This window comes from Mycobacterium sp. IS-1496, from assembly GCF_001499995.1.
Lineage (GTDB): Bacteria > Actinomycetota > Actinomycetes > Mycobacteriales > Mycobacteriaceae > Mycobacterium.
The window spans coordinates 1-54,793 of the sequence record NZ_LQIU01000006.1; the positions used below are offsets into that span (position 1 = coordinate 1).

Annotated in this window: 59 protein-coding genes (1 of these 59 cut by a window edge); 31 read left to right on the plus strand and 28 right to left on the minus strand. The window is 69.5% G+C overall.

The window, feature by feature from the left end:
- Positions 1-121 precede the first annotated feature (121 nt).
- Both AU195_RS04280 and AU195_RS04285 read right to left on the minus strand, forming a co-directional pair.
- Positions 122-1,339 carry an acetyl-CoA C-acetyltransferase gene (locus AU195_RS04280; RefSeq protein WP_059157832.1) on the minus strand — a complete coding sequence of 406 codons (1,218 nt, stop codon included), beginning with the start codon at positions 1,337-1,339 and terminating at the stop codon, positions 122-124.
- Positions 1,340-1,370: 31 nt separating this feature from the next.
- The gene (locus tag AU195_RS04285; protein WP_059157921.1) at positions 1,371-2,321 is read right to left on the minus strand and encodes an SGNH/GDSL hydrolase family protein; all 951 of its coding nucleotides are present in this window, start codon (positions 2,319-2,321) and stop codon (positions 1,371-1,373) included.
- Positions 2,322-2,502: 181 nt separating this feature from the next.
- On the opposite strand from AU195_RS04285, the gene AU195_RS04290 reads away from it, so the two are divergent.
- The 3 genes from AU195_RS04290 (at position 2,503) to AU195_RS04300 (ending at position 5,950) form a co-directional block, all read left to right on the plus strand.
- Complete coding sequence (locus AU195_RS04290; protein ID WP_059157922.1) at positions 2,503-3,555, plus strand: alpha/beta hydrolase; 1,053 nt, start codon at positions 2,503-2,505, stop codon at positions 3,553-3,555.
- Positions 3,556-3,612: 57 nt separating this feature from the next.
- On the plus strand, positions 3,613-5,007 hold the full coding sequence (locus tag AU195_RS04295) for a cystathionine beta-synthase (RefSeq protein ID WP_059157833.1): 1,395 nt from the start codon (positions 3,613-3,615) through the stop codon (positions 5,005-5,007).
- A 115-nt stretch (positions 5,008-5,122) separates the two neighbouring features.
- The gene (locus AU195_RS04300) at positions 5,123-5,950 is read left to right on the plus strand and encodes a DUF2189 domain-containing protein (protein WP_082702961.1); all 828 of its coding nucleotides are present in this window, start codon (positions 5,123-5,125) and stop codon (positions 5,948-5,950) included.
- Positions 5,951-5,956: 6 nt separating this feature from the next.
- On the opposite strand, the gene AU195_RS04305 is transcribed toward AU195_RS04300, so the two are convergent.
- Positions 5,957-7,126: an acyl-CoA dehydrogenase family protein gene (locus AU195_RS04305; RefSeq protein ID WP_157531024.1), complete on the minus strand. Its 1,170-nt coding sequence runs from the start codon at positions 7,124-7,126 to the stop codon at positions 5,957-5,959.
- Between the two features lie 42 nt (positions 7,127-7,168).
- Between AU195_RS04305 and AU195_RS04310 the strand changes: the two genes are divergently transcribed.
- A complete protein-coding gene (locus AU195_RS04310) occupies positions 7,169-8,323 on the plus strand; it encodes a cystathionine gamma-synthase (RefSeq protein WP_059157834.1) in 1,155 nt (384 codons plus the stop codon).
- Here the strand turns inward: AU195_RS04310 and AU195_RS04315 are convergent.
- The 3 genes from AU195_RS04315 to AU195_RS04325 form a co-directional block, all read right to left on the minus strand.
- Positions 8,315-8,977 (minus strand): GOLPH3/VPS74 family protein, encoded by a 663-nt coding sequence (locus AU195_RS04315; protein ID WP_059157835.1) that lies wholly within the window; start codon positions 8,975-8,977, stop codon positions 8,315-8,317. The two genes, AU195_RS04310 and AU195_RS04315, sit on opposite strands and share 9 nt — an antisense overlap.
- 6 nt (positions 8,978-8,983) lie before the next feature.
- Positions 8,984-9,478 carry a transcription elongation factor GreA gene (gene greA / locus AU195_RS04320; protein ID WP_011561522.1) on the minus strand — a complete coding sequence of 165 codons (495 nt, stop codon included), beginning with the start codon at positions 9,476-9,478 and terminating at the stop codon, positions 8,984-8,986.
- Positions 9,479-9,714: 236 nt separating this feature from the next.
- Complete coding sequence (locus AU195_RS04325) at positions 9,715-10,137, minus strand: DUF4307 domain-containing protein (protein ID WP_059157836.1); 423 nt, start codon at positions 10,135-10,137, stop codon at positions 9,715-9,717.
- A gap of 150 nt (positions 10,138-10,287) precedes the next feature.
- Here AU195_RS04325 and mca point away from each other — a divergent pair, with 150 nt between their 5' ends.
- From mca to AU195_RS04340, 3 genes are read left to right on the plus strand one after another with little or no spacing between them, the layout of a single operon-like run.
- Positions 10,288-11,160: a mycothiol conjugate amidase Mca gene (gene mca / locus AU195_RS04330; RefSeq protein WP_059157837.1), complete on the plus strand. Its 873-nt coding sequence runs from the start codon at positions 10,288-10,290 to the stop codon at positions 11,158-11,160.
- The gene (locus AU195_RS04335) at positions 11,157-11,450 is read left to right on the plus strand and encodes a hypothetical protein (RefSeq protein ID WP_059157838.1); all 294 of its coding nucleotides are present in this window, start codon (positions 11,157-11,159) and stop codon (positions 11,448-11,450) included. The genes mca and AU195_RS04335 overlap by 4 nt, the downstream gene beginning before the upstream one ends.
- Positions 11,434-13,440, plus strand: coding sequence for a thioredoxin domain-containing protein (locus AU195_RS04340; protein ID WP_059157839.1), 2,007 nt, complete (start codon positions 11,434-11,436; stop codon positions 13,438-13,440). Before AU195_RS04335 ends, AU195_RS04340 begins: the two co-directional genes overlap by 17 nt.
- Here the strand turns inward: AU195_RS04340 and AU195_RS04345 are convergent.
- From AU195_RS04345 to AU195_RS04360, 4 genes are all read right to left on the minus strand, one after another.
- Positions 13,428-13,730 (minus strand): cytochrome C oxidase subunit IV family protein, encoded by a 303-nt coding sequence (locus AU195_RS04345; RefSeq protein ID WP_059157840.1) that lies wholly within the window; start codon positions 13,728-13,730, stop codon positions 13,428-13,430. The genes AU195_RS04340 and AU195_RS04345 overlap by 13 nt on opposite strands.
- Positions 13,727-14,245, minus strand: coding sequence for a cytochrome c oxidase subunit 3 (locus AU195_RS04350; RefSeq protein ID WP_157531031.1), 519 nt, complete (start codon positions 14,243-14,245; stop codon positions 13,727-13,729). Before AU195_RS04350 ends, AU195_RS04345 begins: the two co-directional genes overlap by 4 nt.
- A gap of 62 nt (positions 14,246-14,307) precedes the next feature.
- Positions 14,308-15,072: a hypothetical protein gene (locus AU195_RS04355; RefSeq protein ID WP_059157842.1), complete on the minus strand. Its 765-nt coding sequence runs from the start codon at positions 15,070-15,072 to the stop codon at positions 14,308-14,310.
- Positions 15,069-15,812 (minus strand): hypothetical protein, encoded by a 744-nt coding sequence (locus AU195_RS04360; RefSeq protein ID WP_059157843.1) that lies wholly within the window; start codon positions 15,810-15,812, stop codon positions 15,069-15,071. Before AU195_RS04360 ends, AU195_RS04355 begins: the two co-directional genes overlap by 4 nt.
- Before the next feature lie 231 nt (positions 15,813-16,043).
- Here AU195_RS04360 and AU195_RS04365 point away from each other — a divergent pair, with 231 nt between their 5' ends.
- Both AU195_RS04365 and AU195_RS04370 read left to right on the plus strand, forming a co-directional pair.
- A complete protein-coding gene (locus AU195_RS04365; RefSeq protein ID WP_059157844.1) occupies positions 16,044-16,649 on the plus strand; it encodes a TetR family transcriptional regulator in 606 nt (201 codons plus the stop codon).
- A 39-nt stretch (positions 16,650-16,688) separates the two neighbouring features.
- Positions 16,689-17,048, plus strand: a complete 360-nt coding sequence (locus AU195_RS04370) for a nuclear transport factor 2 family protein (protein WP_059157845.1) — start codon at positions 16,689-16,691, stop codon at positions 17,046-17,048.
- 49 nt (positions 17,049-17,097) lie between these two features.
- Here AU195_RS04370 and trhA read toward each other — a convergent pair whose 3' ends face one another.
- Positions 17,098-17,841, minus strand: a complete 744-nt coding sequence (gene trhA / locus AU195_RS04375) for a PAQR family membrane homeostasis protein TrhA (protein WP_059157846.1) — start codon at positions 17,839-17,841, stop codon at positions 17,098-17,100.
- 54 nt (positions 17,842-17,895) lie between these two features.
- Between trhA and AU195_RS04380 the strand changes: the two genes are divergently transcribed.
- From AU195_RS04380 to AU195_RS04395, 4 genes are all read left to right on the plus strand, one after another.
- Complete coding sequence (locus tag AU195_RS04380) at positions 17,896-18,693, plus strand: (2Z,6E)-farnesyl diphosphate synthase (protein ID WP_059157847.1); 798 nt, start codon at positions 17,896-17,898, stop codon at positions 18,691-18,693.
- A 21-nt stretch (positions 18,694-18,714) separates the two neighbouring features.
- Positions 18,715-20,067, plus strand: coding sequence for a hypothetical protein (locus AU195_RS04385; protein ID WP_059157848.1), 1,353 nt, complete (start codon positions 18,715-18,717; stop codon positions 20,065-20,067).
- A gap of 124 nt (positions 20,068-20,191) precedes the next feature.
- Entirely contained in the window at positions 20,192-20,611 is a 420-nt protein-coding gene (locus tag AU195_RS04390) for a hypothetical protein (protein ID WP_059157849.1), read from the plus strand.
- A 100-nt stretch (positions 20,612-20,711) separates the two neighbouring features.
- Positions 20,712-21,107 (plus strand): hypothetical protein, encoded by a 396-nt coding sequence (locus AU195_RS04395; protein ID WP_059157850.1) that lies wholly within the window; start codon positions 20,712-20,714, stop codon positions 21,105-21,107.
- Here the strand turns inward: AU195_RS04395 and coaA are convergent.
- The gene (gene coaA, locus AU195_RS04400; RefSeq protein WP_059157851.1) at positions 21,104-22,042 is read right to left on the minus strand and encodes a type I pantothenate kinase; all 939 of its coding nucleotides are present in this window, start codon (positions 22,040-22,042) and stop codon (positions 21,104-21,106) included. The genes AU195_RS04395 and coaA overlap by 4 nt on opposite strands.
- 65 nt (positions 22,043-22,107) lie before the next feature.
- On the opposite strand from coaA, the gene AU195_RS04405 reads away from it, so the two are divergent.
- The 6 genes from AU195_RS04405 (at position 22,108) to AU195_RS04430 (ending at position 29,870) form a co-directional block, all read left to right on the plus strand.
- A complete protein-coding gene (locus tag AU195_RS04405) occupies positions 22,108-23,319 on the plus strand; it encodes a hypothetical protein (RefSeq protein ID WP_059157852.1) in 1,212 nt (403 codons plus the stop codon).
- A 116-nt stretch (positions 23,320-23,435) separates the two neighbouring features.
- Positions 23,436-24,911 carry a glycine hydroxymethyltransferase gene (locus tag AU195_RS04410; RefSeq protein WP_059157853.1) on the plus strand — a complete coding sequence of 492 codons (1,476 nt, stop codon included), beginning with the start codon at positions 23,436-23,438 and terminating at the stop codon, positions 24,909-24,911.
- A gap of 57 nt (positions 24,912-24,968) precedes the next feature.
- Complete coding sequence (locus tag AU195_RS04415; RefSeq protein WP_059157854.1) at positions 24,969-25,796, plus strand: acyl-ACP desaturase; 828 nt, start codon at positions 24,969-24,971, stop codon at positions 25,794-25,796.
- A 200-nt stretch (positions 25,797-25,996) separates the two neighbouring features.
- Complete coding sequence (phoH2, locus tag AU195_RS04420) at positions 25,997-27,310, plus strand: RNA 5'-3' helicase PhoH2 (protein WP_059157925.1); 1,314 nt, start codon at positions 25,997-25,999, stop codon at positions 27,308-27,310.
- A 196-nt stretch (positions 27,311-27,506) separates the two neighbouring features.
- On the plus strand, positions 27,507-28,154 hold the full coding sequence (dosR, locus tag AU195_RS04425) for a hypoxia response regulator transcription factor DosR/DevR (protein WP_059157926.1): 648 nt from the start codon (positions 27,507-27,509) through the stop codon (positions 28,152-28,154).
- A gap of 9 nt (positions 28,155-28,163) precedes the next feature.
- Positions 28,164-29,870 carry a sensor histidine kinase gene (locus AU195_RS04430; RefSeq protein ID WP_059157855.1) on the plus strand — a complete coding sequence of 569 codons (1,707 nt, stop codon included), beginning with the start codon at positions 28,164-28,166 and terminating at the stop codon, positions 29,868-29,870.
- Here the strand turns inward: AU195_RS04430 and AU195_RS04435 are convergent, their stop codons facing one another.
- On the minus strand, positions 29,871-30,827 hold the full coding sequence (locus AU195_RS04435; protein WP_059157856.1) for an Acg family FMN-binding oxidoreductase: 957 nt from the start codon (positions 30,825-30,827) through the stop codon (positions 29,871-29,873).
- A gap of 91 nt (positions 30,828-30,918) precedes the next feature.
- Here AU195_RS04435 and AU195_RS04440 point away from each other — a divergent pair, with 91 nt between their 5' ends.
- Positions 30,919-31,995, plus strand: coding sequence for an NAD-dependent epimerase/dehydratase family protein (locus AU195_RS04440; RefSeq protein WP_059157857.1), 1,077 nt, complete (start codon positions 30,919-30,921; stop codon positions 31,993-31,995).
- A 52-nt stretch (positions 31,996-32,047) separates the two neighbouring features.
- On the opposite strand, the gene AU195_RS04445 is transcribed toward AU195_RS04440, so the two are convergent.
- Both AU195_RS04445 and glpX read right to left on the minus strand, forming a co-directional pair.
- On the minus strand, positions 32,048-33,469 hold the full coding sequence (locus tag AU195_RS04445; RefSeq protein ID WP_059157858.1) for a class II fumarate hydratase: 1,422 nt from the start codon (positions 33,467-33,469) through the stop codon (positions 32,048-32,050).
- An 18-nt stretch (positions 33,470-33,487) separates the two neighbouring features.
- A complete protein-coding gene (gene glpX, locus AU195_RS04450) occupies positions 33,488-34,549 on the minus strand; it encodes a class II fructose-bisphosphatase (protein WP_059157927.1) in 1,062 nt (353 codons plus the stop codon).
- A gap of 54 nt (positions 34,550-34,603) precedes the next feature.
- Between glpX and AU195_RS04455 the strand changes: the two genes are divergently transcribed.
- Positions 34,604-35,263 carry a DUF4245 domain-containing protein gene (locus AU195_RS04455; RefSeq protein ID WP_059157859.1) on the plus strand — a complete coding sequence of 220 codons (660 nt, stop codon included), beginning with the start codon at positions 34,604-34,606 and terminating at the stop codon, positions 35,261-35,263.
- Positions 35,260-36,153: a dienelactone hydrolase family protein gene (locus tag AU195_RS04460; protein WP_286149127.1), complete on the plus strand. Its 894-nt coding sequence runs from the start codon at positions 35,260-35,262 to the stop codon at positions 36,151-36,153. Before AU195_RS04455 ends, AU195_RS04460 begins: the two co-directional genes overlap by 4 nt.
- Here the strand turns inward: AU195_RS04460 and AU195_RS04465 are convergent.
- Genes AU195_RS04465 through AU195_RS04475 form a run of 3 tightly spaced genes read right to left on the minus strand, consistent with a single transcriptional unit; the run spans position 36,128 to position 38,925 of the window.
- Positions 36,128-37,330 (minus strand): AI-2E family transporter, encoded by a 1,203-nt coding sequence (locus AU195_RS04465; RefSeq protein WP_059157860.1) that lies wholly within the window; start codon positions 37,328-37,330, stop codon positions 36,128-36,130. The two genes, AU195_RS04460 and AU195_RS04465, sit on opposite strands and share 26 nt — an antisense overlap.
- A 6-nt stretch (positions 37,331-37,336) precedes the next feature.
- The gene (locus tag AU195_RS04470) at positions 37,337-38,161 is read right to left on the minus strand and encodes an SDR family NAD(P)-dependent oxidoreductase (protein ID WP_059157861.1); all 825 of its coding nucleotides are present in this window, start codon (positions 38,159-38,161) and stop codon (positions 37,337-37,339) included.
- A complete protein-coding gene (locus AU195_RS04475) occupies positions 38,158-38,925 on the minus strand; it encodes an SDR family NAD(P)-dependent oxidoreductase (RefSeq protein ID WP_059157862.1) in 768 nt (255 codons plus the stop codon). Before AU195_RS04475 ends, AU195_RS04470 begins: the two co-directional genes overlap by 4 nt.
- 80 nt (positions 38,926-39,005) lie before the next feature.
- Between AU195_RS04475 and AU195_RS04480 the strand changes: the two genes are divergently transcribed.
- The gene (locus AU195_RS04480; protein WP_059157863.1) at positions 39,006-39,722 is read left to right on the plus strand and encodes an MgtC/SapB family protein; all 717 of its coding nucleotides are present in this window, start codon (positions 39,006-39,008) and stop codon (positions 39,720-39,722) included.
- Positions 39,723-39,872: 150 nt separating this feature from the next.
- Positions 39,873-40,136, plus strand: coding sequence for a hypothetical protein (locus AU195_RS04485; protein WP_059157864.1), 264 nt, complete (start codon positions 39,873-39,875; stop codon positions 40,134-40,136).
- Positions 40,137-40,145: 9 nt separating this feature from the next.
- Here the strand turns inward: AU195_RS04485 and AU195_RS04490 are convergent, their stop codons facing one another.
- The 4 genes from AU195_RS04490 to AU195_RS04505 form a co-directional block, all read right to left on the minus strand.
- Entirely contained in the window at positions 40,146-41,261 is a 1,116-nt protein-coding gene (locus AU195_RS04490) for a 3-beta-hydroxysteroid dehydrogenase (RefSeq protein WP_059157865.1), read from the minus strand.
- A gap of 62 nt (positions 41,262-41,323) precedes the next feature.
- Complete coding sequence (locus tag AU195_RS04495) at positions 41,324-41,536, minus strand: exodeoxyribonuclease VII small subunit (protein ID WP_059157866.1); 213 nt, start codon at positions 41,534-41,536, stop codon at positions 41,324-41,326.
- Entirely contained in the window at positions 41,523-42,755 is a 1,233-nt protein-coding gene (xseA, locus tag AU195_RS04500; RefSeq protein ID WP_059157867.1) for an exodeoxyribonuclease VII large subunit, read from the minus strand. Before xseA ends, AU195_RS04495 begins: the two co-directional genes overlap by 14 nt.
- Entirely contained in the window at positions 42,752-43,312 is a 561-nt protein-coding gene (locus AU195_RS04505; RefSeq protein WP_059157868.1) for a lipid droplet-associated protein, read from the minus strand. Before AU195_RS04505 ends, xseA begins: the two co-directional genes overlap by 4 nt.
- A gap of 53 nt (positions 43,313-43,365) precedes the next feature.
- Here AU195_RS04505 and AU195_RS04510 point away from each other — a divergent pair, with 53 nt between their 5' ends.
- Positions 43,366-44,367 carry a 4-hydroxy-3-methylbut-2-enyl diphosphate reductase gene (locus AU195_RS04510; RefSeq protein ID WP_059094365.1) on the plus strand — a complete coding sequence of 334 codons (1,002 nt, stop codon included), beginning with the start codon at positions 43,366-43,368 and terminating at the stop codon, positions 44,365-44,367.
- 22 nt (positions 44,368-44,389) lie between these two features.
- The gene (locus tag AU195_RS04515; protein ID WP_059157869.1) at positions 44,390-44,596 is read left to right on the plus strand and encodes a zinc-ribbon domain-containing protein; all 207 of its coding nucleotides are present in this window, start codon (positions 44,390-44,392) and stop codon (positions 44,594-44,596) included.
- A 4-nt stretch (positions 44,597-44,600) separates the two neighbouring features.
- On the opposite strand, the gene AU195_RS04520 is transcribed toward AU195_RS04515, so the two are convergent.
- Positions 44,601-45,785, minus strand: a complete 1,185-nt coding sequence (locus tag AU195_RS04520) for a DUF6542 domain-containing protein (protein WP_059157870.1) — start codon at positions 45,783-45,785, stop codon at positions 44,601-44,603.
- Between the two features lie 84 nt (positions 45,786-45,869).
- Here AU195_RS04520 and ychF point away from each other — a divergent pair, with 84 nt between their 5' ends.
- Both ychF and AU195_RS04530 read left to right on the plus strand, forming a co-directional pair.
- Positions 45,870-46,943 (plus strand): redox-regulated ATPase YchF, encoded by a 1,074-nt coding sequence (ychF, locus tag AU195_RS04525; RefSeq protein ID WP_059157871.1) that lies wholly within the window; start codon positions 45,870-45,872, stop codon positions 46,941-46,943.
- A 155-nt stretch (positions 46,944-47,098) separates the two neighbouring features.
- A complete protein-coding gene (locus AU195_RS04530) occupies positions 47,099-47,458 on the plus strand; it encodes a DUF1801 domain-containing protein (RefSeq protein WP_059157872.1) in 360 nt (119 codons plus the stop codon).
- Positions 47,459-47,756: 298 nt separating this feature from the next.
- On the opposite strand, the gene AU195_RS04535 is transcribed toward AU195_RS04530, so the two are convergent.
- Positions 47,757-48,152: a class I SAM-dependent methyltransferase gene (locus AU195_RS04535; RefSeq protein WP_286149128.1), complete on the minus strand. Its 396-nt coding sequence runs from the start codon at positions 48,150-48,152 to the stop codon at positions 47,757-47,759.
- A gap of 105 nt (positions 48,153-48,257) precedes the next feature.
- On the opposite strand from AU195_RS04535, the gene AU195_RS04540 reads away from it, so the two are divergent.
- The gene (locus tag AU195_RS04540) at positions 48,258-49,523 is read left to right on the plus strand and encodes a serine hydrolase domain-containing protein (RefSeq protein WP_059157873.1); all 1,266 of its coding nucleotides are present in this window, start codon (positions 48,258-48,260) and stop codon (positions 49,521-49,523) included.
- A 67-nt stretch (positions 49,524-49,590) separates the two neighbouring features.
- On the plus strand, positions 49,591-49,767 hold the full coding sequence (locus tag AU195_RS25610) for a hypothetical protein (protein WP_157531025.1): 177 nt from the start codon (positions 49,591-49,593) through the stop codon (positions 49,765-49,767).
- Here the strand turns inward: AU195_RS25610 and AU195_RS04545 are convergent.
- Positions 49,764-50,438: a guanylate cyclase gene (locus tag AU195_RS04545; RefSeq protein WP_082702963.1), complete on the minus strand. Its 675-nt coding sequence runs from the start codon at positions 50,436-50,438 to the stop codon at positions 49,764-49,766. The two genes, AU195_RS25610 and AU195_RS04545, sit on opposite strands and share 4 nt — an antisense overlap.
- A gap of 41 nt (positions 50,439-50,479) precedes the next feature.
- On the opposite strand from AU195_RS04545, the gene AU195_RS25615 reads away from it, so the two are divergent.
- Positions 50,480-50,641: a hypothetical protein gene (locus AU195_RS25615; protein ID WP_157531026.1), complete on the plus strand. Its 162-nt coding sequence runs from the start codon at positions 50,480-50,482 to the stop codon at positions 50,639-50,641.
- Here the strand turns inward: AU195_RS25615 and AU195_RS04550 are convergent.
- The 3 genes in view from AU195_RS04550 to AU195_RS04560 are tightly spaced (at most 4 nt apart) and all read right to left on the minus strand, a layout consistent with a single transcriptional unit that may run on beyond the window.
- Positions 50,608-51,423 (minus strand): adenylate/guanylate cyclase domain-containing protein, encoded by an 816-nt coding sequence (locus AU195_RS04550; protein WP_059157875.1) that lies wholly within the window; start codon positions 51,421-51,423, stop codon positions 50,608-50,610. The genes AU195_RS25615 and AU195_RS04550 overlap by 34 nt on opposite strands.
- Positions 51,424-51,427: 4 nt before the next feature.
- Entirely contained in the window at positions 51,428-54,361 is a 2,934-nt protein-coding gene (locus tag AU195_RS04555; protein ID WP_059157876.1) for an aminotransferase, read from the minus strand.
- A protein-coding gene (locus tag AU195_RS04560; protein ID WP_502687314.1) for an alpha/beta fold hydrolase crosses the window boundary here: on the minus strand, positions 54,358-54,793 show its 3' portion. The gene runs 431 nt beyond the window's last position; 436 of the gene's 867 nt are visible here — the last part of the coding sequence; its start codon lies beyond the right edge, outside the window; the stop codon is at positions 54,358-54,360. Before AU195_RS04560 ends, AU195_RS04555 begins: the two co-directional genes overlap by 4 nt.

Here is a 54,793-nt window from a genome sequence, read left to right on the forward strand (position 1 = left end):
GCATCCGCGACCGCAACACCAAATGACCGCCCACAACACACTCCAATCAAGAAGGGTGTTGCATCCACCGCTTGAAATCGCCCCGGGATTCGCGATCTGTGTGCAGAGTCAACGCAGGGAACTAGCTCAGGCGCTCGATGATCATCGCCATACCCTGGCCGCCGCCCACGCACATCGTCTCCAGGCCGAACTGCTTGTCGTGGGTCTGCAGGTTGTTCAGCAGCGTGGCGGTGATGCGGGCGCCGGTCATGCCGAACGGATGCCCCAGCGCGATCGCGCCGCCGGACACGTTCAGCTTGTCCTCATCCATGCCCAGCGCCCGCGCGGAGCCCAGCACCTGGACGGCGAACGCCTCGTTGATCTCGTAGAGGTCGATGTCGCCGATGCCCATCCCGGCGTTGGCCAGCGCCTTCTTCGACGCCTCGATCGGGCCGAGGCCCATGATCTCCGGCGACAGTCCCGACACACCGGTCGCGACGATGCGCGCCAGCGGCGTCAATCCGAGTTCGCGCGCCTTGGTGTCGGAGAGGATGACCACCGCGGCGGCGCCGTCGTTGAGCGGGCACGCGTTACCGGCGGTCACCGTGCCGTTCGGCCGGAACACCGGCTTGAGCTGGCTGATCTTCTCGTAGACCGTGCCCGCGCGCGGACCGTCGTCCTTCGACACGACGGTGCCGTCCGGCAGCGTCACCGGCGAGATCTCGCGCTCGAAGAAGCCGCTGTTGATGGCCTCCTCGGCGCGGTTCTGCGAGCGCACACCCCAGTGGTCCTGGTCCTCGCGGCTGATGCCCGTGTGCAACGCGACGTTCTCGGCGGTCTGGCCCATCGCGATGTAGACGTCCGGCAGGTTGCCGTCCTCGCGCGGGTCGTGCCACTCGTCACCGCCGGCCGCGCCCTGGTTGGACCGCTCCTGAGCCTCCGCGAACTTCGGGTTCTTGGTGTCGGGCCAGCCGTCGGCGTTGCCCTTCGCGAAGCGCGACACCGTCTCGACGCCCGCGGAGATGAAGGCATGGCCCTCTCCGGCCTTGATCGCGTGGAACGCCATCCGCGACGTCTGCAGCGACGACGAGCAGTACCGGTTGACGGTGGTGCCCGGCATGAAGTCGTAGCCGAGCTGTACGGCGACCGCGCGGCCGATGTTGAAACCGGACTCGCCCGCGGGCTGGCCGCAGCCCATGATCAGGTCGTCGATGTCGTGCGGGTCGAGCGAGGGCACCTTGTCCAGCGCGGCGCGCACCATCTGCGCGGCGAGGTCGTCGGGCCGCATGTCGACCAGCGACCCCTTGTTGGCGCGGCCGATCGGCGAACGCGCGGTCGAGACGATGACGGCTTCAGGCATGACGGCTCCTCAATCGCTGTTGAGCGAAACGCTAGCCTGCGGGCGCGATGACCGGTGCGGGCACCCCGGTCGTCCGGCGCCACAGGCGGGTGACGCCACCGACTTTGGCCAGCAGCGTGCTGACGTCGGCGGCGCGGGTCCGCAGTGCCTGCTCCGGTGCGCCCTCGGGACTCCGCTCGCCGAGCGCGTCGCACAGCGCGGGCAGCAGCTGGCTGGCGGCCAGCGCGTACCCCGCCGCCGAGGGATGGAACATGTCCTCGGAGAACAGCACATCCGGCTGCTGGTAGAACTGCGGCGCGAGCAGGTCGGAGAACGGCACCGGCACGCCGCCCTCGGCGCGCACCGCCGAGGCCTGGGCCCGCGCCAGGCGCAGCCCCAGGGTGCGGGCCACCGTGCGCAGGGGCTGCGGGATCGCGGTGATCACCCCGAAGTCCGGACACGTGCCGACGACGACGACCGCGCCGCTGGACCGCAGGCGGGCAACGGCCTTGCCCAGCCGGCGGGCCGACTGCGGGATGCCGTTGAGGGCGGTGATGTCGTTCGCGCCGATCATGATGACGGCGGCGTCCGGCGGTGGGCCCGCCACGAACATCGCGTCGATCTGGCCTTCCAGCCCCTTGGACGTCGCGCCGACGATCGCCTTGGTGCTCAGCCGGATCCGCTTCCCGGACTGTTCGGCGAGTCCGCGGGCGATGAGCACCCCGGGCACTTCGTCGGCGGTGCGGCATCCGTAGCCGGTCGCGGTGGAGTCGCCGAAGACCATCAGGTGCAGGTCGAACGGGTCGCCGCGGTGCCATCGCTCGACGGGGCCGCCACCGGGGGAGTAGACCCCGTCGGCGCGCGGTGGGACGTCCCAGGACTTCGGGATGACCTGGCGCGCCTGATCGGCCTGGCCGGTCAACAGGTTGCGCACCCCGATGTAGGCGGAGCCAGTCGATGCGAGCGTGGCCGCCACCGCCAGGGCACCGCGTGTTGCGCGCACAACGAACAGTTTAGGGACCGTCCGCGTGGCGATCCCGCGCCGGCGATCACGGTGCGGTATCAAACCCGGAACGAACATTGTTTGAACCATTGTGATATCGGTTACAAGTGCGAAGCTGAGTTACGGAGATGGACTGAGTAGCTGAGCACCTGGCACTACAACGGCGTAGAAGGTGATGGCGATGACGGCACCGAGCAGGGTCCCGAGCTCTTCATTTGCTGGGCTGCGGGCGGGCAGGCCGCACAGGCCACGGCGCTTCCCGGTCAGCGACGGTGCGCCGGTGGAGGTGATCGAGGACGGGCCCAGCATCGCCGGCCGGGTGATGGCGCTGGCAGCGCTGATGACGATCAAGCCGACGCTGACGATCGGTAGCCTCGCGCCCAAAATGCCCTGGCCATGGGGCGCCGTCGACTTCGCCTGCCGCCTCCTGCGGCCGGTCCCCGGCACGATCCGCGCCACCATCGGGCTGCAGAACTGCACCGCCCAACTGGTGCGGGCGCCCGGCGTACTGCCCGCAGACGGCAAACGCAGCATCATTCTCTACCTGCACGGCGGGGCGTTCCTGACCTGCGGGGTCAACTCGCACAGCCGCCTGGTGACGGCGCTGTCGAAGTTCGCTGACAGCCCGGCGCTGGTGGTCAACTACCGGATGATCCCCAAGCACTCGGTGGGTCAGGCCGTCGACGACTGCTACGACGCCTACCAGTGGCTGCGCCGCAAGGGCTACGAACCCGACCAGATCGTGCTGGCCGGCGACTCCGCGGGCGGCTACCTGTCGCTGGCGCTCGCCGAGCGCCTGCAGCTCGAGGACGAGACCCCCGCCGCGGTGGTGACCATGTCGCCGCTGTTCGAGCTCGACAACGAGGCCCGCGCCGACCACCCGAACGTCCACAGCGACGTGATGTTCCCGCAGCGGGCGTTCCACGCCCTGGTCGAGCTCATCGAGCACGCCGCCGAAAAGCACCTCGTCGACGGCCGTCCGGAGCCGATCTACGAACCGCTCGACCACATCGAACCCGGCCTCCCGCGGACCCTCATCCACGTCTCCGGCTCCGAGGTGCTCATCAGCGACGCCAGGAAGGCGGCGCGGCTGCTGGCGGCCGCCGGGGTGCCGGTCGAGGTGCGGGTGTGGCCGGGTCAGATGCACGTCTTCCAACTCGGGGCGCCGGTGGTGTCGGAGGCCCAGCGCTCGCTGCGTCAGATCGGCGAGTACATCCGAGAGGCCACCTGGTAACACGCACGTGCCGGAGGCCACCTGGATGCGCCGTGACCGGCCTGGGACGATGGAGTCATGCGCATCGCCCAGCACGTCAGTGAGCTCATCGGCAACACCCCTCTGGTTCAGCTGAATTCTGTTGTCCCCGCGGGGGCGGGCACGGTCGCGGCCAAGATCGAGTACCTCAACCCCGGCGGCAGCTCCAAGGACCGCATCGCGGTCAAGATGATCGACGCCGCCGAGGCCAGCGGTGAGCTCAAGCCGGGCGGCACCATCGTCGAACCCACGTCGGGCAACACCGGCGTCGGGTTGGCGCTCGTCGCCCAGCAGCGCGGCTACAAGTGCATCTTCGTCTGCCCCGACAAGGTGAGCGAGGACAAGCGCAACGTGCTGCGCGCCTACGGTGCGGACGTGGTGGTGTGCCCGACGGCGGTGGCCCCGGACGATCCGGACAGCTACTACAGCGTCTCCAACCGCCTCGTCACCGAGATCGAGGGGGCGTGGAAGCCCGACCAGTACTCCAATCCGATGGGGCCGGAATCGCACTACGAGACCACCGGGCCGGAGATCTGGCGCGATACCGACGGCAAGGTCACCCACTTCGTGGCCGGCGTGGGCACCGGCGGCACCATCACCGGCGCCGGGCGGTACCTCAAGGAGGTGTCCGGCGGGAAGGTGCGCGTCATCGGCGCCGACCCCGAGGGGTCGGTGTACTCCGGCGGCACCGGTCGGCCGTATCTGGTCGAGGGGGTCGGCGAGGACTTCTGGCCGTCGGCCTACGACCCCGCGGTGCCGGACGAGATCATCGCGGTCTCGGACGCCGACTCGTTCGACATGACCCGACGGTTGGCCCGCGAGGAGGGGCTGCTGGTGGGCGGCTCGTGCGGTATGGCCGTGGTCGCGGCGATCGAGGTGGCCGAGAAGGCCGGCCCGGACGCGCTGGTGGTGGTGTTGCTGCCCGACGGCGGCCGCGGCTACCTGTCGAAGATCTTCAACGACTCGTGGATGTCGTCCTACGGCTTCCTGCGCAACCGGCTCGACGGGTCCATCGAACAGCCGACCGTCGGAGATGTGTTGCGCGGCAAGTCCGGTGCGCTACCGGACCTGGTGCACACCCATCCGTCGGAGACCGTGCGCGACGCGATCGGCATCCTGCGCGAGTACGGCGTCTCGCAGATGCCCGTCGTCGGCGCCGAACCGCCCGTGATGGCCGGTGAGGTCGCGGGCAGCGTCTCCGAACGCGAACTGCTGTCGGCGGTCTTCGAGGGCCGCGCCAAGCTGGCCGATGCGGTGGCCGAGCACATGAGCCCGCCCATGCCGCTGATCGGCGCGGGCGAATTGGTCAGCACCGCGGCCAAGACCCTGCGTGAGTGCGATGCGCTGATGGTGGTCGAGGAGGGCAAGCCGGTCGGCGTGCTCACCCGCCACGATCTGCTCGGCTTCCTGTCGGACGGCAGCGCCCGCCGTTAGCGGGATGCACACTCGGGCATGCCTTCTGCCGTTGTGGTGAAAACCCTGCATTGATCATGATCTCCGGTACTGTTAGCTCGCTCGTTCCCCGCTGACCGCACATTGGAGAGCGTCCATGACCGACCAACCGCCCCCGCCGCCGCAGGGCGGGTATCCGCCACCGCCGCAGGGCAATTACCCGCCGGCCGGCTATCCCGTTGGGCCGCAGGGCAATTACCCGCAGGCGAACTTCGGGGCCGGTGGTTACAGCGTCGGTGACGCGTTCTCGTGGGCGTGGAACAAGTTCGGCAAGAACGCCGTTCCGCTCATCGTCGCCACGCTGGCCTACGGCCTCATCATCATCGTGATCCAGGCGCTGACCAACACGCTGTCGGCGGCGGTGGATCCGGGTGACTCCACCAACTACATGTCCGACGGCAGCGGCGTCGAGTTCTCCTACACCATCGACAGCCCGGCCGGGATCATCGTCGCGTTCATCGGCTGGCTGATCTCACTCGTGGTCGCGGCCGCGGTGCAGTCCGCCTACCTCGGCGGCATGCTCGACATCGCCGACGGGCGCGAGGTCTCGATCGGCTCCTTCTTCCGCCCGCGCAACATCGGCGGCGTCATCGTCGCGGGGCTCATCGTCGGGGTCATCACCACGGTCGGCTTCCTGCTGTGCGTCATCCCGGGCCTGATCGCGAGCATCATGCTGATGTTCACGGTGGTCAGCCTGATCGACCGCGGCCTCGCGCCGCTCGAGGCCGTCAAGACCAGCTTCAACGTCAGCAAGGCGCATTTCGGGAGTGTCTTCCTGGCCTGGCTGGTGATGGTCGCGACCGTGGTCGTCGGGGCGCTCTTGTGCGGTGTCGGCCTGCTGGTGGCCGCCCCCATCGCGACGCTCGTCCTCGTCTACACCTACCGCGTCCTCACCGGCGGTCAGGTCGCACCCAAGCAGCTGTAGTCCCAGTCATCCGCGGAAGGCGCTGACACCGGTCAGCGCCTCCCCGATGACCATCTGGTGCACCTCCGAGGTGCCCTCGTAGGTCAACACCGACTCCAGGTTGTTGGCGTGCCGCAGCACCGGGTACTCGAGCGTGATCCCGTTGGCGCCCAACAGTGTTCGGCACTGACGCGCGATCGCCAGCGCCTCGCGCACGTTGTTGAGCTTGCCGAAGCTGACCTGGTCCGCGCGGATGCGGCCCTCGTCCTTGAGCCGGCCCAGATGCAGCGCGAGTAACTGCGCCTTGCCCAGTTCGACGGCCATGTCGGCGATCTTGGCCTGGGTCAGCTGGTACGCCGCCAGCGGCTTGTCGAACACCTCGCGGCTGCCGACGTAGTCCAGCGTCGTCTCCAGACAGTCCCTGGCCGCGCCGACACTGCCGAACACGATCCCGAACCGTGCCTCCGACAGGCACGCCAACGGTCCGGACAGGCCGCGCGCCGCGGGCAGTTGGGCCTCGGCGGGCAGCCGGACGTCGTCGAGGATCAGCTCGGAGGTGTTCGACGCGCGCAGCGACAGCTTGTGTTTCATCTCCCGGCCCGAGAAGCCCTCGGTGCCCGCCGGGACGACGAACCCGAGGATGCCCTCCTCGGCCCGCGCCCAGACCACCGCGACGTCGGCGAGCGAACCGTTGGTGATCCACATCTTCGAGCCGTTGAGGATCCAGTCGGAACCGTCGCGGCGCGCGGTCGTGCGCATCCCCGCGGGGTTCGAGCCGAAGTCGGGTTCGGTGAGGCCGAAGCATCCGATCACGTCACCGGTGGCCATCGCGGGCAGCCACTGCTCGCGCTGCTCTTCGCTGCCGTGCTTGTGGATGGCGAACATCGCCAGCGACCCCTGTACCGAGACCATGCTGCGCAGGCCGCTGTCGACCGCCTCGAGTTCCTGGCACACCAGCCCGTACGCGGTGGCCGTCGAACCACCGCAGCCGTACCCCTCCAGGTGCATGCCGAGCAGGCCGAGCTTGCCGAACTCCGAGGCCAGCTCGCGCACCGGGACCTCCCCGGCCTCGAACCACTCGCCGACGTGCGGCCGCAGGCGCTGCTCACCGAAGCGGCGCACGGTCTGACGCAGCTCGCGGTCCTCCGGGGCGAGCATGGCGTCGGTGTCGAGCAGATCGTCGATACGTACGGTCATGAACCCATGTCTACACCGCGCTTCGATAGGCTCGACGGTGTTATGACTGAACAGCGCGACACCCACGGACTCGCCACCAAGGCCATCCACGCCGGGTATGCCCCCGACCCCCGGACCGGTGCGGTCAACACACCCATCTACGCCAGCTCCACCTTCGCCCAGGACGGCGTCGGCGGGCTGCGAGGTGGCTTCGAGTACGCCCGCACCGGCAACCCGACGCGCCAGTCGCTGGAGTCGGCGCTGGCTGCGGTGGAGGAGGCCGGCTACGGCCGCGCCTTCGCCTCGGGGATGGCCGCGACCGACTGCGCGCTGCGCGCGGTGCTGCGCCCGGGTGACCACCTCGTCATCCCGGACGACGCCTACGGCGGCACGTTCCGGTTGATCGACAAGGTGTTCTCCCAGTGGGGCATCACCTACACCGCGGTCGCGTTGTCGGACCTCGACGCGGTTCGCGCGGCGATCACACCGCAGACCCGCATGGTGTGGGTCGAGACGCCGACCAATCCGCTGCTGTCGATCGCCGACATCGCGGGCATCGCCGAGATCGCCTCAGGTGCGGGGCTGAAGGTGTTGGTGGACAACACGTTCGCCTCACCGGCGCTGCAGCAGCCGTTGACGCTGGGTGCCGACATCGTGTTGCACTCCACCACGAAGTACATCGGCGGGCACTCCGACGTCGTCGGCGGCGCACTGCTGACCGACGACGAGGAACTCGACACCGCGTTCGCCTTCCTGCAGAACGGAGCGGGCGCCGTTCCCGGCCCGTTCGACGCCTACCTCACGCTGCGCGGGCTCAAGACGCTGGTGGTGCGGATGCAGCGGCACAGCGAGAACGCCGCGGCGGTCGCCGAATTCCTCGACGGCCACCCGGCCATCGACTCCGTGCTCTACCCCGGTCTGCCCTCCCATCCCGGCCATGATGTGGCGGCCAAACAGATGAGCGGATTCGGCGGCATGGTGTCGGTGCGGTTGCGCGGCGGTCCGAAGGCCGCACGCGACTTCTGCGCCCGCACAGGCATTTTCATCCTCGCCGAATCGCTCGGCGGGGTGGAGTCGCTGATCGAGCATCCGGGTGCGATGACGCACGCCTCCACCGCCGGTTCCCAACTCGAGGTGCCCGAGGACCTGGTGCGGTTGTCGGTCGGCATCGAGGATCGCGCCGATCTGATCGCCGACCTGGAGCAGGCGCTAGGTTAACGCCGCGCGCATCGCCGCCGCGGTGACGGCGAGGTTCACCTCGGCCAGCCCCGTCGGCGATTCGTCGACCCAACTGCCGAGTGAGATCTCGCCGGCCCGGCCGTGCACCCACCGCCAGCCCCGGTCGTTGAGGCTGAGCAGCGCACCCAGTCCGTCCACCGCGTGCAGCAGCGTGATGACCGCCGCGGTGGAGGGGGTGGGCGGGGTGCGGTCGAACAGCGCCGAGAGCACCTGGGAGCGGGAGTGCGCCGCCCGGTCGCGGTTGGCCACCGGCCACGCGTAGTGGTGGCCGACCCGCTTACCGGGGAGTTCGACGCGCCCGATCTGACCGGTGCCCTCCAGGTGGGCGAGCAGCGCGTCCTCGGTGTGCCTGCGCAGTTTGTCGATCGCCGACGGCGGGCGCAGCGCACGGCGCTGCAACAGCCGGAACGCCGGTTCGGCGACGGGGTCGAGCCTGCCGCGAGGCGTCAGCGCGACGAGCCGGCCGGCCGGCGCGGGATCACCGTCGACCGCGGGTCGGATGAGGCAGGCGTGTGCGAGGTCGAGCAGCACCGCCGCGGCGAGTACCCGCTCACGGCGAGGCTTGTCCAGGCACGGCTGGGCGGACGCGTTGTCCAGCAGCAGCAGTAACAGGTCTTCGGCGATGCGCGCCATGGACCGTCAGGAGTGGTACGGCTCCGCGCTGACGAGGGTGACCTCGACGGTGCTGCCGCTGGGGACGGTGTAGGTGCGGGTCTCGCCGACCTTGGCGTCGATCAGCGCGGCGCCCAGCGGCGACGCGGGGGAGTACACCTCGAGCTTGCCGTCGTTGACGGCCTGCTCGCGGGTGCCGATCAGGAACGTCTCGGTGTCCTTCTCGTCGCCGTCGTAGTAGACCTTCACCACCGAGCCGGGCAGCGCGACGCCCGACTGCTTGGGGGCTTCGCCGACCTTGGCGTTGTTGAGCAGCTCCTGCAGCTGGCGGATGCGGGCCTCTTCCTGGCCCTGCTGCTCACGGGCGGCGTGGTAGCCGCCGTTCTCGCGCAGGTCGCCCTCTTCGCGGCGGTCGTTGATCTCGGCGGCGATGACGGGGCGGTTGGCGATCAGCTGGTCCAGCTCCGCCTTCAGCCGGTCGTATGACTCCTGGGTCAACCACGTGACCTGAGTGTCGGTCATGTCTTCGCGCTCCTGTCGTCGTTGTCTCGCGCTGTGTTCGCGTACGAAGTCTTGTGGGGTCGAGGGCCGGGGGCACGTGGCGTGTATCACTGCACCCCCGGCTCGTGTCCTCCCCGACACGGGTGTAAATGCAGCAATACACGGCCCCAGCCGGAACCGTGTACCCGTCGATGGTACCACCGGCGTGCCGGCGGCCGTTCACGATTTGGCTGTCGGCTGTTCGCCGTACGGCCGCGCTACGGGGCCACCAGGTAGGGCGGCACGTCGAGCCCGCACCCGTAGACGTCGCCGATCACCGGCGGCCTGCTTGATTCGACCACCGTGGTGACCTGCACTGTTGCCTGTTGCGCGGGCGGGACCAGGACCTCGCGGCGACCGGTCTCGCTGCCGTCCTTGGACCGGGCCCGCACGATGCAGACGGCGGGTTGCGACGGGTCCTCCCGGGTGACGGTGACAGTCACCTCGACGGTCCTGTCGTCGATGAGCCGGTAGGCGCCGAGCTCACCCTCGACGTCCTGGGTACCGAACCGCTGGGAGGCCACGATCGCCAGGATCACCCCGGCGACCACGACGGTCGCGGCCAGGACGGCGACCACCAGCCGTCGCGTCCGGCGCGAGACCCGCTGCCGCCCGTAGCGGGCGGCGGGACGTTCGATCATGCGTTTCGGGTGCCCGTCGGTCGGCCGGCTCTGTCAGGACTGAGACTATAGAGCGCAACGGGTGCGACCTCGAGGACGAGCCCGGCCGTGAACGGACCGGGGACCGGCCCGGGGCATAGTCGCGACGACGCCGTAGTTAGATGAGATGAGATGAGTGAACTGCGCTTGATGGCGGTGCATGCGCACCCCGACGACGAGTCGAGCAAGGGTGCCGCCACCATGGCCAAATACGCCGACGCCGGCGCCCGCGTCTTGGTGGTGACGCTGACGGGCGGCGAGCGCGGCGACATCCTGAACCCCGCGATGGACATCCCCGAGGTGCACGGCCGGATGGCCGAGATCCGGCGTGACGAGATGGCCAGGGCCGCCGAGATCCTCGGCGTCGAACACCACTGGCTCGGGTTCGTCGACTCCGGCCTGCCCGAGGGCGATCCGCTGCCGCCGCTGCCCGACGGGTGTTTCGCGCTGGCGCCGTTGGAGGAGTCCACCGAAGCGCTGGTGCGGGTGATCAGGGAGTTCAAGCCCCACGTCATGACGACCTACGACGAGACGGGCGGGTATCCGCACCCGGATCACATCCGCTGCCACGAGGTCTCGGTGGCGGCGTACGAGGCGGCAGGCGACTACCGCCGGTACCCCGACGCCGGTGAACCGTGGACGGTCTCGAAGCTGTACTACATCCACGGTTTCCTGCGGGACCGGATGCAGACCCTGCAGGACGAGTTCGCCAGGCACGGTCTCGAGGGGCCGTTCGCCAAATGGCTCGAGCACTGGAACCCCGACCGCGACATCTTCGCCAAGCGGGTGACCACCCGGGTGGAGTGCGCCAAGTACTTCCCGCAGCGTGACGATGCGCTGCGCGCGCACGCCACCCAGATCGATCCGAACAGCTTCTTCTTCGCCGCGCCGATCGAATGGCAGGAACGGCTCTGGCCGACGGAGGAGTTCGAACTGGCGCGCTCCCGCGTCCCGGTCAGCCTGCCCGAGACCGACCTCTTCGAAGGTCTCGAGGTGGACCGATGATCGACACCGTGATGCTGGCGACGGAATGGCTGGCCCAGGAGCAGCCCAGGGAGACCGGTCCCGACTTCGGTAAGGCCAGCCCGTTCGGGCTGCTCATCGTGGCCATGCTGCTGGTCGCGGTCTTCCTGCTGGTGTGGTCGATGAACCGTCACCTCAAGCGGCTGCCGGAGTCGTTCGACCCCGAACATCCCGAGCCCGATCAGGCCGTCGACGACGGCACCGTCGACCTCGGCGCCGACCCCGGCACCGTGGCCGAGAACGGGAACCCCCCGCGTGAGCCAGGGGGCTAACGAGCTCGCCGGGGCCACCAGCCCCTACCTGCGTCAGCACGCCGACAACCCGGTGCACTGGCGCCAGTGGACTGCGGCGGCGCTGGCCGAGGCGGCCGAGCGCGACGTGCCGATCCTGCTGTCGATCGGCTACGCGGCCTGCCACTGGTGTCACGTGATGGCCCACGAATCGTTCGTGGACGCCGACGTCGCGGCGGCGATGAACGCGGACTTCGTGTGCATCAAGGTCGACCGTGAGGAGCGGCCCGACCTGGACGCGGTGTACATGAACGCCACCGTCGCGCTGACCGGTCAGGGGGGTTGGCCGATGACGTGCTTCCTCACCCCTGACGGACGGCCGTTCTTCTGCGGCACCTACTACCCGAAGCCGAACTTCCTGCAATTGCTCGCCGCCGTCGCCGAGACCTGGCGTGCGCGTCGCGGCGAGGTCGAGGAGGCCTCCGACCGCATCACCGGCGAGCTGCGGAACATGGCGGGCGGACTGCCCGGTGGCGGGCCGCCGGTGCAGCCCGGGCTCTGCGACGCCGCCGTCGCCGCCGTGCTGCGGGACGAGGACACCGCCCGCGGAGGATTCGGGGGCGCGCCGAAGTTCCCGCCGTCGGCGCTGCTGGAAGCGCTGCTGCGCCACCACGAGCGCACCGGGTCGCCGGAGTCGCTCGACACCGTCGAACGCACCGCGGCGGCGATGGCCCGCGGCGGCATCTACGACCAGCTCGCCGGGGGCTTCGCGCGGTACAGCGTCGACGCCGAATGGGTGGTGCCGCACTTCGAGAAGATGCTCTACGACAACGCGCTGCTGCTGCGCGCGTATGCGCACTGGGCGCGCCGCACCGGCGATCCGCTCGCGCGCCGGGTGGCCGGGGAGACGGCCCGGTTCCTCATCGACGACCTGGGCGCCGACGCGATGTTCACCTCGTCGCTCGACGCCGACGCCGACGGCGTCGAGGGCCTCACCTACGCGTGGACGCCCGCCCAGTTGCGCGAGGTGCTCGGCGACGAGGACGCGCGCTGGGCGGCACGGGTCTTCGGTGTCACCGACGCGGGCACGTTCGAACACGGCACCTCGGTGCTGCAGTTGACGGCAAACCCCGACGACCCGGCCCGCTTCGAGCGCGTGCGCGCGGCGCTGCGGGCCGCGCGATCGACCCGGCCGCAGCCCGGTCGTGACGACAAGGTCGTCACCGCGTGGAACGGGCTGGCGATCACCGCGCTGGTCGAGGCCGCGGTCGCACTCGGCCAGCCCGAATTGCTCAGCGCGGCAACGGAATGCGCACGCGCTGTCCTCGGTCTGCATCTCGTCGGCGGCCGGTTGCGCCGCGCCAGCCTCGGCGGCCGGGTGGGGGAGAGCGCGGCGATCCTCGAGGACCACGCCGCGCTGGCCACCGGGTTGTTCGCCATTCACCAGGCGACCGGCGAAGCGCAGTGGCTGGAGGCGGGCCTGGGCCTGGTCGACGTCGCGCTCGAGCACTTCGCCGATCCGCAACGCGATGGCTCCTGGTTCGATACCGCCGACGACGCCGAAGCCCTGGTCCTGCGCCCCGCCGATCCGTTCGACGGCGCGACGCCGTCAGGTGCCTCGCTGATCGCGGAGGCGCTGCAACTGGCCGCGCATCTGGCGCCGTTCGACCGCGCCGGGCGTTACGCGGCGGCCGCGGACGCCACGCTGGCCACCGCGGCGCTGATCCTCGAACGGGCGCCGCGGTCCGGCGGGCACTGGCTCGCGGTGGCCGAGGCTGCGGTCCGCGGACCCATTCAGATCGCGGTGGCCTGCGATCCGGCGCAGTCCGAATTGCTGCACACCGCACGGCTACTCGCGCCGGGCGGGGCGATCGTCGTGGGCGGCCCCGCGGGGTCCTCGGAACTGCTGACCGACCGCGACCGCGTTCACGGCGCCGACGCGGCGTACGTGTGCCGCGGCCGGGTGTGCGACCTGCCGGTGACGACCGAAGCGGAGTTGGCCGCCGCGCTCACGGCCGCTCACACGAGATAGATCACGAAGACCGTCGCGAACAGCGCCGCCAGCCAGCAGTCACAGGCCCGCTTGAGCCAACGCGGCGCGGTGCGAACCTCCATGAAGTACCTGACGATCAGACGGGATTTGACGAAGGTCAACACCAGGACCAGCGCCGTGATCGGCGTGCTCGCGGCCACGGTGTCGGTGAAGTGGGCGGGCGCCAACCACCACGACCCCACCGTGATGGCGGTCAGGACGGCCCACGCCCACGTCAACGCCCGGCCGGTCGTGTGGGGATCGGCCCCCGCGGTATCGGTCACGGTCACCTCATCACGTAGAGCAGGCCGAAGATGATCACCCAGAGCAGGTCGACCATGTGCCAGTACACGGCACCGGATTCGACCACCGACGTCCTGCGCCGCCCGGGGTTCCGTAGTTCGCGCACCAGCACTCCGAGCACGATCAGCCCGATCAGCACGTGCACCAGGTGCACACCGGTCAGCACGTAGTAGAAGGCGTAGAACATCTGCGAGTTCGTCTGCCCCGCCGCGATCTTGACGTACCACTCATAGCCCTTGAAGACCACGAACAGCAGTCCGGCGAAGCCTCCCGCGTAGAGCAGGGTGATCGCGCGCTGGTGCCTGCCCGTCCGCGCGGCGAGCACGCTGCGCGCGACGAACAACGAACTGGTCAGGAGCACAACGGTGTTGAGTACGCCGATGTCGATGTCGAGGTGCTGCTGCGCGCGCAGGAACTCCTCGGGGTTCATCGCGCGGTAGACCATGAAGACGACGAAGTACCCGGCGAAGATGATCAGATCGCCCAGCACCATCACCCACATGTGCCCGTCGCCGGGCAGGTGGCCGTCGCTCTCGCGATCGACGCCGGCCGATGCCGTCTGCGTCACGACGCCGCCACCTCCGCCGGCGCGGGACCGTCGGTGAGTTCACGGGCAGTGGCCTTGCGCAGCAACATGATCAGCGCCCCGAGCCACAGGCTGAACACGACGACCGACCACCAGAAGGCCAGCGATCCGTTCCAGGCGAACGGGCCCGACTGTGCGACGAACATCTGCGTGGCGATCACCTCGGTGACGATCTGCCAGATACTCACGTAGGCGAACCATTTCGGGAAGATGTCGTTCTTGTCGTAGAGGATCGCGATCGCGAACACCAGGTAGGCCGCCGAGAAGCAGCCCAGCGACCCGTTGTACGACAGCATTCCGAGGTCGTAGAGCAGGCTGACGATCTTCGGATCGCGGTCGGTGCGGAAGGTGGCGGTGAGGAAACAGACCGCGACAAGCAGGAAGCCGGGCAGTGCGCCGACTCCCATACCGCCGATGTAGCCGTAGGCGAAGATCGGCCCCGTCGACATCCGCGACATGTGGTAGCCGACCAGGCCGTTGGTCACCGCGGCGCCACCGAGCAGCACCAGCAGCACGGTGAAACCGATCTGGATGGTCGCACTGTTGGCGACGAAGAACGCCACCTTGTCCTCGGCGCTGACATCGGGCCGGGGCGGTGGGGTCACCCGGGCCAGGATGCAGATGATCACCCCGAACACCGCGTACCACACCGGGAAGAACCAGCAGACCCAGCGCACATCGCGCCTGCCGGGGGGTACCCGGCCCGCGGTCCGGAGGCGTTCCGCGGGTGCGAGCACGCTCATCGCAGGACGCCCTCGTCACGCGCCTCGCGCAGCACCGCGGTGCGCAGCACGAAGAACATGACGATGACGAACACCGCGAACGCGCCGTTGCGCACCCAGAACGACAGGATCCCGTCCCACGCGAGGGGACCGGTGTGGAACACCGCGGCCCCCGCGGCCGGAATCATCGCCAGCCCGGTCGCGAGCGAGTAGTGGCCGACCCAACGGGGGAACACCGGATCGGGTCCGTCGTCGAAATACACCGCGAGTGCCAGCAGCGCGAACTGGGTGACCACCATCCCGACCGGCGCGATGAACACGATCCACGCCAGGTCGTTGAGCACCATGACCAGTGCCGGATCGCGGTCCGGCCGGAAGGCCGCCACCAGAAAGAAGATGTTCGACAGCGCGAAAGTCGTTGCGCCGCTGACGACGGCGGTGAGGTAGCAGTAGGCGAACACGCCCGTCTGCGTCCGCATCCGCTTCATCTGCATGACGATGACCATGAAGAACGGCAGCACCATGATTCCGCACAGGTTGAACGTCACCTGGCTCAGGCGGATCCACGCGGTGTGGTCGGTGTAGAACGCGGCGACCTGCTCGGCGTTCATGGTGGGCGACATCGGCGGCCGGAAACCGGGGAAGGCCAGCAGCGCGAGCAGCAACACCGCGCCGACCGCCGGCCCCGTCCACAGGCAGACCCACTGCGCCTTGATCTTCCCGGCCTTCGGCAGGTCCTGGACCTGCTCGAGGATCTGCACCCGTCGACCTCCACATGACTCGAGTCAGCTGGCTGAGCGCGCTGACCGCCCGCACGCCGGATCAGTCGCCGTTCCTGCTGTTCTGCGAATGACCGAGGCGTACATGCTCTTACCGTTGCGTTCACCGTAGCGGTCGACCGCGTGGTGGGGAAGAACATTTTTGATTTCAGTCAGTTTTCGGCCCGCTCCCGTACGATCGCTGCAGCGTCACCACGGCAGAGCGGATCGGAATTGCTGAAGCGGACGCCGCCGGAGCGCGGCAGGAAGGGCGCCCAGACCCGGGAGCGGCTACTGGGCGCGGCGATCGCCGAATTCAAGCGCGGCGGAATCGCCGGCGCCGACATCGGCGCGGTCGTCGCGGCGGCCGGTGTCGCGCACGGGACGTTCTTCTTCCACTTCCCGACCAAGGAACACGTGTTGCTGGAGTTGGAGCGCCGTGAGGAAGAGCGCATGGCCGCCGAACTGGGCCGCTTCTTCGCCGAACCACACGATGTGCGGGCCACGCTGGCCAAGATGGTCGAACTGCTCGACCTCCTCGAGAACCGGCTGGGCAGTCGGTTGTTCAAGGACTTCCTGGCGTTGCACTTCTCCACCACGCGTCCGCCGTCGGAGGAGTCGACCGACCATCCCGTCGTCTTCGCCGTCGTCGAGGAACTGGGCCGTGCCCGTGACCGCGGTGAGATCCCGGCCGGCGTCGACGTCCTCAACAACGGGGTGTCGTTCCTGGTCGGCCTGTACGCCCTGCTGATCACACTGCCCGAGGACCGCGAGATCCGTACCCCGGTCGTCGAGGAGTACCTCACCACCTACATGTACGGACTGCGGGTGAACGGGTGACGGGGCGCGCACGGGCTGTCACGGTGTAGCCTGCGGCACATGGCCGTCGACCCCAAAGCCCTGGTTCAGCGTTACCTCGACACCGTCGCCTCCGGCACCGCCGACGACGTCGCCGCGCTGTACGCCGAGGACGCCACGCTCGAGGATCCCGTCGGCGGGGGCGAGGTGCACATCGGACGGCAGGCCATCGCCGGGTTCTACAAGAACATGGACGGAACCGAGATCAGCACGGAGCTGTTGACGATCCGCGCCGGCGGCAACGAGGCGGCGTTCCTGTTCGCGATCACCGTCGGCGGCGCCATGCGCATCGAACCGATCGAGATCATGACGTTCACCGGGGACGGGCAGATCGCCTCGATGAAGGCCTACTGGGGTCCGGACAACATCACCCAGCTGTGATTTCGGCGCGGTGATCGACGCCTGGCGTACGTGAGCGCGCCGGAATCGCTCAGCCGGAGAAGACCGCGAACCACATCGCGATGTAGTGGCAGATCGCCGCCACGGCGGTACAGGCGTGGAAGAACTCGTGGTGGCCAAAGGTCGCCGGCCAGGGATTCGGCCACTTCAGGCCGTAGAGCACCCCGCCGATGCTGTACAGCGCGCCGCCGACGATCAGCAGCACCACCGCGGCGACGCCCGCCCCGTCCATGATCGGGCCGATGAACCACGCCGCCACCCAGCCGAGCAACAGGTACAGCGGCACACCGACCCACGCCGGGGCCGACGGCCAGAACATCTTGAGCAGCACGCCGGCCAGCGCACCGCCCCAGACGATCCAGAACAGCACCATGCCCTTGCCCTCCGGCAGGGCCAGCAGGGCGAACGGGGTGTAGCTGCCCGCGATGAAGATGAAGATCATCGAATGGTCGGCGCGTTTCATCCACTTGCGCGCCACCGGCGATCGCCAGTTCACCCGGTGGTAGGTCCCGCTGACGGCGAACATCGCGACGATCGTCAGCGTGTAGATCAGCGTCGCGATGCCCGCGCGGGTCGACACGACCGCCCATGACACCGACACCAGCGTCGCCCCGCAGATCACCGCGACGATCGCGGAGTAGACGTGGATCCAGCCGCGGGCGCGTGGCTTGCCGATGAACTGCGCCACCCGTTCGGCGACCGCCTCGGGGAAGTCCTCGGGCTCGCCCGCCGAACTCGGCTTGCCGGCGTCGATCGGCGTGGACGGGGTCGTCATGTCACCTCCGTCAATCGGTTGGGGCACTCGGCCGCCACAGTAGTCTGGATACCCATGGACATCATTCCCCGCGGTCTCAAGGAGCCTGCCTACCGGCTCTATGAGATGCGGTTGCGTCAGGAGCTGATGCGGTCCAAATCACAACTGCCGCGCCATGTTGCGGTGCTCTGCGACGGCAACCGCCGCTGGGCGCGTGACGCCGGTCACGACGACGTCAGTTACGGCTATCGCGTCGGCGCGGCGAAGATCGCCGAGATGCTGCGCTGGTGTCAGGCCGCGGGCATCGAGATGGCCACGGTCTATCTGCTCTCGACCGAGAACCTCCGGCGCGACCCCGACGAACTCGCCGAGCTCCTCGAGATCATCACCGGTGTCGTCGAGGAGATCTGCGCACCGGCCAACCGGTGGAGCGTGCGCACCGTCGGAGATCTCTCGCTGCTCGGCGAGGAACCGGCGCGACGGCTGCGCGACGCCGTCGAATCGACTCAGACGGAGGCGACCGCCGGGTACCTGCACGTGAACGTCGCCGTCGCCTACGGCGGTCGGCAGGAGATCGTCGACGCCGTGCGAGCCCTGCTCAGCAAGAACCTGGCCGACGGCGTCGCCGGGGACCAGTTGGTCGAGGCCGTCACCGCCGAGGCGATCTCCGAGAACCTCTACACCTCGGGCCAGCCCGATCCGGACCTGGTGATCCGGACCTCCGGCGAGCAGCGCCTGTCGGGGTTCCTGCTGTGGCAGAGCGCCTACTCCGAGATGTGGTTCACCGAGGCGTACTGGCCCGCGTTCCGGCGGGTGGACTTCCTGCGCGCGCTGCGCGACTACACGCGCCGGGATCGTCGCTACGGCGTCTGAGACGCGTGCCACACTTGTGCCATGGCTGCGCTGTCCGCCGTGGTCTTCGCGCTGAGCTGGTGGTTGGGTCTGTATCTGCTCGCGCGCAACCCGCGTAAGCCCGTCCTGGTGTCGGCGGCGCTCGGATTGACCGGGTTCGCCGTCGTGGTGGCTCTCGACGCCGTGCGCGTGGTCAGCGGCGCCGACGTGCTCGGCCGGGTCGAGATCTACCTCGTCGTCGTACCGGGCGTCGCGTGGTTCGCGGTGCTGCTCGAGTTGTCACGTTCGCCGGACACCGCGCGCGGGCGGGCCGGTGAGCTGATCGCCGTCGCCTGCGTCGCGGTGGTGGCATTGGCCGGCGCCGCGATGGCCGGCAGCGTCGAGGGTCCGCTGCGGCCCGGGCACTGGGTGATGTTCGCCGCGGTCTCGGTGTCCGCGCTCGCCGCGATGGTGCTTGCGGTGCGCCGCGGTGTGAAACCCGTTCCGGTGGTGGGGTTCCTGGTCATCGCGACCCTGTTCTTCGCACTGGGCAACGCGATCCTGGTGATCCCGCTCGGCCTCGTCCCGAGCTGGCTCGCACTGGCGTCGACGGGTTTCGACGTCGCGCTGCTCGGGGTGGCGGTGGCGATCTGGGATGCGTTCGACGAGGGGCAGGCGCTGCGGGCCGACATGCGCCGGTCTCTCGTCGCGACGGCGGCGGTCGCGCTGCTGTTCGGCGGTCAGGTGCTCGTCGGCATGGTGTTCGCGGGCCGCGGCACCGCGCTGGTGGTGTTGCTGTTCACCAGCCTCGCGCTGGCGATCGCGATCAACGTGCTCGCCGATCCGCTGGCCGGGGTGCTCGACCGGCTGGCGTTTGCGCGCTCCCCGGACCTGCGCGCCGACCGGGCCGCGCTGCGCCGCACCGAGGCGGCGCTGCCGCGGCGTGCGGCGAACCCGTTGGCCGACGTCGACGACGAGACCTTCGCCCGGTTGACCCGTCGCGCGCTCGGGCACTACGGCGACCTCGCCAAACTGATGGCCAACCCGTTGACGGCGTTACCGGTCATCGACGATCGGCTGGCCGCGCGCGGTGCGCCCGATCAGCCGCTGGAGCGGGCCAACGAACTGCGGGCGCTGCTCGCCGACCGCATCGCCCGGCTCAAACCGCGCGACGGCGCGGACTTCGGCACCACCGAGCAGTGGCGGCACTACAACTCGCTGTACTTCCCGTACGTGGCCGGGGTGCGGGCGTACGCCCAGAACGCGACGCCCGCGGGCCTGGACCCCGTCGCGCGGCGGGCGTGGCAGTGGTTCGTCACCGAGGTGCCGCAGCGGTCACTGCACAACTGGCAGACGGCCGCGGCGAAGGTGATCGCCGCCGACCTGCGCAGCGATCTGGTCAGCGCTCGCGACTGACGGCAACCCGCTGACCTGCGGATGGCAGTAGTCGGCAGTGTTCGGTGTCGATCTGGCAGTGCCCTTCTCGCAGCATCGGTGGTGTCAGGAGATTCACCGGAGACCTCACCGCCGAGGAGCCGACATGACCGCCACCCACACCTCCGTCGTCACCCGCCCGCTGTCCGATTCCACCGACTCGCTGCTGCGCTTCGCGCTGCGTGCCGACGCGACACTGTGCGCGGCACTGGGACTGTTCGTCGCGATGGCCGCCGATCCGCTGTCGCGGTTCTCCGGGTTGTCGGCGACGGCCGAATGGATCGGCGGCGCACTGCTTGTCGGCTACGGCGCCCTGCTCTACGTCCTGGCCGCCGCGCCCGACGTGCGGCGCGTGGGAGCCGGCGTGCTGGCAGGCAATGTCGGCTTCGCCGTCGCCGTCGCAGTGGTGCTCGTCGGGGGCTGGTTGCCGCTCACACCCGCGGGCGTCGTCATGACCGTCACGTTCGCGGTGGTGACGCTGGCCTTCGCCTATCTGCAGTACCTCGGAGTGCGCCGTCTGGCGTGACTCCCTCCTGCCGGTGCGGGGCGCCGCCGTTTCGACGTTGGGCGTGACGCCCCGCATCCGGCCCAGAGTTCTCGAGTGATCCACCACCGAAGGAGAAGAGATGACCGCCACCGCCCCCACCACCACCCGGGACCGCCTGCTGCGCCTGGCCATGCGCGCCGACGCCGTGCTGACCGGACTCGCCGGCGTCGCCGCGCTCCCGCTGGCCGGGAGAATGGCCGAATGGTCCGGCACGACCACGACCATCGAGTACTCACTGGCCGCGTTCTTCATCGGCTACGGGCTCGTGGTGTTCGGGTTGTCGACACTGCCGTCGCTGCGCCGGGCCGGCCTCGCGGTGATCGCGGCCAACCTGGCCTACACCGTCGCCGCGGTCGTCGTGGTCGTCACCGACGTGTGGTCCATGACGACCGTCGGCGTGGTGCTCACGCTGGCCACCGGCGTCTACACCGCGGTGTTCGCCGAGTTGCAGTACGTGGGCTGGCGCCGGCTCTAGAGCTTGCGCAGGCGCAGGCGGTTGATGGCGTGGTCGGCGTCCTTGCGCAGCACCAGCGTCGCCCGCGGGCGGGTCGGCAGGATGTTCTCGATGAGGTTCGGCCGGTTGATCGAATGCCAGATGTCGCGGGCGGCGAACACGGCCTGCTCGTCGGTCAGCGTGGCGTAGTGGTGGAAGTGCGACGCCGGGTCGGCGAACGCCGTCGACCGCATCGTCAGGAACCGGGAGATGTACCAGCCCTCGATGTCCTCGAGGCGGGCGTCGACGTAGACCGAGAAGTCGAACAGGTCCGACACCATCAGCGCCGGCCCGGTCTGCAGCACGTTGAGACCCTCGAGGATGAGGATGTCGGGATGCCGGATCACCTGCTTCTCGCCGGGCACGATGTCGTAGAGCAGGTGTGAGTAGACCGGGGCGCACGCGTAGTCGGCGCCGGACTTCACCGCGGTGACGAACCGCATCAGCGCCCTGCGGTCGTAGCTCTCCGGGAAACCCTTGCGGTGCATGATGTTCCGGCGGGCCAACTCGGCGTTGGGGTACAGGAAGCCGTCCGTGGTGACCAGGTCGACGCGGGCGTGGTTGCCCCAGCGGGCCAGCAGCGCCTGCAGCACACGGGCGGTGGTGGATTTGCCGACGGCCACGCTGCCGGCGACGCCGATGATGAACGGCACCGGCCGGTCCGGGTTCTGCTGCGGTTCGCCGAGAAACTCCGACGTGGCGGCGAACAACCGCTGCCGCGCGGCCACCTGCAGATGGATCAGCCGGGCCAGCGGGAGGTAGACCTCTTCGACCTCGAGGAGGTCGAGCTTCTCGCCGAGACCTCGCAGCTTCTTCAGCTCGTCCTCGGTCAGCTTGAGCGGCGTCGACATCCGCAGCGCACGCCACTGGGTGCGGTCGAACTCGACGTAGGGGCTCGGTTCGCTCAGCCGCGCCATGGGTTCAGTCTTGCAGCACGGGCTCCGGGGTGAACGGCTGGGGCGACCCGATTAGCGTGGCGGGTATGGAGCCCGACACCCTGATCCGCGAATATCTGCTTCTCGGTCTGCGCTTCGACCGCGTCGAGGACGGCTACGTCGACTCTTTCACGGGCGACCCCGCGCTGCGGCGCGCGGTGGCCGACGAGCCCGCGCCGGACCCCGCCGAGCTGGCCCGTCGGGCCGAGCGGCTGCTGGCGGCGCTGCCCGACACCCCGCGCACCGGAGGGTTCGACGAGGCCCGCGCCGACTACCTCGCCGCGCACCTGCGGGCGCTGGCGCTGGCGGGCCGCAAATTCGCCGGCGAGGACGTCGGATTCGTCGACGAGGTCGAGGCCTACTTCGACGTGCGGATCGCCAAGGGCGATCCGGAGGCCTACCGGCAGGCGCACGTCGCACTCGACGAGGCGCTCGGCGGCACCGGGCCGTTGGCCGACCGGATCCAGGCGCACCGCACCGGCGACGAGATCCCGCCCGAGCGGCTCGAAGAGTGCATCCACGCGTTCTCCAGCGCGTTGCGCGACCGGGTGCGGGCGACGTATCCGCTGCCCGACTCCGAGACCATCACCTACGAGGTCGTCACCGACAAACCGTGGTCGGGGTTCAACTACTACCTGGGGAACTACCGCTCGACGGTCGCGGTGAACGCCGACCTCAAACAGCAGATGGCCAACCTGCCGCGGCTGGTCGCCCACGAGTCCTACCCGGGTCATCACACCGAGCACTGCCGCAAGGAGGCCGGTCTGGTGGCGGGCAAGGGACAGAACGAGCAGACGATCTTCCTGGTCAACACGCCGCAGTGCCTGATGGCCGAAGGACTCGCCGACCTGGCGCTGTACGCGGCGATCGGACCGGAGTGGGGGAGTTGGGCCGCCGAGATCTACGCCGACCTCGGGCTTCGGTTCGACGGCGCGCGCGCCGAGGCGGTGTCGGCGGCGACGACCGCGCTGGCCGACGTGCGGCAGGACGCGGCGATCATGCTGCACGACGAACACCGCCCGGTCGACGACGTCGTGGCGTTCCTCAAGCGGTGGCTGCTGGTCGACGACGACCGGGCGCGGCAGATGCTGCGGTTCCTGTCGTCGCCGCTCTGGCGCGCGTACACCAGCACGTATGTGGAGGGGTATCGGCTGCTGCGCGGGTGGCTCGACGCGCGCCCTGCGGACGTCGGGTTGACCGAGCGGTTCGGCCGGCTGCTCGACGAACCGTTGATCCCGTCGGCGTTGCGCGTCGCCTGAGTCGCCGAGTGTGCGCTGACTGCGAAAATCCGGCCGGATTTTCGCAGTGACCGCACGCTCGCCGCGGATGGTGCCTGATTATCGGGCGGCGGCCGTGCGCGATTACCCTCGACAGCATGACTGCAGACCCCGTGACCTCGTCGGCGGCCGCTCCCGGCGCCGAGTACGCCGACACCGCGAGCGCCGCCTACCGGGCTGCGCTCCAGGTCATCGAGTCCGTCGAACCCCGGATCGCGGCGGCCACCCGCAAAGAGCTGGCCGACCAACGGGATTCGCTCAAGCTGATCGCCAGCGAGAACTACGCCTCGCCTGCGGTGCTGCTGACCATGGGCACCTGGCTGAGCGACAAGTACGCCGAGGGCACCATCGGGCACCGGTTCTACGCGGGCTGCCAGAACGTCGACGTCGTCGAGAGCGTCGCCGCCGAACACGCCCGTGAACTGTTCGGCGCGCCGTACGCCTACGCCCAGCCGCACTCCGGCATCGACGCCAACCTGGTCGCCTTCTGGGCCATCCTCGCCACCCGCGTCGAGGCGCCCGGGCTGGCCGAACTCGGTGCCAAGCACGTCAACGATTTGTCCGAGGCCGACTGGGAGAGCCTGCGCAACAAGCTCGGCAACCAGCGGCTGCTCGGTATGTCGCTGGACGCCGGCGGTCACCTCACCCACGGTTTCCGCCCCAACATCAGCGGCAAGATGTTCCACCAGCGCAGCTACGGCACCGACCCGGAGACCGGGCTGCTCGACTACGACAAGCTGGCCGCCGCCGCTCGCGAGTTCAAACCGCTGATCCTCGTCGGCGGCTACTCCGCCTACCCGCGGCGGGTGAACTTCGCCACACTGCGCGAGATCGCCGACGAGGTCGGCGCCACGCTGATGGTCGACATGGCGCACTTCGCCGGTCTGGTCGCGGGCAAGGTCTTCACCGGCGACGAGGATCCGGTGCCGCACGCCCACGTCGTCACGACCACCACGCACAAATCGCTGCGCGGACCGCGCGGCGGTCTGGTGCTGGCCCAGCCGGAGTACGCCGACGCCGTCGACAAGGGCTGCCCGATGGTGCTCGGCGGTCCGCTGTCCCATGTGATGGCCGCCAAGGCCGTCGCCCTGGCCGAGGCGCGTCAGCCGTCGTTCCAGGCCTACGCCCAGCGCGTCGCCGACAACGCCAAGTCCCTCGCCGAGGGCTTCCTCAAGCGCGGCGCCCGCCTGGTCACCGGCGGCACCGACAACCACATCGTGCTGCTCGACGTGACGAGTTTCGGGCTGACCGGCCGCCAGGCCGAGTCCGCGCTGCTCGACGCCGGCGTCGTGACCAACCGCAACTCGATCCCCGCCGATCCCAACGGCGCCTGGTACACCAGCGGCATCCGGTTCGGGACCCCGGCGCTGACCACCCGCGGGTTCGGCGCCGCGGAATTCGACCGGGTCGCCGAACTCGTCGTCGACGTGCTGAACAACACCCAGCCGACCCAGGCCTCGAACGGCCCGTCGAAAGCCAAGTACACACTGGCCGACGGCACCGCCGAACGGGTGCACGCGGCGTCGGCCGAGATGCTCGCGGCCAACCCGCTGTATCCGGGTCTCACGCTGTAGGGGCGACGCGCCCGCGGGAATTTTACGATTCCCACAGACTTGGGTTACTGTAACCGCATGGCACAGAAACCTGTTCCTAATGCGCTGACCGTCGAGCTGGAGCCGGTCGTCAAGGACGAACTGCGTCGCCACCTCGACTCCGAGGACCTCTGGTTCGCGCACGACTACGTGCCGTTCGACCAGGGGGAGAACTTCGCTTTCCTCGGCGGTCGGGACTGGGATGCGTCGCAGGTGACCCTGCCCAGACACGTCACCGACGCGCTCGAGATCCTCCTGATCACCAAGGACAACCTCGCCGGCTACCACCGCGAACTCGTCGAGCACTTCATCCTCGAGGACAAGTGGGGCCGCTGGCTGGGCCGCTGGACGGCCGAGGAGCATCTGCACGCCGTCGCGCTGCGCAACTACCTCGTCGTCACCCGCGAGGTGGACCCGGTGGCCAACGAGGACGTGCGCGTCGAGCACGTCATGAAGGGGTACCGCGCCGACCGCTTCACCCAGATCGAGACGCTGGTGTTCATGGCGTTCTTCGAACGCTCCCATGCGGTGTTCACCCGCAACCTCGAGGCGCAGATCGGCGAACCGGTGCTCAAGGCGCTCGTCGGCCGGATCGCCGCCGACGAGGAACGCCACGAGGTGTTCTTCGCCAACCTGGTGGCGCACTGTCTGCAGACCCACCGCGACGAGACCGTCGAAGCGATCGCCAAGCGCGCCGCCGAACTCGACGTGGTCGGCGCGGACATCGACGCCTACCAGGACAAGATCGCCGCGATGGCCGAGCACGGCATCTTCGACAAGGCGCAGTTGCGCGGCGTCATCTCCGACCGGATCGCCGCCTGGGATCTGGCGGGCGAGCCGTCGTTGCAGGAGTTCACGAACGCTTAACCTGACGAGCGCCGCACACCGGCGCGCCTGCGCGGCGCAGTCCCGGCCACGGGAGTAGCGTCGGCTCCGATGGCTAGCGAATTGCTCTGCTGTCCGGGCGGTACCCGATCGTTGCGATCACGAGAGGGCCGGCCCCGGCCCTGGTGCCGCAGTGTCCGCCGACAGGTTCGCGGGGGACCCGCGGATACCAGGAGCGCTACGTGACCGATTCGCCTCTCCGGACTTACGTGCTCGACACCTCCGTGTTGTTGTCCGATCCCTGGGCCACCACACGGTTCGCCGAACACGAGGTGGTTGTCCCGCTGGTGGTCATCAGTGAATTGGAAGCCAAACGGCATCACCACGAGTTGGGCTGGTTCGCCCGGCAGGCGCTGCGCCTGTTCGACGACCTCCGACTCGAGCACGGACGCCTCGATCAGCCCATTCCCGTTGGGGCGGAAGGCGGCACGCTGCACGTCGAGCTGAACCACAGCGACCCTTCGGTGTTGCCCGCCGGGTTCCGCAACGACAGCAACGACGCCAGGATCCTCACGGTGGCAGCCAATCTCGCCGCCGAGGGCAAGCGGGTCACGCTCGTGAGCAAGGACATTCCGTTGCGCGTCAAGGCCGGTGCCGTCGGCCTCGACGCCGACGAATACCACGCCCAGGACGTCGTGGTCTCCGGATGGACCGGGATGGACGAGATCGACGTGACCGCCGACGAGGTGGACGCGCTGTTCTCCGACGGCGAGATCGATCTGGCTCCGGCCCGGGATCTGCCGTGCCACACCGGTGTTCGGCTGCTGGGCGGCAACTCGCACGCGCTCGGACGGGTCAACGCCGCCAAGCGGGTGCAGCTGGTCCGAGGGGATCGCGAGGTGTTCGGCCTCCGGGGAAGGTCCGCCGAACAACGCATGGCGCTGGATTTACTGCTCGACGAATCGGTCGGCATCGTCTCGCTGGGCGGAAAGGCCGGCACCGGCAAGTCGGCGCTGGCGCTGTGCGCGGGACTCGAGGCGGTGCTCGAGCGGCGCACCCAGCGCAAGGTCGTGGTGTTCCGGCCGCTCTACGCCGTCGGCGGACAGGACCTGGGCTACCTGCCGGGCAGCGAGAGCGACAAGATGGGCCCGTGGGCGCAAGCCGTCTTCGACACCCTCGAAGGGCTGGCCAGCCCCGCGGTCCTCGAAGAGGTGCTCTCGCGTGGAATGCTGGAAGTCTTGCCGCTCACCCACATTCGCGGCCGTTCGCTGCACGACTCGTTCGTCATCGTCGACGAGGCGCAGTCGCTGGAGCGCAACGTCCTGCTGACGGTCCTGTCCCGGCTCGGCGCCGGGTCGCGGGTGGTGCTCACCCACGACGTCGCGCAGCGCGACAACCTCCGGGTCGGGCGTCACGACGGCGTGGCGGCGGTGATCGAGAAGCTCAAGGGCCACCCGCTGTTCGCGCACATCACGCTGCAGCGCAGTGAACGCTCGCCGATCGCCGCACTGGTCACCGAGATGCTCGAGGAGATCAGCCCCGGCGCCCTGCCGTGAGGTGGTGACTTCGGTGTGGTCGGTTGCGTCCGGCGCAACCGACCACACCGAGATCGCGGGGACTTAAGGCCCTAGGCGGACGCGGACGAAGCACCGATGCTGAAGGCATGGCCGCTCCCCGGATGAACCGCGCGGCGACCGGGTCCGGTCGGGACGAACATTGCGATAGGCGGCGTAGGTTGTGACACTGTCGACCATGGTCCGGGTTTTCCTCGTCGACGATCACGAGGTGGTGCGTCGCGGCCTCATCGACCTGCTCAGCGCCGACCCCGAACTCGACGTGGTGGGCGAGGCCGATTCGGTGGCCTCGGCGTTGGCCCGCATCCCCGCGCTGCAACCCGACGTCGCGGTGCTCGACGTGCGGCTGCCCGACGGCAACGGCATCGAACTGTGCCGGGAACTGCTGTCCCGGCTGCCCGACCTGCGGTGCCTGATGCTGACGTCGTTCACCTCCGACGAGGCCATGCTGGACGCGATCCTGGCCGGTGCGAGCGGGTTCGTCGTCAAGGACATCAAGGGCATGGAACTGGCGCAGGCGATCAAGGACGTCGGGGCCGGGCGCTCACTGCTGGACAACCGGGCCGCCGCGGCGCTGATGTCCAAGCTGCGCGGCGACGTCGAACGGTCCGATCCGCTGTCGGGGCTGTCCGCCCAGGAGCGGGTGCTGCTCGACCTGCTCGGGGAGGGGCTGACCAACAAGCAGATCGCGGCCCGGATGTTCCTGGCGGAGAAGACGGTCAAGAACTACGTGTCCCGGCTGCTGGCGAAACTGGGGATGGAGCGGCGCACCCAGGCGGCGGTTTTCGTATCGAAGCTGGATCGCCCGGGGCAGGGTGACGGCTAGGTTGGTGGGATGACCGAGCCGGTCACTCCCGACCAGCCGCGGGGGCAGCGTCCCCTGCGCGACACGCTGTCTGGACTGCGGTTGCGCGAACTGCTCACCGAGGTGCAGGACCGGATCGAGGAGATCGTCGAGGGCCGCGACCGGCTCGACGGGTTGGTCGACGCGATGCTCACCGTCACCGCCGGCCTGGATCTCGACGTCACCCTGCACACCATCGTGCACACCGCGATCCAACTCGTCGACGCGCGCTACGGCGCGCTCGGGGTGCGTGGACACGGCCACGATCTCGTCGAGTTCGTGCACGAGGGCATCGACAACGGCACCCGCGAGCTGATCGGCCATCTGCCGGAGGGCCGGGGAGTACTCGGGGTGCTGATCGACGACCCGCAGCCGATCCGCCTCGACGACATCCGTCATCACAACGCGTCGGTCGGCTTCCCGCCCAACCATCCGACGATGCGGACCTTCCTCGGGGTGCCGGTGCGCATTCGCGACGAGGTGTTCGGCAACCTCTATCTGACCGAGAAGGTCGGCGGACAGCCGTTCACCGAGGACGACGAGGTGCTGGTGCAGGCGCTCGCCGCCGCGGCGGGTATCGCGGTCGACAACGCCCGGCTCTATGAACAGGCCAGGGCGCGGCAGGCGTGGATCGCCGCGACGCGCGACATCGCCACCGAGATGCTCTCCGGGGCCAGCCCGGCCACCGTCTTCCGCAGGGTGGTCGATCAGGCGCTGACCCTCACCGGCGCCGACGGCACGCTGGTCGCGGTGCCCGGCGACACCGAAGCCCCGCCCGACGAGGTGGCCGATCTGGTCGTGATCGAGGCCGCGGGCGCGTTCACCGGTGACGGCCTCACCGTCCCGCTCGACGACTCCCCGATCGGGCTCGCGTACCGCAAGCGCACTCCGATGCGGCTCGATCGGCTCACCCTTGGGTCATCGGAATACGGTGCGGCCCTTGTTCTTCCGCTGCGTGCCGCCGACACCGTGGCCGGTGTGCTGGTGGCGGCGCGCCCGCCCGGCGCCCGGGCGTTCACCGCGGAACAACTCGACGTGACGGCCGCGTTCGCCGACCAGATGGCGCTGGCCTGGCAGCTGGCCAGTTCGCAGCGCCGGATGCAGGAACTCGAGATCCTCACCGACCGCGATCGCATCGCCCGCGACCTGCACGACCACGTCATCCAACGGCTGTTCGCCGTCGGCCTGTCACTGCAGGGGACGCTGGCCCGGGTGCGCGACGGCGACGTCCAGCAGCGGTTGGCGGGCAACGTCGACGACCTGCAGGCGGTGATCCAGGAGATCCGTACCGCGATCTTCGACCTGCACGGGGGCGCACCGGGGGCCACCCGCCTGCGCCAGCGCCTCGACGAGGCGATCGGCCAGTTCGCCGGAGCCGGGTTGCACACCACCACGCGGTTCGTCGGACCCCTGTCGGTGGTCGACGCGACGCTGGCCGACCACGCCGAGGCGGTGGTGCGCGAAGCGGTCAGCAACGCCGTCCGCCACGCCCATGCCAGCGAGTTGTCCGTGCGGGTCACCGTCGCCGACGACCTGTGCATCGAAGTGGCCGACAACGGCCGAGGCATCGACGAGTCGACCACCGAGAGCGGACTGCGCAATCTGCGCGTCAGGGCGCAAGACGCCGGCGGCACGTTCACCATCGGCGAGCGGGTGGGCGGCGGAACGCTGCTGCGCTGGCGCGCACCGCTGCCCTGATCAGCCCGCCGGCGGGCGCCGCGGTGTGGCGGGCAGTTCGGCCGCATCCCGGGGCGCCCAGCCGATGCGCAGCAGCATCTGCGGGTGGGCCTGCGACTCGAAGATCTCCTCGCGCAACGTCGCTCGGGTCTCGGCGACCTCCAGCGGTTCGGTGACCGGGCAGCTGGCCAGCCCGATCGACGTCGCCGTGAGCAGCACCACGCTGGTGGCCTCCCCGGCGCGCAAGCGGGCCAGTGCGTCGTCGTCCCGGGTGCCAAGGGCCAGGACCGCCGCCTTGTCCTCGCCGTCGCAGCCCGCCGACGGAGCAGCCATCGCGGTGCCGGCGAACACCCGTGCGGGGAGCACGGCGGCGCCGTCGGCGGGCGGGACGTTGGCCGCCGGGACGCCGGCCACCGATCCGTACCGTCCGCTCCACGTGGTGAGTTCGCGCAAGTAGGCGTCGTCGTGCAGGTGTTCGCGCACCGCCCGGTCCACCGCGACCCGCAGTTCGGTCAGCGATTCCACCCGGCGCAGCGACACACCGCCCCGCGCCGCGCGGGCGCCCATCACGGCGATGTCGGCGGGGGAGACCTCGCGGTCGCTGTAGCGTCTGCGGTCGGTGCGCCGTCGCGGTATCGCCGCGGCGAGCGCCAAGTCGAGGTGCGTCGGGCGGTGCGGCGAAAGCAGCAGTGTGGCAAGGTGATCCGGGTTCGACGAATCCGGGAGTCGGTGCACGCGCGCCTGCCAGCCCCGCGCCGCGAATGCGACGACGGCGTGATGCAGCGTCGCGCCGCAGCTGAGCAGGAAGTCGCGTCGGTCGGGGTCGATGTGGTGCAGATGAAGGTCGGGTTCGGCGAACAGGTCCAGCCGGTCGGAGCCGACCTGCCAACGCCACGGCTGGCTGTTGTGCACCGACGGGGCCCGCACGGCCGACGCCAGCGCAGCGTGCAGCGTCTCGTCGTCGGGAAACGTGGTCACCCTTCCAGGTTCACGCGCCGGTCCGCGCGGCGGTAGAGCACAAAGGCCCGAACGGGTGATTGGACCCGTGGGGTCCGGGTACTGACCGAGTATGTCCACACGCGTCGTGATCACCGGAGCCAGCGGAAACGTCGGAACCGCCCTGCTGCACCGACTCGCCGAGGCCGGGGGCTACACCGTGACCGGGGTGACGCGCCGCCAACCCCCGGAGACCGGCATCTACCGCTCCGCGCAGTGGCGTCAGCTCGACCTGGCCGACCACGACGCCACCACCAGGCTGCAGGCCGTCATGCGTGACGCCGACGCCGTCGTCCACCTGGCCTGGGGTTTCCAGCCGACCCGCAACGTGCAGTACCTGGACGCCGTCGGTGTCGGGGGAACCCGGGCGGTGCTGCGGGCGGCCGACGTCGCCGGCGTCGGTCAGCTGGTGCACATGTCGTCGGTGGGCACCTACGCGCCCGGCCGCTACGGGCAGTACGTCGACGAGACCTGGTCGACCGCCGGTGTCGACACCTCGGCCTACAGTCGGGCCAAATCCGCCGCCGAGTCGCTGCTGGACGACTACGAGCACAGCCACCACGACGGTCTGACCATCGCGCGGATGCGGCCCGGGTTCATCGTCCAGCGCAGCGCCGCAGGGGGATTGCGCCGTTACACCCTGCCCGCGTTCATCGAGCCGCGGTGGCTTCGGTTCCTTCCGGTGCTGCCGCTGGACCGCAGCCTGGTCGTGCCGATCATCCACGCCGACGACGTCGCCGACGCGATCGCCCGGACCGTCGAACAGCGCGCCTCAGGGCCGTTCAACCTGATGGCCGAACCCCCGGTGCGCCGCGACGACCTGGCCGAGGCGCTCGGGGCGTATCCGGTGCACGTGCCGTCGAGCCTGCTGCGGCCGGCGGTGGCGCTGTCGTGGCGGGCACGGCTGCAACCGATCGACGAGGGCTGGCTCGACATGGCGTTCACCGTGCCGCTGCTCGACACCGGCCGCGCCCAGTCCGAACTCGGGTGGAAGCCGGCCCGCACGTCGCTCGACGCCATCGCCGACATGGGCGAGGGGTTCAAGCACTGCGCCGACACCGAGAGCCCGGTGCTGTCCTACCGGGGACCGCTGACCAGCATGTTGCGGGATCTACGCGCCGGCCCGATCACCGACCGCAAGGTCCCGTGATTCCGGCGCGCTGACGTGCGCTCAGCGTCGGTCAGCGCGCCGAAATCGCGGTTCAGTCGCCGTCTTTGACCTTCGCCATCGCGAGCACGTCGAGGCGACGGTCGAGTTCCTCCTCGGAAAGCTTGTCGCCGATCAGTCCGCGGTCGATGACCGTCTGGCGGATCGTCTTGCGCTCCTTGAGCGCTTCCTTGGCGACCTTGGCCGCCTCCTCGTAGCCGATCGCCGAGTTCAGCGGCGTCACGATCGACGGTGACGACTCGGCCTGCTCACGCATGTGCTCCTCGTTGGCCACGAGTCCGTCGATGCACCGCTCGGCGAACAGACGTGACACGTTGGTCAGCAGCTTGAACGACTCGAGCAGGTTGCGGGCCATCATCGGGATGTAGACGTTGAGCTCGAACGCACCGGCCGCGCCACCCCATGCGACGGCGGCGTCGTTGCCGACGACCTGGGCGGCGACCTGCGTGACCGCCTCCGGCAGAACAGGATTGACCTTGCCCGGCATGATCGAGCTGCCCGGCTGCAGATCCGGCAGCTGGATCTCGGCCAGGCCGGTCAGCGGTCCCGACCCCATCCACCGGACGTCGTTGGCGATCTTGGTCAGCGACACCGCGACGACCCGCAGCGCACCCGAGGCCTCGACCAGTCCGTCACGCGCGGCCTGAGCCTCGAAAGAGTCCTTCGCCGTGGTCAATTCACCCAGCCCGGTCTGGTCGACGAGCACCTCGACGACCTTGGCGCCGAAGCCGTCGGGCGCGTTGAGTCCGGTGCCCACCGCGGTGCCGCCGATGGCCAGCTCACCGAGCCTCGGCAGCGTCGCCTTGACCCGCTCGATCCCGGCCTCGATCTGGCGGGCGTAGCCGCCGAACTCCTGGCCCAGCGTCACCGGCACCGCGTCCATCAGGTGGGTGCGGCCGGACTTCACCACGGTGCGCCACTGCCGGGCCTTGCCCGCCAGTGACTCGTGCAGCACCTCCAGTGCCGGGATCAGGTGGCGCACAGCGGCTTCGGTGGCCGCGATGTGGGTGGCGGTGGGGAACGTGTCGTTGGAGCTCTGCGACATGTTCACGTGGTCGTTGGGGTGCACGGTCACCCCGTTGGCCGCCGCGATCGACGCGATGACCTCGTTGGTGTTCATGTTCGAGCTCGTGCCCGACCCGGTCTGGAACACGTCGATCGGGAACTGGTCGTCGTGCTGCCCGTCGGCGATCTCGGCGGCCGCGGCGATGATCGCGTCCGCCTTCTCCGCGTCCAGCAGTCCGAGGTCCTTGTTCACCTGTGCGCAGGCACCTTTGAGCAGGCCGAGCGCGCGGATCTGGGTGCGCTCGAGGCCGCGGCCCGAGATCGGGAAGTTCTCGACGGCCCGCTGGGTCTGAGCCCGCCACAGCGCATCCTTGGGCACCCGGACCTCGCCCATGGTGTCGTGCTCGATGCGGTACTCGGTGTTCTGGTCGACAGCGCTGTCGGCGGTCATGGATGCCCTTCTGATCGGTTACGGCAGGGGATAGGCGGCGTTGCTGTCACCGGTGAAGTCGACAGCGGAGTACTCGTTGAGTTTGGACAGACGGTGGTAGGCCTCGATCATGCGGACCGTGCCGGACTTCGACCGCATCACGATCGACTGGGTGGTGCAGCCGCCGCCGGTGTAGCGCACACCCTGCAGCAGGTCGCCGTCGGTGACGCCGGTGGCGCAGAAGAACACGTTCTCGCCCGACACCAGGTCCTCGGTCTTGAGCACCCGGTCGATGTCGTGGCCGGCGTCGATGGCCTTCTGGCGTTCCTCGTCGTCCTTCGGGGCGAGCTGGGCGTGGATGGCGCCGCCCATACAGCGGATGGCGGCGGCGGTGATGATGCCCTCCGGCGTGCCGCCGATACCGGCGAGCATGTCGGTGCCGGAGTTCGGGCGGCACGCCGAGATCGCGCCCGCCACGTCGCCGTCGGAGATCAGCCGGATGCGGGCACCGGCGTCCCGGACGTCGGCGATGAGCTGTTCGTGGCGCGGCCGGTCGAGGATGCAGACGGTGACGTCGCGCACCGACAGGCCCTTGACCTTGGCGACGGCGCGCACGTTCTCGCCGATCGGAGCGGTGATGTCGATGGCGTCGACGGCGTCCGGACCGACGGCGATCTTGTTCATGTAGAACACCGCCGACGGGTCGAACATCGCACCGCGCTCGGCCACCGCGAGAACCGAGATCGCGTTGGGCATGCCCTTGCTCATCAACGTGGTGCCGTCGATCGGGTCGACGGCGAAGTCGCAGTCCGGTCCGTCGCCGTTGCCGACCTCTTCGCCGTTGTAGAGCATCGGCGCGTTGTCCTTCTCGCCCTCGCCGATCACCACCACGCCGCGCATGGACACCGAGTTGACCAGTTCGCGCATGGCGTCGACGGCCGCGCCGTCGCCGCCCTCCTTGTCTCCGCGCCCCACCCAGCGGCCCGCCGCCATCGCGCCGGCTTCGGTGACGCGGACGAGTTCGAGGGCGAGGTTGCGGTCGGGGGCTTCCCTGCGGCGCGATGAGCCGCTTGTGCGAGGAGCATCAGAGTCAGCTGGCATGGGCAGATTGTCCCAGAAGCCGATCACCGTCGGGAGGCTGGGATACTGGCTGTCATGACCGTCGACCCCGGGCAGCCGGAACCGCCCCCGCAGGAGTGGTCCGGTCCTGCGCCCAAGGAGGCAAAGCCGCGGGTACTGCAGGACGGCCGGGACATGTTCTGGTCCCTGGCGCCGCTGGTGGTGGCGTGCGTCGTGCTGGCGGGTCTGCTGGGCATGTGCTCGTTCCAGGGCCGGGGCCCGACCGAGGGGCCGGCGCCGACCCACGACGCGGCCTCGGCGCTGCAGGCCGACGCGGACGCACTGAAGATCCCCATCCGGCTGCCCGCGCTGCCGGACGGGTGGCGCTCGAACTCCGGCGGCCGGTCGGGGATCGAGGCCGGCACCACCGACCCGGGGACCGGGGTGCCGACGCGCGCGGTGGTGTCGCGGGTCGGGTATCTGGCCCCGAGCGGCAAGTACCTCAGCCTCACGCAGAGCAACGCCGACGAAGACAAGCTCGTCGAGTCCATCACCCCCGGCCTCGTGCCGTCCGGCGCGCAGGACGTCGACGGGGTGACCTGGGTGGTCTATCAGGGCGGTGAGGGTGTGGAGCCGGTGTGGACGACGCGGCTGCCCGGCAACGCGCAGATCGCGATCACCGGCGCGGGCAGCACCGACGAGTTCCGCGCCCTCGCCGCGGCGACCCAGAAGCAACAACCTCTGGAGGCCCGATGACCGCACGGAAGCCGAAGGTCGCCGCCGGGGCGGCTCGCAAGCCCGATGTCGCCGCCGGGGCGGCTCGCAAGCCCGATGTCGCCGCCGGGGCGGCTCCGGAAGCCGACCTGAGTGGCTGGACCGCCGAACCGTTCACCGCGGCCGGCTACACCCACGACGTGTACCGCAAGGGCGACGGTCCCGGTGTCGTCCTCATCCCCGAGATGCCCGGGCTGCACCCGCACGTGCTGGCGCTGGGCAACCATCTGGTGGACAACGGCTTCACCGTCGCCGCACCGTCGCTGTTCGGCACGCCCGGCGCGCCGGCGATGCGGCCCGGTATGGCGCCCGTGCTGCTCAAGGGTTGCGTGTCCAAGGAGTTCGCGGCGTTCGCGACCAATGCGGACCGCCCGGTGGCCCACTACCTGCGGGCGCTGGCGCGCGACCTCAACGCCCGCACCCCCGGCAGGGGCGTCGGCGTCATCGGGCAGTGCTTCACGGGCGGCTTCGCGCTGGCCGCCGCCGTCGACGACAGCGTGCTCGCCCCGGTGCTCAGCCAGCCGTCGCTGCCGCTGCCCGTCACGCTCAGACACAAACGCGACCCGGGCCTGTCGGAAGGCGAACTGCGCGTCATCGAACGGCGCGCCGCCGAGGACGGCTTGTGTGCGCTGGCTCTGCGCTTCAGCAAGGACTGGATGTCGCCTGCGGAGCGGTTCAGCACGCTCAAGGCCCGGTTGGGCGACGCGTTCGAGGTCATCGAGATCGACTCCGGCAGGGGCAATGCGCACGGCATCTCGCCGACCGCGCATTCGGTGCTGACCGACCAGATCCGTGAAGTCGACGGTCACCCCGCGTACGAAGCCCGCAAGCGCGTGGTCGAGTTCCTCACCGAGCGGCTGGTCGGCGCGTAGCCGCGGGCCTGTCGCGGCGCACCAGGTTCGTGAGTGCACGCCACCACCGCGGTGTGACGGGTCGGCGTGGTTCGTCGTCGTCCGGCGGGGCCAGCGGGACACCCTTGTAGACCGCCAGATACACGCTGATCGTCGTCACGATGATGATCATCAGCACGGGTCCCAGGACGATGCCCCAGAAGCCGAACATCGCGATGCCCGAGAACACCGCGAGCAGCATCAGCGCCGGGTCGAGGCGGGCCGCCTTCGGTACCAGCACCGGGCGCAGGACGTTGTCGATGTTGGTGACGACGAGGAGGTGGAACGCCACCACGAACACCCCGCCGATCACGTTGCCGAACAACGCCATACCGATGCCGAACGGGATGCTCAGGATCCCGCTGCCGAGCGGGATCACCGACAGTGCGCTCAACACGATCGCGAAGAAGAAGAATCCTTCGTGGAACCCCGCGACGTAGATGGAGACGGCGCCGGCCACCCCCTGGCACAGGGCGATGACGAACTGGCCTTTGACCGTGCCCTTGACCATCGCCCCGGTCTTGGCGAGGTACAGGTCGGTGATGTCCTCGCCGAGGGGGTTGAGCCTGCGGATCAACATGCGCAACTTCTCCCGGTTCACCAGCAGCGAGATGAACACGTAGAGGAAGATCACCGCGGCGGCGAGCGCGCCGAGAACGCCGCCCACCGCCCCCTGCAAGACCCCGAGCAGCCATTCGCCGACGCGTTGGGACACCGTGACCACCGCGTCGCGCAACGTGTCCGGGGTAAGCCGGAAGTCGAGGAACGGCACCTTGTCGATGAGCTCGTTGGCCATCGTCATCGCCCGGTCACCGAGGGTGCTGATGTCGGTCGTCGCCATCCACTCGTTGACGGTGGTGACCATCTGGGAGATCTGCACGATCGCCAGGAACACCACGAGGCTGACGGGGATGATCACCGTGAGCATCGCCGCCAACAGCGTCAGCGTCGCGGACAAACCGACGCCGAAGCGGCGCCGCAGCCGTTCGTAGAGCGGGCTGAACAGGTAGGCGCCGACGGCGGCCACCACGACGAGGATGAAGAACTCGCGCAGGAAGTACGCGCCGAACGCCACGGCCAGCAGGGTGACCACGCCGAGTGCGCGCTTCTGGGTTGCGGTGAAACCGGCCTCGACATCACCGGACACGTCGTCGGACACGTCGGCCTATCCCGTGCCGACCGTCCGCGCCCGCTGCCCGGCCCGCTGCTCGGCGACGAACCGCGCGGCCATCCGCTGCATCAGCCCGGGGGCGAGCCGGGCGAAAACCCACGCCGCGTGCGCCTGCCGGGGTTTGACGAGGACGGCCTTGTTGCGCTCGACTGCGCGCAGGGTGTCGTTCGCCAGCCGGTCGGCGTCGTAGGGGGCTTTGACCCGCTGCCCCTGCAGGTAGTAGTCACGGCCGACGAACCCCCCGATGGCGCCCTTGTCGAGGATCGGCGTCTCGACGGCGGCCGGGCACACGGCGAGCACCCCCACACCGTGGGCGACGGCCTCCGACCGCAGTGCCAGCGACAGGCCGACGACGGCGTGTTTGGTCATCACGTAGCTGCTGATCAGTCCCGCCGCGGTCAGCCCCGCCATGGAGGCGGTGTTGACGATGTGGCCGTGCCCCTGGCGGACCATCTGCGGGTACGCCGCGGCCACGCCGTGCACGACGCCGCGGATGTTGATGTCGATGATCGCGTTCCACTGGTCGAGCGTCAGCAGTTCGGTGTCACCGCCCCACGAGATGCCCGCGTTGTTGAACATCAGGTCCAGTCGGCCCGCCCTGGCCACCACGTCGTCGACGGTCCGCTGCACCGCGGCCGCGTCGGTCACGTCCAACCGCGCCGACCCGGCCCCGAGGTGCCGCGCGGTCGCCTCGGCCGCGTCGGCGTCGATGTCAGTGCACAGCACCTCGGCCCCGGCAGCGACCAGTGCCCGGCACAGCGCGGCCCCGATCCCCGAGCCCGCGCCGGTGACGATCGCCTGTTTGCCCGCGAACGTCATTGCGAGTCAGCCAGTTTCATCACGTGGTGCAGGATATCGGGATACCGCTTGAGGTGGGCGCCGCCGTTGAGGTCGAGGACCTCGCCGGTCATCCACGACGCGCCGGGTGAACACAGGAACGCCACCGCGGCGGCGACGTCCTCGGGTTGGCCGGCGCGGCCGAGCGGGGTGTTCTCCAGGTACTCCTCGACCACGCCGGGCACGCTGGCCGCCGGATCGGTCAGCGGGGTGTGCACGAATCCGGGGGCGACGGCGTTGACCCGGATCCCGCGCGGCGCCATCTCCAGCGCCGCGACCTGGGTGAGCATCGACAGGCCGGCCTTGGCCGCGCAGTAGGCACTCATCCCGGCGGCGGGCTGACGGCCGTTGAGCGACGAGATCTGCACCAGCACACCGCCTTCGCGCAACACCCGGCCGGCGTGTTTGGTGACGACGAAGCCTCCGGTCAGGCACACGTCGACGACCTCACGGAACTGGTCGACGGGCATGTCGACGATCATGCCGACGTTGCTGAACCCGGCGCAGTTCACCACCGCGTCGAGCGGGCCGGTCTGGTCGAACAGGCGCTGCACCGACTCCTCGTCGGTGACGTCGGCGTACGCCGACGTATGGGGCTCGCCGAGAGTTGCGGCGCGCTCGCGGGCGCCGTCGGCGTTGCGGTCGGCCAGGACGACGCGGTAGCCGTCCGCGGCCAGCGCCTGGGCCGTCGCCCAGCCGATGCCCGAGGCGGCGCCGACGACGGCGGCGGTGCGGTTGGTGGTCACGGCTACTCAAACTAAGACACGTTGCAGGCGCCGTCGACGAAACACTGCTTATCGGTGCCGGAGAGCGCAGAATCTCAGCCATGTTGGCCGTCGACCTGCTCACCCGCGTCGGCCTGGCGACCGTGCTGGGCGTGGCGATCGGCCTGGAACGGCAGTGGCGCTCGCGCATGGCCGGACTGCAGACCATGGCGCTGGTGAGCACGGGTTCGGCGCTGTACCTCATCCTGGGCGCCTACAGTTTCCCCGGAGCCGACCCCACCCGGGTGGCGGCGCAGATCGTCTCGGGCATCGGCTTTCTCGGCGCCGGCGTCATCATGAAGCAGGGTCTGTCGGTGACGGGGCTCAACACCGCGGCCACATTGTGGTCGACCGCCGCGGTCGGCGCGCTGGCCGGCGCCTGGCTGTGGCGCGAGGCCCTCGCCAGCGCGGTCATCGTGGTCGCGGTCAACCTTCTGCTGCACCCGCTGGCCGAGACGATGGACCGTCGCAAGAACTGGGGCGGCAGGGAGCACCCACCGGTGCACTACCTACTGACCATCGTCTGTCGCGAGGACCACGACACCGAGATCCGGGTGCTGCTGGTGCAGGCGGTCAACGACTCCCGGTTGCAACTGACGTCGATGCGGTCGGCCGCCTCCGGTGCGGGACAGGTCGAGATGGCGGCCGGGGTGTCGGCGCTGGCGCGCGACGACGCGGTGCTCGAGAAGGTGGTGGGTGTGCTCGCGGTCGACGCCCGGGTGACCTCCGTGCGGTGGAACATCCCCGACGAGGTGGCGACCGGTCTCGCGCGGTCGTGATGCGCGGGGGCTTTTGGTCACACCGACACGAAAGTCGACACCAATTCGTAGCATTCTCGCGCCGCGCGGCGAATACAGAGAAACGGCACTGCGCAGGTGCCGGCGTGGTTCACTTCAGTCAACGACTCAGATGCGCTGGGAGGTGCGGAAATGGCGGCGAATATCGACGCGGGGGACGCCGAGGGCGGTGATTCGCAGATAGCCGTCAATTCGCGGGTATTGGTGCATCCGGGAACCGATCATGAAAAGCGCGGTGTCGTGGTCGAGGATTTCGCCGATGCCGCCGGAAAAGCGGTCGAGATCGGCGAGCACCATATCGCCGACGCCGCGCGCCGCTGGGCCGTGGCCCTCGACGACGGTGGCCTGGAGTTCGTCGACGACGACGACCTGTCGGCCGACACCGGGACGCGCTGACCGTCCGGATCAGCCCGCCGGTGGCGCGGCCGGAACCGCCTGCACGGCAGGGGTTTTCGCTGACTCGGCCTTCATCTTCCGGTACAGCTCGACGTAGTACGGCAGACACGCGGCCATCGCCTGCTCGGTCGTGAACAGCGGGCGGTAGCCGAGTTCGCGTTCGGCTTTCGCAATGGAGAAATAGTTGTCGAGGGAGATCCGCTCCACGCCGGTGGGTTCCAGCAGCGGTTTGGGCAGCCCGAAGCGGAAGTGCAGCCGCTGCCAGACCGTCATCACGAAGTGCACGAGCCGGCCGGGCACCCGCAGCCGCGGGTAGCGCTCGCCGCACGCCTCCACCACGGGACGGGAGAACTCGAACATGTTGATCGGTTCGCCGTCGTTGATGAAATACGCCTGACCCGGTGCCGTTCCGCCGGGCACCAGATGTTCGGCGGCGAGGATGAAACCGTGAATGAGGTTGTGCACGTAGGAGTTGTCGAGTTTGACGTTCTTGCTGCCGACAAGCACCTTGACGTGTCCGGCCAGCACGGATTCGAACACCTTGCGGAACATCGTCTGATCGCCGCGGCCCCAGATGCCGCTCGGCCGGATCGAGCAGGTGAGCATGCCGTCGGTTCCGTTCTCGGACAGCACGAGCTTCTCCGCGGCGACCTTGGTCTCGGTGTAGAGGTCGTTGAACCGGTCGGTGTAGGGCAGGGTTTCGTCGCCGGCGACGATCCGCTGACCGCCCATCACGACGCTGTTGGACGCGGTGTAGACGAACCGCTTCACCCCGGCGGCCCGCCCCGCGCGCACGAGGTTCTCGGTGCCGCCGACGTTGACGGCGAAGCTGCGCTTGCGGTACTCCTCGGTGACCGACGCGCCTCCCATCAGATCGATGATCGCCGCGGTGTGGAAGACGGTGTCGACGCCGGCGACCGCGGCGGCCACCGTCTCCGGATCGCAGATGTCCCCTTCGAGGGTCTGCAGCCGGGGATGGGGCGGCAGCGGGGACGGCGCGCGGTCGAACGAGCGCACGTCGTGCCCGCGCTCGAGCAGTTCGGTCACGAGGTTCGCGCCGACGAAGCCGGATCCACCGGTCACCAGCACACGGCCCAGTTCTGTGGTCAGCGATGCATCACCCATGGGGCGAGGATAACTGAAACGTGTTCTAGTTTAGAACCCCCGGATGCGGATCGGTTTCCTTGTCAACCGTCGTCGGCGTCGCGCTCGGCCAGTGCGGTCTCAATGCGCTGACGTGCCCCGGCTAAGTGCTCCTCGCAGCATCGGGCCAGCTCTTCGCCGCGCTCCCACAATCTCAGCGACGCATCCAGATCAAGGCCGCCCTGTTCGAGCTGTTGGACGACGGCGACCAGCTCGTCGCGCGCCTCTTCATATCCCATGTCACTAATGGGCTTCATCGGTTCCCTCACTCACCGCGGTGATCGCGCCGTCGGCGACGCGAATGCGCAGGTGTCTGCCCGCAGGTGCGTCGGCCGTGGTCCGCAATACGTTCGTATCGGGCATGGTCTGCACGACCGCGTAGCCGCGCGCGAGCGTGGCGGCCGGGCCCAGCGTCGTCAGCCGGGCGGCGAGGTGGGCGACGCGCTCCGTCTCGGCAGTCAGCATCCGGGTGATGTCGCGGCGCGCGGTGGACCGGGCGCGGCGCACCTCCTCGGCGCGCGCGTCGATCGCCTGCATCGGACGGGCCAGCACCGGCCGGCTGCGCAACTGATCGAGGTGGTGCTGTTCGCGGTGCACCCAGTGGCGCAGCGCGCGGGCGCTGCGGTGGCGCTGATCGGCGACGAACGCCTGTTCGGCGGCGGCGTCGGGAACGACCCGTTTGGCGGCGTCGGTCGGGGTCGCCGCGCGCAGGTCGGCCACCAGATCGCACAGCGGGTTGTCGGGTTCGTGGCCGACCGCGCTGACCACCGGGGTGGTGCAGGCGGCGATCTCCCGGCACAGCGTCTCGTCGGAGAACGGCAGGAGATCCTCGACGCTGCCGCCGCCGCGGGCCAGCACGATGACGTCCACGGCCGGGTCACGGTCGAGTTCGCGCAGCGCGCCGACGATCTGCGGGACCGCGCTGGGGCCCTGCACGATGGTGTTGCGCACGGCGAACCGGACCGCGGGCCACCGGTGGGCCGCGACCGTCATCACGTCGCGTTCGGCATGGCTGGCGCGGCCGGTGATCAGGCCGATCGTGCCGGGCAGGAACGGGATGGGCCGCTTGAGCCGGGGATCGAAGAGGCCCTCGGCGTCGAGCAGGCGGCGCAGGCGGTCGATGCGGGCCAGCAGTTCGCCGATGCCGACGGCGCGGATCTCGCTGATCCGCAGGCTGAACGAACCGTTGCGGGTGTAGAACTGCGGCTTGCCCAGCACGATGACCTGGGTGCCCTCCGACAGCGGCACCGGGGCGTTCGCGACGAGGTCACGCGGGCAGCTCACCGACAGCGACATGTCGGCTGCCGGATCGCGCAGGACCATCCAGGCCGTCGTCTGGCGGACCTTGAGCTCGGTGAGCTGGCCTTCGATCCACACCATGCCGAGCCGGTCGATGTACTTGGCGACGCGGGTGGCGACGGCGCGGACCGGCCAGGGATTGTCGGGAGACTTGCCCTGCTCGGCCGGGGTCGTCACTTCGCGGTGGCGCGGGTGATCCGGTTGGCCAGCAGGGTCTGGAACGGTGCGCGCGAGCGGGTGGCGCCCTCGTAGGCGAGCAGCGCCTCGAGATCGTCGACGCTCAGCGACGGTAGCCGCGCACGCAGCTGCGCCAGGGTCAGCGACTCGTAGTCCAGTTCGGTGACGATCGCGGGCGTGTCGGTCGCCGCCGACGTCCGCTGCGACGTCCCCGTGTCCTCGGCGTCCGATCCCTCGGGTTCACCGTCGGAGAACAGCGCGAAGCGGCCCTCGGTGCGCCGCTCCCCGTCGGGGGCCTGCGCCGGGTCGCCGTCGTCCTCGTCGAACGTGGCCCACTCCGGCTGCTCGTCCTTGGGTGGGAAGAGGTTCTCCAGCGTCTCGTCGCCCTTGTTGACCAGGTCGGCGATGTTCTGCTGGAAATGGATCACGATGCTGGCGACCTGACTGGCCACGGTCATCGGATACATCAGGATGGTGTGTGGCAGCTTGCGGGTCTCCTCGACCGCGGTGACGGCGGCGCCGACCAGCAGACGAACCCCATAGGGTGCAGTAGCCATGACGACAGCCTACGGCTGGGCGGTCGGACGCATCGGTCAGTACCCTGGGGTTCATGCCGTCGACGATCAACATGGGGATTCCGGGTGCATCCAGCTCGGTGACGGGCGGCGTGTCCGGTAAGCGGGTCCTGCTGGCCGAGCCGCGCGGATACTGCGCCGGCGTGGACCGAGCGGTGGAGACCGTCGAGCGCGCGCTGGAGAAGCACGGCGCCCCGGTCTACGTGCGCCACGAGATCGTGCACAACCGCTACGTCGTTGACACACTCGCCAAGGCCGGCGCCGTCTTCGTCGAACAGACCGATGAGGTCCCCGAGGGCGCCATCGTCGTCTTCTCGGCCCACGGCGTCGCCCCGACCGTGCACGTCGAGGCCGCGGCCCGCAACCTCAAGACCATCGACGCCACCTGCCCGCTGGTGACCAAGGTGCACAACGAGGCCAAACGCTTCGCCCGCGACGACTACGACATCCTGCTCGTCGGCCACGAGGGGCACGAGGAGGTCGTCGGCACCGCCGGTGAGGCGCCCGACCACGTTCAGGTCGTCGACAACCCCGACGCGGTCGACAAGGTCACCGTGCGCGATCCGAACAAGGTCATCTGGCTGTCGCAGACCACGCTGAGCGTCGACGAGACCATGGAGACGGTGCGCCGGCTGCGGGAGAAGTTCCCCACGCTGCAGGATCCGCCCAGCGACGACATCTGCTACGCCACCCAGAACCGCCAGGTCGCGGTCAAGGCGATGGCTCCGGAGTGCGAACTGGTCATCGTCGTCGGCTCGAAGAACTCGTCGAACTCGGTGCGCCTGGTCGAGGTGGCCCTGGGCGCCGGGTCGGATGCGGCGCATCTGGTCGACTACGCCGAGGACATCGATCCCGCGTGGCTCGACGGCGTCACCACGGTCGGCGTCACCTCCGGCGCGTCGGTGCCCGAGGTCCTGGTGCGCGGCGTGCTCGAGCGGCTCGCCGAATACGGGTACGGGACCGTGCAGCCGGTCACGACCGCCAACGAGACGCTGGTGTTCGCGCTGCCCCGGGAGATCCGGCCCGCCCGCGGCTGACGCCGTTCCCTAGGCTGGGGAGGTGTTCTTCTTCCTGTTCGGCCTCAGCACCAAGCAGCAGTACCTCGGCGCCGGGCAGACCCGCACCTGTCCACGCTGTCACAACACCACGCAGTGGACGCGCATGCGTCAGTTCAAGCAGTTCACGCTCTTCTTCGTCCCGGTAGCCCGGTGGAAGCGCCGTCAGTTCGAGGTCTGCGGGATCTGCGGTACGTCCGTCGCCGTCTGAGCGCTCAGACGTCGTACTCCCAGGCGTCGGCGTCCCAGCTGCGCCGTGCGCGCGGGGTGCTGCGGTACTCGCTGCGCTGGTCGTCCTCGTCCGCGCCGCGGTAGCGCACCCGGGAGATCGGGTGGTGGCTGCCGTTGCCGTTTCCGTTGCGGGTGTGCGGTTCCAGCGGTTCGTAGGGCTCGTAGTCGTCGAATCGGCGAGTGCGTTCGGGCCGGCGTTCCGGACGATCGTAGGTCGAGCGCCGTTCGCGCGGCGGCAGCTTGCGCGACTCGCGCGGTTCCCGGCGTTCCCGCGGTTCCCTGGCCTCGCGGGGCTCCTGCGCGCGGGACCGCCTGCGCGGTTCGGGGGACTCCGAGGTGCGCGGCGCCGAACGGGACCGGCGCGGCCGGTCGACGACCGGTTCGATGATCTCGGTGTCGGGCGGGCGGTTGTGCCGCGCGCGTGACGCGGTGCCGGTCCGCTTCGCCGGTTTGCGCGCCGCGGCGCCGCGGGCGGTGTCACGGCTCGAACGCGTCCGCTCGGCAGCCGGTTTGGCGGCGCGCCGTGGCCGGTCGCTGCTGCGCCTCCGCCGCGGCGTCTCCTCGTCCTGGTCGCCCGTCGCGGCCGCGGATGCGCCGGGGGGTGCCATGAGCCCGGACACCTTGCTCTTGAGCGCCGTGACCAGGCCGCTGGCCGCCGCGGCGGCCGGAGCGGTCTTGGCCTTGGCTGTGGTCTTGGCCGTGGTGGGCGTCTCCGAGGTGGCCGTCGCGCGGCGCGACGACATCCCCAGATACCACCGCGCCATGCCGATGAGCAGGACCGCCGCGGACGTGAAGAACATCAGCGGGAACCGCTCGATGAGGGGATAGCCGCAGTTGATCGCCAGATCCTTGAGGCCGCCGATCTCCGAGCCGTGGAACAGGAAGTAGGCACCGGGCACGGTGACGAACAGCAGCAGCGGCGGCTGGATCACCGCGGTGAAGATGCCCGACTGGCGCACGGCGAGGACGGCGAGCAGGCATCCCAGCACGTAGCAGGCGGAGAAGACCGACCCCAGTTCGCGGCTGCCGGAACCGGCGTCGAACGCGAAGCCGACCGCGGTGACGGTGAACGCCAGCACCACCGCACCCCACCACGGCAGACCTGGGAAGAGTGGGTGCACAGAGCGATGGTCGGCCGGTACTGCCGACCGTGCGCGCTGTCCGGACACAGGTAGACCGTACCGGCTCATTCGGAGTGCGCGCGTCCAGCGCGCGCGGGCGCGCCTGCCGCGCTCTGGCAGACTGTGGTCCCTGTGGGGCTCAACCTGGGAATCGTCGGACTGCCGAATGTCGGTAAGTCGACTCTGTTCAACGCGCTGACGCGCAACAACGTGCTCGCGGCGAACTACCCGTTCGCGACGATCGAGCCCAACGAAGGTGTGGTCGCCCTGCCGGACCCCCGGCTCGACGCGCTCGCGAAGATGTTCCATTCCGACAAGATTGTGCCTGCGCCGGTGACGTTCGTCGACATCGCCGGGATCGTGAAGGGCGCTTCGGAGGGTGCGGGACTGGGCAACAAGTTCCTCGCCAACATCCGCGAATGTGACGCGATCTGCCAGGTCGTGCGGGTCTTCGCCGATGACGACGTCGTCCACGTCGACGGCAAGGTGGATCCGAAGTCCGACATCGAGGTGATCGAGACCGAGCTGATCCTCGCGGACATGCAGACCCTCGAGCGGGCGGTGCCGCGGCTGGAGAAGGAAGCCCGCACGCACAAGGACCGCAAGCCCGTCCTCGACGCGGCCGTCGCGGCGCAGGAGATGCTGAACTCCGGCAAGACGCTGTTCGGCGCGCGTTTCGACGCGACGCTGCTGCGTGAACTGAATCTGATGACCACCAAACCGTTCCTCTACGTGTTCAACGCCGACGAGACCGTGCTGACCGACGAGGCGCGCAAGACCGAACTGCGCGAGCTGGTGGCGCCGGCCGACTGCGTGTTCCTGGACGCGAAGATCGAGGCGGAACTGCAGGAGCTCGACGACGAGTCGGCCGCCGAGCTGCTCGAGTCGATCGGGCAGACCGAACGCGGGCTCGACGCGCTGGCGCGTGCCGGTTTCCACACGCTGAAGCTGCAGACCTACCTCACGGCGGGCCCGAAGGAGGCGCGCGCGTGGACCATCCACCAGGGCGATACCGCGCCCAAGGCCGCAGGCGTGATCCACAGCGACTTCGAGAAGGGCTTCATCAAGGCCGAGGTCGTGTCGTTCGACGATCTCGTCGAGGCGGGTTCGATGGCGGCGGCGAAGGCGGCGGGCAAAGTCCGCATGGAGGGTAAGGACTACGTGATGGCCGACGGGGACGTGGTGGAGTTCCGCTTCAACGTGTAGTCGCGTGTTAATGTCCGTGCGCGCTTCCAGGTGACGATCACCTGAATCATTGCGGAGGGGCCTGAGCTGGTCAGGACATGTCCTCGATGGGGTGCTGCACCTTATGGTGCGTCAACTCCATTGCGCCGATGAATCCATCGGCTGACGAAAAGGACATGACAGTGGCGAACAAGGACGACAAGAACCTCCATCAGGTCCTCGACAAGATCGCGGCAATGGATGAGCCGAGGCGAGGTGTCATGCAACGCCTGCACGACGTGATCGTCTCCGCTGCGCCCGAGCTCAAGCCGCGAATCTGGTACGGCATGCCGGGCTACGCCAAGTCCGCGAGCAGTCCCGTTCTCATCTTCTTCCGGAACGACGACGTGATGACTCTCGGCGTGAGCGAGAAAGCCACGCTCAAGTCCGCCGGGGGCAAGGACGGGCAGTTGATTCCCGCGGCCCGGTACTTCGACGGCCTCGACGACGTTACCGAGAGGCGTGTCGTCGAGATCGTTCGCGCCGCGATCGAGTAGCTCATCGTCATGACGTTTGTCGGTGGCGTGATCCGGTCGAGCCCTGCTTCAACGTGCAGTGAAAGACGATTAGCGGCGCGTGGGCGGATACCGCGGACACGAGGCGTGACTCGCGCTCACAGGCACATTCGGATGCCCGATGCTTCCTCCGATTTCCGTCGCGCTGGCGAAAATCAACTGACCCCCCGCTGCCGCGGCGGCGGTGTAGTTATGGACCGTCCCGGCCGGGAATGCACCGTCGCAGCTCGTCAACAATTGCTGACGCATCGTCGGCTTGTATGGGCGGGCGGCCTGACCGTCAGGCGTAGCCGACCCACCCACGGAAGGTGAACGCCGAGAAGAACTCGGTGACATCGGCGAAGCCGGCGTCCTGCAGGATCGCCCGACCCTGCTCGGGTGTCAGCACAGGAACATCCTTCGCGATCGTGGTGCGCGCACTCTCCGCGTCGACGGGCTCGATCCCCGACGCCACCAGGTTCGCGGCGTGACGTCGCATCCACGACTCCCGCTCGGCCTCGTCGCGCTGCGGAGAACTCAGGTGCATCACGACGAACGGAGCCCCGCGCGCCAGCCGTCGCCGCACCTTCGCCGCGGTGCGGCGCCGTTCGTCCGGCGGGAGGAATTGCAGCGTCAGCAGGCTGGTCGCGGCGGCGAACGGACCCCACGGCGCGTCGTCGACGTACCCGTGGTGCATGCGGACCCTCGCCGCATGCGGCCGCCTGGGTCGAAACCCGGCGGTGAGCGTCCGCCGGAGGTAACGTCCGGCCCAGGGGCCCAGCTCAGAGGCGGTGGCGCGACGATGATCGTTCCCCAGCACGGCAGAACCCGGACATCGCTGCGCATCGCGGCCGGTGTGGCGGCGCTCCTGCTCGGCTGTTCGTCCACCTCCGCACCGGAGGTCTCCGCACCGGAGGTCTCCGCACCGCAGACCTCCGCGCTGCGCACCATCGACCCGCAGGCCCTCCAGCAGCTCGTCGACGGGCTCGCCGACGAGTTGACGGTGCCCGGCGCGTTCGTCCTCATCCACACGCCCCGGGGCCGGTTCACCGCCGCGGCGGGCACCACCGAACTCGGCACCCAAGATCCGCCTGCCGCCGACACCCACTTCCGCATCGCCTCCAACACCAAGACCATGACGGCGGCGCTGATCGTGCTACTCGCGCAGGACGGCAAGGTGGCGTTCACCGACCCGGTCACCACCTACGTCCCGGACGTGCCGAACGGTGAGAACATCACCGTCGCACAGCTTCTCACCATGCGCAGCGGCCTCTACGGGTACACCGCAGACCCCGCGCTGGCGGCCGTCATGGACGCCGAGCCCCAGAAGTCCTGGACGCCCGCGGAGGTACTCGCCATCGCGTTCCGGCATCCACCGCAGTTCGCGCCCGACTCCGCCTACGAGTACAGCAACACCAACTACGCACTGCTCGGTCTGATCGCCGAGAAGGCCGGCGGCCGACCCCTGGCCGAGCAGTTCCACGACCGGCTGTTCGCTCCCGCCGGACTCACCCAGACGTCCCTGCCCGCCGCCGACGACACGGCCATGCCCAGGCCCTACTCGCACGGCTACATGTACGGCGGCAGTTTCTACGCCCTCGCCGACGACCCGTATCCGGCTGACATGCAGGCCGCCGCCCGCGCCGGGACACTGCGACCCGTCGACTACACAGACCAGAACCCCTCGTACGCCACCGCGGCGGGTGGGGCGATCTCCACCGCCGCCGACCTGTCCACCTGGATGAAGGCGCTCGTCACCGGCAAGGTCTTCGACGCCGACCACCACCGGCAGTGGACGGCTAGCCTGCGACCCGAGGATCCCGACACTCCCGACGGTCAGCAGTACGGGTACGGGATCTCCTATCAGCGGTTCGGCCCGAACGCCGCGATGTTCTACCACGGCGGGGAACTGCCCGGCTTCAATTCGTTCATGGGATACGACCCGGACAATGACGTCACCCTGGTGATCTGGACGAACCTCACGCTGTCGCCCGATGGCAGGACCACCGCACAGGCGATGCTGGCGCCGTTGCTCGAGGAGATCTACGCCGGGTTGTCGCTGGGATGAGCATCAGCCGCCGACGTGTGTCGCGCCCGTGACCTGATCGCGACGGGAACCGTGAACGCTCGACCCCGTGACGGCGGTCGAGATGATCTATCTGGTGGCGGCGACACTGTGGATCGTCGTGGTCGTCGCCGCGCTCGGCATCGGGGTGCGGCTGATGATCAAGATGCGTGCCCGACGCCGGCGGATGAACCAGATCCTCGCGGTGGTGCGGCTGCCGCTCCTGCTCGCCGGGCGACGCCGTTAGCCGACGACCGCGATCTCGGCGCCGAGGCGGTACGGGCCGGCCAGCGGCAGGTCGTCCCCGCTCCAGAACGATCCCGGGTCGAACCAGTTGTCGTGCTTCTCGGTGGCCAGCAGACCCATCTCCTCGAAGGTGATCGCCACCGTCTCGGCGCAGTACGCCGTCTGCAGCGCCGTTCGCTTGCGTGCCCTGGCGCGTTCGGCGGACTCACGGACCCTGCGGTGCACGTAGGGCAGTCCGCGGGTGAAGTCGCTGACGACGGGCAGGCGGCCGCGCAGCCAGCGCCCGGTGAGCCGCGCGGTGCTGGGAAACGGGGTGCCGTCCATGCGGGCGATCACCCGCAGCATCCGGTCCTCCTGTGCGCGTGTCACCTCCGGCGTCAGCTGCCGCAGCCAGCACCGCTGACCGTAGGTCTGCGTCCACCGCTCGACGGCCTCGCGGGCGTCGTTGAGCTGCACGCCGCGGTGATGGGTGCCGGTCCACATGTCGAGCAGCTTGTCGCCGAGTTCGGCGTGCCAGATCAACGGCGGAAGGTCGTCGATCGCGACGGTCATGCCGACATGGTTGACCGGCGCGTTCGTCATCGCCTGAATCGCGCGGTCGGGTCCCGACACACCCCGGAACAGCCAGACGTCCCCGGTGCGGGTGTCGTCGAGCGCCCGGGCCAGCGACACGGTGTTGGCGTTCACCAGCGCAGCTTAGGCACACTCATGGCATGCGCAGCGTCTGGAAGTGGGTCGGGTTGGCCGGTGTCGCCGGTGTCGTGGCCGGCGGGGCCTTCGTGGCGCGCGATCAGCGTCGGCGCCGGGCCTACACGCCGGACGACATCCGGGCGCGTCTGCATCAGCGGCTCGACGAATCCGAACCGCCGCGCTGACCGGTCACCGCGTACACGTGGTGCTTGCCCGAGAAACCCTTCAACGAGACCTCGCGGCCGTCGCCGATGGCCACCCCGTCCGCGTCGGAAAGCGCATCGCGCACCGCCTCGCTGACCAGGATCTCGCCGCCGTCGGCCTCGGCGGCCACCCGCGCCGCCAGTGCGACGTTGCGGCCGAACAGGTCCTCGCCGCGCCGGACCGACTTGCCGGTGTGGATCCCGATGCGCACCCGGATCCCGTTCGGCCGTCGGCGCAGCGAGTGCTGCAGGGCGATTGCACACCGCACCGCGTTCTCGGGTGAGGCGAACGCCACCATGAACCCGTCGCCCTGACTCTTCACCACATGACCCTCGTGGTCCTTCACATGCCGCTCCACCGAACGGGCGTGCCTGCCGATCAGCCGCGCCCAGGCCCGGTCACCGATCCGGTTGTTCAGCGCCGTCGAATCCTCGATGTCGGAGAACATGATCGTCACCCTGCCGTTGGGTGCCAGCCGCGCCAGGTCGGGGCGTTCGACGGCGAACCAGTCGGCGAGGTCCTCGATGGACGAACTGATCGCGCCGCCGAAACCCCTCTCGCGCACCAGGTTCGCGGTCTGCCACACGTGTTTGACCGCTTCGCGGCCGCCGCTGAGCAGCATGCTCCTGGTGTCGACGCGGGCGCGCAGTTCGTCGGCCTCATCGCGGGTCCGGGTGAACATCACCCACAGCGTGACGAGGCCGACCGCCTCGGCCGCCGCGACGACAGCGAGTACCACGGCGGCGATCTCGGGTCCGGTCATGCGATCACCACCCTTCCGTGAGCACCCGGTCGAGTGCGTCGACGTAGAAGTCGGCGGACTCGGTGTCGATGCACAGCGGTGGTTTGGTCTTGAGGATGTTCGAATGGTCGCCGGTCGGCTGGATGACGACGCCGAGTTCGAGCATGCGCTCGCAGATGGCCGCGGTCTCCTCGGTCGCCGGCTCCAGCGTCTCGCGGTCGCGCACCATCTCGACGCCGAGATACAACCCGACCCCGTGCACTGTGCCGATGATCGGGTGCTTCTCGCCCAGTGCCTCCAGCCGCGCCTTGAGCTGTCCGCCCACCCGAACGGCGTTGCCCTGCAGATCTTCTGAGCACAGCACATCGAGCACCGTCAGACCGATCGCACATGAGAGCGGGCTGCCGCCGGTCGAGGAGAAGAAGTAGCCCTGGGAGCGGAACGCCTCGGCGACCGCCCGGCTGGTGATGACCGCGCCGAGCGGATAGCCGTTGCCGGTCGACTTCGCCATCGACACGATGTCGGGCACCACACCCTGCTGCTCGAACCCCCAGAACCAGTGTCCGAGACGGCCGTAACCGACCTGGACCTCGTCGGCGATCGCCAGACCGCCTGCGCCGCGCACCGCCGCGTACACCTGCCGCAGGTACCCGTCGGGCAGCGCCATGCCACCGGCGTTGCCGTACACCGATTCGCAGATGAACCCGGCCGGCGCGCGACCGTCGGCGACGAGTTGCTCGACCTGCGCCACGGCCTCGGTGGCGTAGCGGCCGACGTCGGGCCCGCGGTACTTGCCGCGGAAGCTGTTCGGCGACTCCACGGTGTGCACCCAGTCCGGCCGGGTGGCCAGCGCGTTGGGATTGTCGGCGGTGGAGGTGGACACCGCGTCGGTGCCGTAGGTCCAGCCGTGGTACGCCTCGCGCATCGCGACGACGTCCCGGCGTCCCGTGGCGGCGAGCGCCAGCCGGATCGCCAGATCGCTTGCCTCCGAACCGGAATTGACCAGGAAGACGGTGTCGAGCGGGTCGGGCAGTTCGGCGGCGAGCCGCTCGCTGTACTCGACGACCGCGCTGTAGTTGAACCGCGAGTTCGTGTTGAGTTTGCGCAGTTGCCTGGCCGCGGTGTCGGCCACCCGTGGATGGGCGTGCCCCAGCACCGTGACGTTGTTGACCATGTCGAGGTAGCAGCGACCCGCGGTCGACATCAGGTAGTGCCGCCAGCCGCGTTCGATCTGCGGTGGCCTGCGGTAGTAGTGCTCCTGCACCGGCGCGAAACTGCGGTCGCGCCGCTCGACCAGGTCGGCGACGGGGGAGTCCGGCGCCTCCCGTGGCAGACCGAGCAGTGGCCGCGGATCGCATACCTGCGCCAACCACCCCGACGCCACCTCGGGACGCACCAGCGCCGGCGCGGGTACCGCACCGACCGGGCGGACCGCGACCTCGGACCACCGCGCGGCGTCGGCGTGAGCGAGTGGATCGCCGGCCCGTACATCCGTGGTCACGAGGGCGGGACGCACGCCGGTCACCATCACCTCGAAGTCACTACCGCGCAGTGTGACACCGTCCTCGCCGCTGGCCGTCACCTCACCGTCCCAGGGCGCCACGAGCGTGAGCGCCTCGGCGGGCCACAGTCCGACTCCGGTCGGCACCACGTCGGCGCTGCGCTGGCTCAACGCGGGCGCCAGCGTCAGGCGCGGCTCGGCGAAGCGGGTGAGCACCAGCGTCGCTCCGCGCGCGACCGCGTCTGCAGCGAGCCCGTCCTCGACGCCTTCGGACAGCCAGCCACCGGGGATGAACGCAAAGTCGTACACCTCCGACGTTGTCGAGAGATTCAATGTGACAACGTTTTCCGCACCGACCATCGGCGCGGCGGCGGTGACCTCGGCACGTGGCGCGGCGACGCCGAGCTCGGCGCGCAACATCGCGGTCATCACGTCCATCGGCACGGACATCGCCTGGTCGAACATCCGCCACTCACCGGCGGACTGTTCGGTGACGTACGTGTTGTCCGGGTCGAGTTCGGCCTGCTGGGCGCCGCTGACGATGAGCACCGCCGTCCGCAGCACGACCATCGGCCACAACGCGTCGATCTCCGCGTCCGTCAGCGGCCGGATGGCGTGGAACGCGCGCACCGCGGGCAGGATCGACACGGGCTCGGTTCCGGGATGCCCCAGCACCGACGATGCGGCGATCGCCAGCTCCGACACCGCCCAGCTCTCGGTGAGGTCGCCGAAGTCGATCACCCCGTCGGGGCGGCGGGTGCCGTCGGCCGCCGGGGTCACGACGACGTTGGCGTCGGTGATGTCGAGGTGCACGGCCTGGCGGGGGAGTGCGTCGGCGACGCGGTCGAGGCGCTCGGCGGCCTCGCGGGCAGCGGTCGAGACCCGCTCGCGCTGCGCCGGGTCGGCGACGTGGCCGATCAGCGCGGCGACCACGTCGGCGCCGTACCGCAGATCCCACTGCAGGACCCGGTCGAGGCCCTCGTGCCCGAACCCGGCCAGCGCCCGGCTGACCCGCGCCGCGACCTCGCCGAGCCCCGCGACCGCGGCCGGACCGAGATGTCCGGCGTCGATCAGCGTGCCGCCGGGCAGGTACCGCAGCAACCGGACCAGCAGCCCGTCGACCGTCGTGACCTCGGCGCCGTCGGAGTTGGGCAGCGGCACCGCGATCCGCAGCGCGGGTTCGGCCTCGGCGATCAGTGTCGCCGCCGCGTCCTGCGCCGCGATCTCGACGGCGTTGAAGGCGGGGTTGGCCACCTTCAGCACGCCCGCCACCTCACCGGTGTCGGTGCCGCGCACCAGGAAGTTCTTGTCCTGCTGGCTGCCCAGGGAGACGGCGTCGCCGTCGATGCCGTAGTGCGTGGCGAGGATGTGGCGCGCCTGGGCTTCGCTGACGCGCGGGGCGGGGAGCGCCGGTTGTTCGAGGAAGTCGAACCCGGCGGTGCGACGACCGGCGGTCACCGGCTGACGAAACCGACGACGGCTTCGGTGAACGCGTCGTTGTCGTCACCGGCGGCGGTGTGCCCGGCGTCGGACAGCTCGACGAACTCCGCCGCGGGCACCATGCGCAGGAACTCCTGCACCCCTTCGGGACTGACCACGTCGGAGAGCTTGCCACGGATGAGCAGGATCGGAACGGTCAACTCCACCGCGGCCTGCTCGAGCTTCTCGACCCGGATGAACGGATCGTCGCCGGGCTTGGTCAGAAACGCCGGATCCCAGTGCCAGTACCACCGCCCGTCGCGCCGGCGCAGGTTCTTCTTCAGCCCCTCCGGGCTCTTCGGTTTGGTGCGGTGCGGCAGGTAGGCGGCGACGGCCTCGGCCGCCGCGTCCAGCGTGTCGAATCCGTGGACGTGGTTGACCATGAAGTCGCGGATGCGGGCGCTGCCGTCC

Coding starts and splice junctions, on each gene's coding strand:
- AU195_RS04535 (WP_286149128.1), bottom strand. CDS start 48,152: ATGCACCACGGGTACGTCGACGACGCGCCGTGGGGTCCGTTCGCCGCC.
- dosR (WP_059157926.1), top strand. CDS start 27,507: ATGGTCCGGGTTTTCCTCGTCGACGATCACGAGGTGGTGCGTCGCGGC.
- AU195_RS04490 (WP_059157865.1), bottom strand. CDS start 41,261: ATGGGTGATGCATCGCTGACCACAGAACTGGGCCGTGTGCTGGTGACC.
- coaA (WP_059157851.1), bottom strand. CDS start 22,042: ATGGCGCGGCTGAGCGAACCGAGCCCCTACGTCGAGTTCGACCGCACC.
- AU195_RS04280 (WP_059157832.1), bottom strand. CDS start 1,339: ATGCCTGAAGCCGTCATCGTCTCGACCGCGCGTTCGCCGATCGGCCGC.
- AU195_RS04415 (WP_059157854.1), top strand. CDS start 24,969: ATGGCACAGAAACCTGTTCCTAATGCGCTGACCGTCGAGCTGGAGCCG.
- AU195_RS04510 (WP_059094365.1), top strand. CDS start 43,366: ATGCCGTCGACGATCAACATGGGGATTCCGGGTGCATCCAGCTCGGTG.
- AU195_RS04390 (WP_059157849.1), top strand. CDS start 20,192: ATGACCGCCACCCACACCTCCGTCGTCACCCGCCCGCTGTCCGATTCC.
- AU195_RS04385 (WP_059157848.1), top strand. CDS start 18,715: ATGGCTGCGCTGTCCGCCGTGGTCTTCGCGCTGAGCTGGTGGTTGGGT.
- AU195_RS04335 (WP_059157838.1), top strand. CDS start 11,157: ATGATCGACACCGTGATGCTGGCGACGGAATGGCTGGCCCAGGAGCAG.
- greA (WP_011561522.1), bottom strand. CDS start 9,478: ATGACCGACACTCAGGTCACGTGGTTGACCCAGGAGTCATACGACCGG.
- AU195_RS04530 (WP_059157872.1), top strand. CDS start 47,099: ATGACAGTGGCGAACAAGGACGACAAGAACCTCCATCAGGTCCTCGAC.
- AU195_RS04480 (WP_059157863.1), top strand. CDS start 39,006: ATGTTGGCCGTCGACCTGCTCACCCGCGTCGGCCTGGCGACCGTGCTG.
- AU195_RS04395 (WP_059157850.1), top strand. CDS start 20,712: ATGACCGCCACCGCCCCCACCACCACCCGGGACCGCCTGCTGCGCCTG.
- AU195_RS04350 (WP_157531031.1), bottom strand. CDS start 14,245: ATGTGGGTGATGGTGCTGGGCGATCTGATCATCTTCGCCGGGTACTTC.
- AU195_RS04370 (WP_059157845.1), top strand. CDS start 16,689: ATGGCCGTCGACCCCAAAGCCCTGGTTCAGCGTTACCTCGACACCGTC.
- mca (WP_059157837.1), top strand. CDS start 10,288: ATGAGTGAACTGCGCTTGATGGCGGTGCATGCGCACCCCGACGACGAG.
- trhA (WP_059157846.1), bottom strand. CDS start 17,841: ATGACGACCCCGTCCACGCCGATCGACGCCGGCAAGCCGAGTTCGGCG.
- AU195_RS04440 (WP_059157857.1), top strand. CDS start 30,919: ATGTCCACACGCGTCGTGATCACCGGAGCCAGCGGAAACGTCGGAACC.
- AU195_RS04495 (WP_059157866.1), bottom strand. CDS start 41,536: ATGAAGCCCATTAGTGACATGGGATATGAAGAGGCGCGCGACGAGCTG.
- AU195_RS04460 (WP_286149127.1), top strand. CDS start 35,260: ATGACCGCACGGAAGCCGAAGGTCGCCGCCGGGGCGGCTCGCAAGCCC.
- AU195_RS04445 (WP_059157858.1), bottom strand. CDS start 33,469: ATGACCGCCGACAGCGCTGTCGACCAGAACACCGAGTACCGCATCGAG.
- AU195_RS04300 (WP_082702961.1), top strand. CDS start 5,123: ATGACCGACCAACCGCCCCCGCCGCCGCAGGGCGGGTATCCGCCACCG.
- AU195_RS04295 (WP_059157833.1), top strand. CDS start 3,613: ATGCGCATCGCCCAGCACGTCAGTGAGCTCATCGGCAACACCCCTCTG.
- AU195_RS04325 (WP_059157836.1), bottom strand. CDS start 10,137: ATGATCGAACGTCCCGCCGCCCGCTACGGGCGGCAGCGGGTCTCGCGC.
- AU195_RS04430 (WP_059157855.1), top strand. CDS start 28,164: ATGACCGAGCCGGTCACTCCCGACCAGCCGCGGGGGCAGCGTCCCCTG.
- AU195_RS04550 (WP_059157875.1), bottom strand. CDS start 51,423: ATGACCGGACCCGAGATCGCCGCCGTGGTACTCGCTGTCGTCGCGGCG.
- AU195_RS04405 (WP_059157852.1), top strand. CDS start 22,108: ATGGAGCCCGACACCCTGATCCGCGAATATCTGCTTCTCGGTCTGCGC.
- AU195_RS04305 (WP_157531024.1), bottom strand. CDS start 7,126: ATGACCGTACGTATCGACGATCTGCTCGACACCGACGCCATGCTCGCC.
- AU195_RS04380 (WP_059157847.1), top strand. CDS start 17,896: ATGGACATCATTCCCCGCGGTCTCAAGGAGCCTGCCTACCGGCTCTAT.
- AU195_RS04315 (WP_059157835.1), bottom strand. CDS start 8,977: ATGGCGCGCATCGCCGAAGACCTGTTACTGCTGCTGCTGGACAACGCG.
- AU195_RS04355 (WP_059157842.1), bottom strand. CDS start 15,072: ATGAGCGTGCTCGCACCCGCGGAACGCCTCCGGACCGCGGGCCGGGTA.
- AU195_RS04540 (WP_059157873.1), top strand. CDS start 48,258: ATGATCGTTCCCCAGCACGGCAGAACCCGGACATCGCTGCGCATCGCG.
- AU195_RS04505 (WP_059157868.1), bottom strand. CDS start 43,312: ATGGCTACTGCACCCTATGGGGTTCGTCTGCTGGTCGGCGCCGCCGTC.
- AU195_RS25615 (WP_157531026.1), top strand. CDS start 50,480: ATGCGCAGCGTCTGGAAGTGGGTCGGGTTGGCCGGTGTCGCCGGTGTC.
- glpX (WP_059157927.1), bottom strand. CDS start 34,549: ATGCCAGCTGACTCTGATGCTCCTCGCACAAGCGGCTCATCGCGCCGC.
- AU195_RS04485 (WP_059157864.1), top strand. CDS start 39,873: ATGGCGGCGAATATCGACGCGGGGGACGCCGAGGGCGGTGATTCGCAG.
- AU195_RS04310 (WP_059157834.1), top strand. CDS start 7,169: ATGACTGAACAGCGCGACACCCACGGACTCGCCACCAAGGCCATCCAC.
- AU195_RS04290 (WP_059157922.1), top strand. CDS start 2,503: ATGACGGCACCGAGCAGGGTCCCGAGCTCTTCATTTGCTGGGCTGCGG.
- AU195_RS04470 (WP_059157861.1), bottom strand. CDS start 38,161: ATGACGTTCGCGGGCAAACAGGCGATCGTCACCGGCGCGGGCTCGGGG.
- AU195_RS04455 (WP_059157859.1), top strand. CDS start 34,604: ATGACCGTCGACCCCGGGCAGCCGGAACCGCCCCCGCAGGAGTGGTCC.
- AU195_RS04410 (WP_059157853.1), top strand. CDS start 23,436: ATGACTGCAGACCCCGTGACCTCGTCGGCGGCCGCTCCCGGCGCCGAG.